Raw genomic sequence first — 57,671 nt, forward strand, 5'->3', positions numbered from 1 at the left:
TTGCTGACTTAAACCACCCAATGGCTGGTAAAACGTTGAATTTCGATATCGAAATCTTAACTGTACGCCCCGCTACTGAAGAAGAATTGTCCCACGGACATTCTCATGGTGTAGATGGAACGCAAGGTCACTAATCAGGGATCAAAATATAAACAGGAAAAGGGCGTCAATTGACGCTCTTTTTTTTATTTTACTTAACTCAAAATATGTAACTTGTTTCCAAAACATCCATTATGCCCACATTTGCCGAGAAAGTAATTACATTTAACAAACAACTTCACTATCACGGAAATCTTCCTTCCGATTTTAATGTCATCAATCCCTACCTCGATAACCCGGAGACACTAGTTGTGATGGGACAATTCTATCATAAATACTATCACGACAATCTAAAACGTAAATTTATCATCGGGATCAATCCAAGTAGGCATGGTGCGGGTGTCACCGGTGTTCCTTTTACCGATACCAAACGATTATACAGTGCCTGTGGGATAAAAATGCAATCCGCTCATACCCATGAAATCTCTTCGGTCTTTATGTATGATATGATTGAAGCCTACGGCGGGCCTGATATCTTCTATCAACAGTTTTACATCAATTCCCCTTTTCCGCTGGCCATAGTCCAACATAAAAAGCCCAACAACTGGATTAATGCAAACTATTATGACGATAAGCAGCTTTTTGAAATGGTAAAGCCATTTATGGTGGAATCGCTAAAACAACATATTTCACTGGGACTGAAAACTGACGAAGTCTTCGTTCTGGGAAAGAAAAATGCTACTTTCCTTGCAAAAATCAACAAAGAAGAAAAACTATTTGGAGAGATGATTATTCTGGATCACCCACGCTATATCCAACAATATAAATCCAAGGACAAACAACTATATATCGACAATTATATTCGTTTATTGAGTGGCTTATAAATGTTAGTAACGATGTTAATAAACTGTAATTCAGAACTAAAATTGTTAATAAGCAATACCCTCGAACGATAGACCGGATTCATATTACTTCGATCTGGAGTCCGTGTTATATACGGTATTCGAGGCCCCTTCGACTCCCATTCGACACTCATTCACCCCTTCTTCGACACTGCGCCCTAGTAATAGCGGCTTGAGAAAGAAGTCTTACCCTCATGGCTCCGACTTTAACTCGGACTCACCACGGACACATGTCGCTCTCACCACAGACTCATCTCGACTATGGTACGAAGCTGTATCGAAGCAGATACGATGCTGCATCGAACCTCCATCGAAGCAGCGGTTTTACAGCCATACCAAATTCGAAAAAGATCGTTGCCTACGTCACTGATAAAAATATCCATGCAATTTTCATAATAGGCTTTTACTAGCTATTATGAATTTAATAATTGCTGGTAAAAGCCAATTTCAAATCTCCTAAAAATAAACAATTATTTGTTTTTCAGCATTTTAATTCCCTAAATTCAACCTATGGCTATACTAGAAAACGGTAATCTGAAAGGCTTGGTTGGGAACCTTGTCTTTCGAAAATCAAATGAAAAAACTATTGTGCAGACTGGCCCAGGGCGTAAGACAAAACAAACGAAGGCCACAAAAGCAGCTGCAATAGATTTTGGTCACGCGAGTACTGCAGGATCCCGCATACGACATATAATGGGAGAAGTTCATCTCAAATTGCACGATAGCAATATGCACAATCGCCTGATCAACCAGTTAAAAAGAGTAACCCGGCCAAACAGAGCGCCCGTGGGTGAAAAGACAATTCGAGGCGGAAAGATCGATCGGCTGGTAAACTTTCAATTCAACGACAAATGCCATATGCACGACTACATGCATTTCGACCCAGAAATAAAATTGTTGGATACAAAACAAATTGCCATAAAATTCCCAAAATTTGACATGCAAAACGATATTCATCGTCCAAAATACTGTAATCTCATGAAAATAAATCTGATGATTGTGGTATTCAATTTCGAAAAACAGATCTATGTCCGTAGGCACAAACACCAGATTTCTTTATGCTTACAGGCAGATTCTAGAACTGTTGAATTGGAAGAATTACGGTTTGATGTGAACGATCAAGATGCTGAGACCGTACTTATTGGAATGAATATCGAATACTATGAAAGATTTCGCGAAGATTATTCCCTACTAAATAATAAAGATCTGCATCCCGCGGCAATTGTCGGTGCATTTATTATTGAATCTTAAAAGCAAAATATAGGCATGGGCACGTTGGAGAAAGAAATACCTTAATTGTTTATTATTGATATCACCGAAGGGCGATTCGATTAAACACACTATTTCAATTTCTCAATCTCCTCAATTGACAATCCTATAATATCAGCTATGACCTTGGAATCAAAACCGCTCTTTAACATCTTTAAGGCTGAGATTCGTTTCTCGGCTTCAGCTTTCGCTCGCTCCTCTTGCCGACCTTTTTCTATTCCCTTTTCCATGCCTATACGTTCCGCTGTAAGGCGAATACTTTCCGCATCCCTCTTATCCTTAAGGCTCAATTCGTATGCTTTCATATCTTCTGAATTTAGATTTGACACCTCTCCTATGTCAAAGATAAGACCAAAGACACGTTTATCCAAAAATTTCGGTATTTCATTGAGTTTAGACATATATTTGAAAAGATATAGCCACATGTCCATAAAACTTTTTATCTCAACCTCCTCTTTGCGAAAATTAGGCAAACAAAGAAGTTTAAAGCCTAACTTATCGTAAAACTGCTCACCTTTCTCACGATCACAAAGTACCACATCATAATAGTATCGGTCATTATCAATGATATCCAATGCAAAATTAAGAATACCAATGAAATAAACTTCTGGTAACTCATAGGTATTTCCGCTAAATCCCCGTGGAACTAATGTATGTATAAGCCGCGAGCTGTAATAAACCATACGATCACGAAAAAAGTCTTGGGGAAGTTGTTGCATTTCGATAATGAAATGACTATTGTCATCACTGGTACAATAGAGGTCAAAAATAACTTTACGATTGTGCTCCTGTTCACCAATACGCTCTGTGGGGCGATATTCCAGATCGCGAATAACTTTTTCCCCAGCAAATAGGCCGTTAAGGAAATGGATCAGATTTTCTTTACCACTTCTCGGGCCAAAATACAATTTCATGCCAAAATCGGTGCACATATCCACATATTTGCCCAAGAGATTATTCTGCTTTTTCATAAACTATATAATTGGTTATTTGATAACAAAAATACAAATAAAACACATTAAAAACTAAAAATATTAGTTTTTTTTATTCTAATTAAATCGCTTCAACCTCCCGTATTTTCCTACTCATTCATACCTTCCACTGACAAGCTTACTTTTGACCTAAAAGATTCTTAATGTGATACGGTAAAATTCTTTAGTTGATTGCCATGTGCAAGGACTATTTTACAGCGAGTTCGGACAATTAAATTGTTAAAATCATTCATGCTTTCTCAGTTAATGTTCGTTAAGTATTGATATATCCCCTTTAGCTCGGTCTATTTTTTCAAACCAGCGTTTAAACCAATGCTGCTTATACATATGATTGTTTGTCCAAAAGAGCTTCAAGTCTTCATGATCCATACCCTCGGTCGTTTCATAAATTTCTCGGTCAGCCTTTAGTTCACCAAACATTTGATTGATCTGCTTTTTGGAATACAAAGGCAGTCCATATTCGCAAGCGAGAAAAAATTTATTAGCTGCCTTCCGTTGTTTAGCAGTAGCTGAGTTATGATGGGAATAGCTTAACATCCACATAAAGTCGTTTAACAGTTTTTCTACTTTAACATCGAGTATCGCACATAACATTCTGAGATTACTTGGAATATCCAATTTGAGGTCTCTAACCTTTGAACCATACATTTCGTCGATTTCGGCATACTTATGATACATGTCTACCGTTACAACCTTGTTTTTACCTTTCTTCTTCATATCAAGTCTATTTTGATTTACACAAATAAACACAGTATCATCTACGTACCGAACCAAAACGACTTGTATAAAACCAAGCGCAATTTGTATCCTACAAGGTTATACTTGTTTTGTACCATCTAAAGATATTTCGTATCTTAAACACTGAATATTTGTTAACTTTGGACTTATGAGTACAACCAACACAACAAACCATATAGGAAGAAAAATCTGTCGTATCCGCGAACTTAGGGGAATGAAACAAGAGGCTTTAGCATTCGAACTGGGTGTGAGTCAACAAGCAGTATCCAATATGGAGCGCAGTGCTGAGATAGAAGCAAGCCTATTGACTCAGGTAGCGGAAGCATTAGATGTTACTCCAGAAGCTATCGAGAATTTTAGCGAAGAGGCTGTATTCAACTATTTTAATAATTTTCACGATAATAGTGGCGCTGGCGCATATAGTAACAATCCAACATTTACTTTTAATCCAGCTGATAAACTCATCGAAGCATATGAAGAAAATAAAAGGCTCTACGAACGCCTTTTAGAAGCCGAAAAAGCTAAGGTGGAGTATTTAGAAAGGCTGCTAAAGAATAAATAATCCATTATCTAAAGCGATCTGATATGGAATGTTATTAGACGGAAGTAATGATATAAATCAATGAAGTTTATGAAAAAGCGGAGAATAAGCAGTTTATTCTCCGCTTTTTTTGCGGTAAATATTCCTTATTGATCATATCTACTGATACCGCATTGCGTGATATTACAGATTTGGTCAATAAAAGCGCCTATTTAAGACGGACTCAGTCGGTAGAAGTACAAATCACCTCATATCCTCCTATCTACTATACACCATTGCCTTAAAAGTTCGTTGATGGCTCGACCACGAGTCTGGTTTGAAAAACAGCTTGATAACATCGCTGTCATAATTTTCCATTATCTTGAGAATCAGTTGTTCGAGTTCGGATGGATCGGTACGATAATCAATCTGTACATGAACTGCAAGAGCACGCAAGAATCTTAGCTTATCTTTCATTGCTTAGTCGCACGCAACATTTCTCTTTTTCCCGGTGCCCCGGGAGCTTTCTCGATGGAAAAGCCCAAAGATTTCATACTACGTTTGAGATTGCCTGTAATGGCATAAGTAACAAAAACGCCGCCCGGTTTAACGAACTGGGCCACATGCGCCAATGCCGCATCATTCCACATTTCGGGCTGATGTATGGCAGCAAAAGCATCAAAATACACCACGTCAAACCGTTTTTCGGATTGGAAATCCATCAATAAAGTATGAGCAATGTAGAACTGTAAACGCTCGTGAATTCGGACCGACCGCTGCAATGCGCCTTCATAGTGACTGAGATAAGCTGACCAGACTGTCTCATCGACGGTCTCATTGTATCCTGTTGCGGCAACAGTCGCTAGCGGTAACGGAAAACCTTCGATTCCGACATAGTCTACCTGAATTGACTTATCCCGGATGTAGTCTGCTGTTTGCAGAAAGTTAAGTCCGGTACCGAATCCTACTTCCAGAATGGAGACATCCGAAGCTCCTGTCTTTTGCACATAGTGATCCAAACCGGTTTTGATAAAAACATGCCTACTTTCCTGGACAGCACCGTGTTTTGAATGGTAGCATTCACCGATCTCCGCATTGTACAATGTCTTCGAGCCATCTCCCGTTGTTACAAAATCCATGTTCGTCATACTCATTATTAATAAAATCAAATATCCCTTACGCCCCCTCAGCCCAACAAGCCATGAATAAGGCCTCATACTTCGGCGGTCTTCCATCAGAAGATTCGTTCAAAGATAAAAAGCTGGTTTGAATAAATCCCGATTAATCTTTATCGAAGTGTTAAATGAAAATAATAGATAAAAAGATTATTTTAGCGTCGTAAACACGAAACAATTACTGAACCTAATGGCATACTCGGCAAAAACTTTTATACAGAACTATGGCAGCATCCTATTGTTGCTCCTTGGCATCAGTATCGGAAGTTTAATCGGCATATTTTTTCCACATTTTGTGAATAACCTGAAGCCAATTGGGGATATCTTCCTAAACTTGCTCTTTGTCAGCGTCATACCCCTGGTATTTTTTGCAATAGCCTCATCGGTCGCCAATATCGAAGGTGACAGTGTACTGGGTCGTATCATTGGCATGATGTCGCTGGTATTTGTGGTCGGGATTGTCGTTGCCGGTGTCAGCAGTGTTATTTTCCTCTATCTGTTTCCCGTCAGTTCAGACCTTCCGATTGAGCAGGCCAAAGATGTCATCGATACAGCTACACAGGATTCCTGGGGCGAGAAAATGGTCCGGTTCCTGACTGTTAGTGAATTTTCCAGTCTATTATCCCGCCAGAATATGCTTGCTTTTGTGATATTCTCATTTTTAGTGGGGATCGCCACACGCAGATCGGGTGCTTCCGCTGATATGTTCCGAAAATTTATCAATTCCGGAAATGCCGTCATGGGCAATTTATTGGTCATGGTCATGAATCTGGCCCCGATCGGACTCGGCGCTTACTTTGCCTATCAAGTCGGTACGCTTGGCCCACAGCTCTTTGGCTTCTATGCCAAACCCATCGGTCTCTATTATATTTTTGGTTTACTCTACTTCTTCACGATATTTAGTCTTTTTGCCTTTCTTGCATTTGGTCTCAAAGGTGTCAAACGATACTGGCAAAACAATATTTTACCTTCTCTGACTGCGCTCAGCAGTTGCAGCAGCCTCGCCACCATGCCGGCCAACTTATTGGCAGCAAAACAGATTGGCATACCCGATACCGTCGCCAGTGTTGTCATCCCGCTAGGTACAACCCTGCATAAACATGGTTCAGCCATCGCCTGTATCTTTAAAATTTACATTGCACTGCTGTTGAGTGGACAAGATTTTTTTGAGCCAACCAATTTGGTTATGGCTGTCGGGATTACCTTGCTGGTCAGTATCGTTGCCGGTGGTATTCCAAACGGTGGATATATCGGCGAGATGCTCATCATATCAGTTTATCAAATGCCGACAGAAGTCATTCCCTCGATTATGATTATTGCGACTTTAGTAGATCCGTTGGCGACGATGCTCAACGCGACCGGCGACAGCGTGGCTGCGATGTTGACCACCAGACTCATCGGACAGAAACTCTCTGATCCAATCACGGAAACAACAGTAAATAACGGCTAAAAGCGATAAGTAAAGAATATCTGTCCGTATTGATGCCGATGAAAGACAGACTTAAGTTCCTTGGAATTGAAAATATAATTAATGCCATAATTGACCTTGTGGTTGGACCAGCTGAAACCTATCCGGTGACTTAGCATCCAAGGTTCAATCTGATATAATGCGCCGATAGGATCATCCTTCCCCAATCCGCCCTGTATGGTGGAATTATAAAAAACGCGAGCAAAACTAGGTTGATAAACAAAATACCATTCCTTCTCGTTGTCACTGCGGGCTTGCGTCAAATGTCCATGGGTAAAGGTCGAAGCGTGGTACGATTTAAGTTTACCTGCACGTATCGGAATTCCAGCTTCGATATTGGTATTGTTCATGCCCAGAACTCCTCCTCCCATCACACCAAGATCAAAGGACTGCGTTTCATTCCGGTAAATTCCTTTCAGATATTTTGCCTGCAGATCCACCCCAAAGGCATTGCGCAGTTCCGTTTCCCAACCTGTGGCCTCATACATTCCAAAAAGATGGTGGATAAACTTCTGTGCTTCCTCACCGTATGACCGGGATCCGATTTGCCCAAACTCCACTTTCAGTTCAACAACTTGCTCCGCCTTCAAAAAATGGGTCGCCGCGGCGCTCAAATACAGGTACCCCGCAAAAGGCCGGTCATATTTCTTATTTTGCCGACGGTAATCCATCATGCTAATACCATTGTAGATCCGTTGTCCAAGTTCAAAGTCCAGTACTGTATTTGAAATTTCTGAAGTGCCACTTGGCGGTAGCGCAATACGATAGTTGACATTGATGCCATTGGTATAATACCTGTCCTGGCCGATCAATAGATAGACATCATTGTCATTCTGAATAGAAAGTTCCTGATTGCGCAACCTCACCTGCCCAAAGACCAAAAAAAAAGGAAATATAATTCCATATAAGAGCAGTAACGACCGCAAAGCAACACTCATATTAACAGGTAATTGTAAAATTCATGCGATATAAACTGCGACAAAATATTAAATCTCGACTTAAATTATTCAAAAGCATCCAAATATACCTCATTTTTTCAGACACAACAACCTATTTAGAACAAATATAAATAATGTCGAAAAGTTGCATTATTCCTTTCTTCGCAAATCTATTTGTAATTTTGCATTCGATTAAGTGTCAGTTATTGTCAAAATGACCGCATGTAAAGCGCTCTTTGATGTTGACACCTAATTTATTTTAAGGGAAACATAAAATCTCTGAAGGTGGTCGCAAATACATAAACAAATACTACGAACGAAACTGTCATAAGTGCTCACTTGTTCAGATCATTTCCCGAACAGTTGCTCATGATAGCTTCATCGCAAACGAGACCGCCGAAGGCAGCATGAATGCCTTAAAAGAGAAAATTGACTAAATGAATAAACAAATTAACGGATGAAAAAAAGTTCCATCATTCTAATCGCTATTATTGCAGTGGCAATTGCCATGATACTTGTTATCTATACGGATTCAAGTACCTACTCGACATTTTCCGAGGCAAAAGAAAAGAAAACAGAACTATATGTGGTCGGCCAGCTCAACAAAGATAAGGCGCTCCACTATGACCCAAAGACAGATGCCAACAAATTCAGCTTTTTCATGTACGACAATGATGGTACAGAGTGCGAGGTTGTCTTCAGAGGTGCAAAACCGCAGGACATCGAGCGTTCAGAACAGATTGTATTGACTGGTAAAATGGACGGGAATGTGTTTAGAGCGAGTAAAATATTGATGAAATGTCCTTCGAAATATAACGATAAATCGGTCGTGACGGAAATCAATGCCACAGCTTTCAATAATTAATTTGTAAAATCAATTTTTCAATGGACGTTAATTACGTTGGTGAGCACCTGCTCCCTGGGCAGATCGGACAGTTCTTTATTGTTCTTTCTTTTGGTGCTGCACTTTTATCTTGTATCGCTTACTTTTTTGCGACTAAAAACCCTGAAGAGACTTCATGGAAAAAGATCGCCCGCATCGCATTCTGGATTAATGCAGTTTCTGTGGTAGCAGTCGGCGCAACTTTATTTTACATTATTTACAACCACTTTTTTGAATATAATTACGCGTTTGCACACTCTTCGAGAGACTTACCTACCTATTATATTATTTCGAGCTTTTGGGAAGGACAGGAAGGAAGTTTCTGGCTGTGGACCTTTTGGCAAACGGTATTAGGAGCGATATTGCTATTCAAAGCCAAAAGCTGGGAAACTTCCGTGATGACTTTCGTGATGCTTTGTCAAGCTTTTTTAGCCTCGATGATCATAGGCGTTGAATTATTGGGATTACGTATTGGAAGTTCCCCATTCATCCTATTACGTGACGCAATGAATTTCCCTATCCTGAAGGAAGCAAACTATCTATCACTACTTAAAGACGGTAACGGCTTAAATCCGCTCCTACAAAATTATTGGATGGTGATTCACCCGCCGACCTTATTCCTTGGTTTTGCATCGATGATTGTTCCTTTTGCTTATGCGACAGGTGCTTTATGGACCAAGCGTTACAAAGAATGGATCAATGCGGCTTTACCTTGGGCGCTATTTGCGGTCATGATTCTTGGAGCCGGTATTATTATGGGCTCATTCTGGGCATACGAAGCGCTTAACTTTGGCGGATTCTGGGCTTGGGATCCTGTAGAAAATGCATCCATTATTCCTTGGTTTACCTTGATCGCGGCGGTACACGTCATGATTGCCTATAAAAACTCGGGGCATTCTTATTTTACAGCAACATTTCTGGCGATGATCAGCTTTGTGCTGGTGATCTATGCATCTTACCTGACGCGTAGTGGTGTTCTTGGCGAAACCTCCGTACACTCTTTCACCGACTTAGGTATGAGCGGACAGCTGATCTTATTCAACGTTGCATTTTTAGCGATTATGGTTGTCTTTCTTGTTGTTAAAAAGAAAGAAATGCCGATCACTGAAAAAGATGAAGATATTTATTCGAGAGAATTCTGGTTATTTATCGGTGCTTTGGTACTGACTGTTGCCTGTGCACAGATCATTGCCTCTACCTCCATTCCGGTATTTAACAAGATTTTTGGCACCAAGGTAGCGCCGCCCCTGGAACCAATCCAACACTATAATAAATGGCAATCCGGTTTCGCGGTTATCGTTATGATTATGACCGGATTTACGCAGTTTTTAAAATACAAACGCACCGATAGCCGCAAATTTTTAGCATCTACGGTAGCATCGCTCGCTGTGGCAATTATCCTGACGGCAATTATTTCCTATTTTACCAAGACATATACCAACCTGATCTATATCCTGATCACTTTTGCCAGCATCTTTTGTATCCTGGCGAATATCCGGGTGCTGGGTGATGCAGTCAAAGGTAAGTGGAAATTGGCCGGTTCTTCGGTTGCCCATATTGGTTTTGGACTGCTGTTGATCGGCGCAATGGTCGCTGCTGCAACAAATGAAGTCATATCGGTCAACAATACAGGATACATCGCCGTATCGGGATTTGACAAAGTTGAAAAGCCGGGTGAAAACCTATTCCTAACCGAAGGACAGCCCGTGCAGATGGGTGAATATAAAATCACCTATATCGGTGACAGTATTGTAGCACCAAATACCTATTACAAAATCAAATACGAACGTGTTGATGAGGAAACAGGTAAAGTGAAAGAAGAATTTATCCTACAGCCCTTTGCGCAAAACAATGCCAAGATGGGCGGTCTGATCGGTACTCCGGCAACAAAACACTATATTACACATGACGTATATACGCTGATCACTGCTGCTGCAGCTGAAAGTCAGGCGCAGCACGCCAAAGTAGCGGACGAGGAAAAAACAGGTTTTGAAGATTATGAAGAACCTGCGACATATCAAGTCAGCATCGGTGATACCTTACGTTATCGCAACGGGTATTATGTCATTGAGGGGCTGAATAAAGAAGCGCAATTAGAAAAAATCCCGAAAGGCCCCAACGATGTGATGGTAGGTTTGAAAATAAAGGTCTTTGCGGCTGACAATAAACAATATGAGGTACAACCGGTTTATTTGATCAAGGACGGAGGAGTTTATGACTTCAATAAAGATGTCACTGATCAAGGTCTTAAATTTAGGTTTACGGGAATCAAACCGGACAAGGATAAACTGGAAATCATGGTCTACCAAAAACCATTGCCTGAGAAAAAATGGGTGGTCTTTAAAGCGATCAAATTCCCCTACATCAATTTCTTTTGGTGTGGAACGATTGTCATGACCATTGGTTTTATCATGTCTATTGTCAGAAGAAATAAAGAGGAAAAACGAAAACTAGCAAAATAATGAATATTGTCATCTTAGGAAGCGGAAATGCCGCAACGCATTTTGGACAAGCATTTCAACAACTAGGACATCAGATCGTTCAAATCTATAGTAAAACAAAGGCCAATGCGGATGCATTGGCCTTTGCGCTTCAATGCACGGGTACGGACGATCTATCCCAACTGCTGCGCAATGCCGATCTTTATCTTATCGCCGTTTCCGACGAGGCTATTCCCACACTTGTAGAAACAATGCCACAGGACATCAAAGGGATTGTTGTGCACTGCTCTGGAGCTACCGATATGGCTATTTTGAACCGCTTCAGGAATTATGGTGTCATCTACCCGCCGCAATCGCTCTCCAAAAACAAAACCGTTGACTTTTCGCTCATTCCATTTTGTGTCGAAGGCAGCGATACAAGCATTGCGAACAGCTTACTTCAGCTGGCACGCACGTTTTCTTCCCGAAGCATCTTGTGTAATTCACAGCAACGATTGGCGATCCACCTGTCTTCAGTCATGGTCAACAACTTTTCAAATATTTTATATCAGTTCGCTTATGAGCTATTAGAAGAGCATAATCTTTCCTTTGATCTGGTCAGACCGATCATCTTGGAAACGGCAGAAAAAGTTCAAAATCACGTTCCGATAACAGTTCAGACAGGTCCGGCAATCCGGGGAGATGAAGCAACACAGCAAAAACATTTGAAATTTATTAGCAATAAACCAGATTTACAGCAAATCTATCAACTTTTGTCGCATCAGATTACTAAAAGAAAATAGTTTGTTAGAAACAGTTATAAACTTATCAAAACTTATTCTAGCATAGTAAATATAACTATTTACTTAGGGAACTTTAGTACATTTGCTCTGTCCAAAAGCGCATTTTGGAATGCTAATTGAGCAATAGTATATTCAATTGGACTAAACATTAAAATAGCGAATTAAAACTAAACAATCGTATTTTCTATGGAAGTTAGAAAACTCATTATTTCAATAATGATTGTGATTAATTTAATCATTGTATCATTTGGCTTTATATTTACATCGAGCTGGTTTTGGTTATTGATCATTCCATTCCCGCTATTGTTGATCGCCTTATACCATAGTTTCCAGACCAAACATGCAATTTTACGCAATTATCCCTTGGTTGGTTACTTTCGTTATATCTTTGAATCCATTCGTCCCGAATTAAGACAATACTTTTGGGAATCCGATATGGATGGTCGTCCGTTCAATAGGAGACAGCGTTCCATTGTCTATCAACGGGCAAAAAATCAGCGCGAGACAGTTGCATTTGGTATGCAAACAGATCCACAGGCCGTTGGTAATGAATGGGCTGCGCATTCCGTTTTTCCCTGTCATATTGAAAACCATGATTTACGTACTAAAGTTGGGAATGAAGCCTGTAAAAAGCCCTATAGCTTAAGTGTATTCAATATCTCAGCAATGAGTTACGGTGCGTTAAGCAAAACTGCTATTACCGCCTTAAACAAAGGTGCTGCGCTACAGAATTTTGCGCATAATACTGGCGAAGGTGGTATCAGTGATTACCACAACAACGGCGGTGATTTGATCTGGCAGGTAGGTACCGGTTATTTCGGCTGTCGTAATTCGGAAGGTAAATTTGACCCTGAACTTTTTAGGGAGAAATCAAACCGTGAAAATGTGAAAATGATTGAACTTAAGCTTTCACAGGGTGCAAAACCCGGTCATGGCGGTATCTTACCAGCCGCAAAGAATACACCCGAAGTGGCTGCAATACGCCATGTCATTCCCGGCACGGATGTGATGTCCCCGCCCGCACACAGTGCTTTTTCTTCACCAACGGAAATGATGCATTTCATCCAACAGATGCGCGATCTTTCGGGAGGAAAACCTATCGGATTTAAAATATGTATCGGTGATAAGCACGAATTTATGGACATCTGCAATGCCATGCAAAATACGCAGATCTTCCCGGACTTTATTTCTATCGATGGATCTGAGGGTGGTACTGGGGCCGCACCACTGGAGTTTACGGACAACCTCGGCATGCCGCTATATGATGCATTGGCGTTTGTAACCAAAACCCTGATTGCATTCGGTCTGAAAAAACACATCAAGGTCATTGTATCAAGCCGTATCGTTACTGGTTTTGATATTTTAAAAGTAATTGCTCTGGGTGCCGACGCATGTTATAGTGCACGTGGAATGATGTTCGCATTAGGTTGTATTCAGGCCCTGAAATGTAACGAAGACGTTTGTCCGGTCGGTGTTGCCACGCAACAACCGCATCTGTACAAAGGACTGGATGTGAACGACAAGTACGTACGTGTTGCTCAATTCCACCGCAATACACTACGCGCCACTGTTGAGATCATGGAAGCCTGTGGGTTCAAAACCTTGGCCGACGTATCCGCTGACAAATTCTATCGCAAAGTGGATGCAATACGGACCTTAAGTTTTCAGGAGATCTATTTTGGCACCGAAGGAAAATTGGTCAATAGCCACACGGACTTTGAAAGCAAGCTTTTCGAAGATTAAACTTTGGTCTAGCAACTATATACAAGAAGCCCTCAGTCGTTATTAACGCTGAGGGCTTCTTATTTTTCTTTTCCCCTATTGGCCTTTTATCTCAGCTAATTTCATAATCCATGTGATTCCTAAGTATATTCCCGATAACTATTTCAAATTGAATAATACGCGATGCAAAGCGGTATGCGAAAGTGCTATTTGATCATCGGTCAACCCTCCCAATGCCTGTTCGATCGTATTATTGGCCTGTTTCATACCTTCATCCTTCATTTTGCGGCCAGTTTTGGTCAAATAGATCAAATTCGAACGTCTATCGTTTTTATCATTAACACGGATAACCAGATTAAGCCGCTCCAGATTGTTGATCAGGCGCGTTACACTTGGCTTGTCCCTGAATGTGCGGATCGCCAGCTCCTGTTGGGTCAGTCCCTCTTCTACCCACAGATTGTACATAATACTCCATTGCTCTGAAGTAATACTTAAGCCTGCCTCCTTGAGATTACGCTGCAATCTCCGCATAACGGCAATTGAATATTTCCCCGTCAGGAAATTATAAAAATACTCTTGCGATACTAAATCTTGGTCTAACATATAAATTATGGTTATGGTTGTTTACGCAACTTATGTTGCTAATCATATTATGCTCAAATCAAGATAAAAAAAACTAAACTTATTTTGGCTAATACTTAGCCTAAATTACGCTTTTCTACAGTTGTGTCAAACAAATTTTATCAACATGCAATAAATAGATGTTAATAAATCATCATAAACGATTTATAGTAGACTGAATTTAGGAATAAAAAGGGATACAAACAAAATAAAATTGCTTGTCTTTATACCTAATTTTAGGAGGACTTCTCCCGCAGCAAGAAAGTGTTATCCGATTGTAAACGAATCAGAGTCCTTTAGAAACGGGAATTTTTCACGAGCCTCTAGCAGGTCATTCGGGTTTAAAGTAAAGGTGTATAAGTCTTCATCTTCGGGCTTATAGTAGACAACATCACCTAACGGTGATATGCACATTGATCCACCCGAGTAATAAATATCATTACCATCGTGCCCCACCCGGTTCACACCGACAACATAAGCTTGGTTTTCAATAGCACGTGCAGGGATAAGTGCTCTCCAATGTGCCGAACGCTTATCAGGCCAGTTAGCTGTATAAACAAGAATATCGTATGCTGCATTTTGATTCTTGGACCAAACCGGGAACCGGAGATCATAACAGATCATAGGACATATTTTCCAACCTTTGATATCGACTAAAATCCGTTCGTTGCCGGGTTCAAAATACTCGCTTTCTTTTGACATGCCAAAAAGATGACGTTTATCGTATTTCACATATTTGCCATCAGGGAACATCCATAGAAAGCGGTTGTAGTATTTTCCACCCTCTTCAATGATCAATGAGCCGGCGACAACACAATTTAATGAACTTGCCATTTCAAACAGCCATCTCGTGGTAGGACCATTGGCTGGTTCGGCACATTTTTCGACGTTGTTCGTGAACCCCGTATTAAACATCTCCGGTAAAATAATCAAATCTGTTTTTTCACGTAACGCAGATAGCCTCAATGCCAGATTATTCAGATTTTTTTCAATATTTTCCCAGAATAAATATGCTTGAAATACGGTAATTTTTAAAGGATCCATGAACGTTATCTAAAATTTATTTAATTATTTAGTACAAAATAGCCATTTATTGACAAAATACGAATTTTAATGGAATTTTCTATCTATTGCTGTCTAACCAAAAGGTTATTTGCTAACAGTAATAACGCTTCCTTACGTTCCTTTGGTACATCCAATGCGCTCATTTTTTCAAATGCACGCTGGGTATAGACATCCTTTAGTTCATCTGCCGATTTTCGGACCTGATACTTTTCGTATAATTTGAGCATATCTTCGACTTTGTTCGGCACCGCCTCGACAGTTGCATGTAATAAATGTTGCATCATGGGCACATCCTCCGGAGCAATAACCTCCATCAATTTAACCAGTAAAAAGGTTTTTTTATTGATTATAATATCACCGCCAACGATTTTACCGAAAGTATCGGGATCGCCGTAGGCATCCAATATATCGTCCTGCAGCTGGAAAGCCAAACCAACATTTTCCCCAAAATCATAGATCAGTTGCTGCTGCTGTTCGTTCGCTCCTGAAAGAATAGCGCCCAATTGCAATGCCCCTCCTAAGAGGACAGATGTTTTCAAACGGATCATCTCCAAATAGTCGTCCATAAGCAATGATCCGCGGCTTTCATAATCCATATCGAGCTGTTGGCCTTCACAGACCTCCATGGCCACCTTACTCAAAATTCGCAAAGTTGCCGGCAAATAGACCGGATTGCATTTGGAAATTTCCTCGTAAGCCTTGACCAATAGTCCATCTCCGGACAGAATGGCAATATTTGCATCCCATTTTTCATGAACGGTGGTTTTTCCCCTTCGCAAGGGTGCCTGATCCATCAGATCGTCATGTATCAGGGAAAAGTTATGAAAAAATTCCACGGCCTTTGCCGCCGGAATAATTTGTTCCATTTCTTGCATGCCAAATAACTCGGCCGCCATCAATGTAAGCACTGGTCTAACCCTCTTGCCGCCCAAAGTCAATATATACCGTATCGGATCATATAAATTTGTTGGAGTTTCAGGAAATTGACTTGTCTCTATCGCCTCTATCACGAGCTTTTGTAAGTGTTGCATATATCTTTACGATCGAATCATGCGAATATAGCAATAACATATAGAAATGGCAATTTTGTACCACCAAAGCAAGTCAGCTCAAAATTGTACATTTGTATAAGTCTTTTGTTATGCGCATACTGATTATCCATACATTTTATCAAGCACCTGGCGGTGAAGATACTGTTTTTCAACAGGAATCATCGCTCCTATCCCGGGAGCACGAGGTACATACCCTGACCTTTCAAAATAAAAAAGGTTGGCGCGGGGCCCTTCAGACGATAGGATCTTTTTGGAATATCTTTGCAGCACAGCGTGTGAAGAAATCAATTCACGCGTTTAAACCAGACATTGTCCATCTCCATAACACGCATTATGCCTCTGGCCCGCTCCTGATACGTACGATCGCCAAACTGGGGATACCACAGGTAATGACACTGCACAATTTTAGGCTGCTCTGCCCCTCGGCAACGCTATACCATCATAATCATTTATTTCTGGATTCTTTGCATGAAGAATTTCCCTGGACAGCAGTTCGACAAAAGGCATTTAATAATTCTACAGTCAAAACATTCCTGCTTGCACTGAATTACTGGCTTCACCGTCGAATGGGTACTTGGAAAAAGGTGAATCGTTATATTAATTTAAGCAGCTTTGCCAAGTCTATATTTGCGGAGTCGACATTAAGCATATCTACCGAAAAGTTTGCGGTAAAACCCAATTTTGTTTTTCCTGCCACCATAGGCTCAGAAATCTCGCAGTCTTATTTTATTTATGTGGGGCGGCTTTCCGACGAAAAAGGAATATTGCAACTGATTGAGTCCGTCAAAGGAACTAGGTTGGAACTCCGTATCATCGGTGGCGGACCACTGGAAGAGGAGGTCGTGAAAAGCATAAGCGGGCATTCCAATATCAGCTATCTCGGTTTTAAATCCCGGGCGGAAATTTTACCCCTCGTTGCCGCAGCACAGGCGCTGATCGTTCCTTCCATCTGTTTCGAAGGAATGCCAATCACGATCCTTGAAGCTTACTCCGTCGGAACGGCCGTACTCTGTTCAAAATTAGGATCTTTACCGGAATTGATCATCCCGCAGAGAACCGGACAGACATTTGATCCGCACAATAATAAAGAAATTACGGCATGTCTGACGCAGTGGAATGCCAAGCCGGCGGATGAAAAAGATGAGATAAGAAAGACCTGTCTTGCCTATTATTTTAGTAAATTTACTCCTGAAATAAACGAAAGCGAATTATTAGCGATCTATAAAGACGCTATTAAAGATAAAAAATTGAACAAATGAGCATTATTGTAATGGATAAGCTGGGTTTGGCATCTCAGATCCAAGCTACACTGGAAACAATCTATGATCCCGAATTAAAACCGGCAAATATCGTCGATCTGGGTCTCGTCTACGAAATTATTACTAAAGAGGATGGCATTGCAAAAATTGTCATGACACTCACTGCTCCCGGCTGTCCGGTGGCAGGTGAAATCATGAATGAAGTGCAGGAGAAAGTTGCTGGAATAGCGGGGATCAAAGAAGCCTTGGTGGAATTGACTTTTGATCCGCCCTGGACCAAAGATATGATGTCTGAAGAAGCAAAGCTTGAACTTGGGTTCCTGTAGAAATCGTTTGAGAAATATTTAATGCCTCCTAATAGTCTTTCGGAGGCATTTTTATTGTGATGTTATTTTAAATATGTCGTAACTGCTAATGATCAGTGCAAAAAAGTAACATTAGCATTAACCGGTACTATTATTTTCCAGGTCGCTCAGTTTCTTCAGCGGTTTGGCTGTATTGGCATCACTTCCAAAGAGCAATTTCCATAGCTTGCGGGATTCCTTGGTCAAAAGCGGCGATACAATGGAGAGGATCAATACATACACCACGACGAATGACTGAATTACAGGAAGCAAAGCACCTGCTTTACCGATATTGGCCATGATAATCGAAAACTCTCCCCGTGCCGACAGCGTAAAACCAATATCAAAAGAAGTTTTCGGTTTCATTCCCGAGAATTTGGCTGCAAAATAACCTGAAGCAAGATTACCCATGACGGTCACCACAGCGGCTATAGAAGCCCACAACACGGCTCCCCCCAGCGACATCATATCTATGGATAGTCCGAAGCTAAAGAAAAACATTGCCCCAAAAAAGTCCTTATAAGGCAGTACCATCGCTTCAATTTTCTTAATATACTGCGAATCTGCCAGCACCAATCCTGCCATCAAAGCACCGATCGCCTCAGCAACATGAATGGTCTCCGAAAATCCTGCAACGATAAATAGCAGTGCAAAGATGACCAATATAAATAGTTCGGAAGTTTTGTCTTTTAATAAACGGTCTATGGCCGGCACCAATTTACGGCCCAAAACCAAAAAGGCTAAGATAAAGCCCAATGCCAGCAAGGAGGTCCCTGCTACGGTCCAAAACGAACTGCTACCTGTTAATATCAGTCCCGAAAGAAAGGAAATGTGCATGGCAATAAACAGGTCGTCAAACATGATCATTCCCATAATAACCTCTGTCTCTGGATTTGCCGTTCGTTTAAGGTCAGTGAGCACCTTAGCAACGATCGCAGTCGAAGAGCTGGTCATGATACCACACAGCACCATCATCTCCTTAAAAGGCATATCCATCAGCCATCCGATCAATAGTCCCGAGGTAAAATTGAGCAGTACATAGATTGTTCCTCCTGTTACGATAGCCTTACCGGATTTAATCAGTCGATTAACTGAAAACTCTAGTCCCAGATAGAATAAGAGGAACAACACCCCTAGCCGGCCCATAAAATCTATAAAGGGTTTGCTTTCGGTAAATGTGAGGTCTACCATCCCTATCTGCGGTGCATGTTGTCCCAAAACCATCCCTATAATAATGAAAAAAGGAATAACGGAAAACTTAAGCTTGTTGGCAATCAATCCAACAATGGCTACAAGTCCGACAGCGATTCCAATTTCCAATATTAGGGTATGTGATAGCATAGATTACAGTAAAATTTCCTTTAAAAGTTTGATGTTGTTTTTCTTTCCGGCGATGACCAAAGTCGTTCCCGGAGTGATCAGATAAGATGGTCCCGGGTTGATGACCGTTTCATCATCTCTGATCCCGGCAATAATGGACGCTCCTGTACGTTGCCGTACCTCCAATTCTCCGATCGTTTTCCCTGCTCCTTCCCATTTGCCTTCAAGCTTATACCATTCGATACGCAAGTCATCCAAAGCCACTTCAATTGTTTCCAATGCCTTGGGCTTATAGGATAGACCGCCTATAATACCTGCTATCTGACGAGACTCATCATCATTAAGTGTCATCACACACCGTGATTCATGCTCTTCATCATCATAACGATACAGTTCCCGCCGACCATCATCGTGAATCACAACAACCATATTGTCTCCCGCATCAGTTTCAATTTGAAATTTCTTTCCAATTCCAATCAGATCGGATTCTCTTACAATAGACATAATCTTCTATTTAAATAAATACCCATAATAACAGCAAAGCGCCGTTTTATCAAAAACAAATTTAACCAAAAATTCAATCTTAAACGAATCCTCTCCGCGCGACAGCAGGGGACATGAACAAGCAGATTACCCCAAAATACTAAAAAAAGATCAGAAAAACGAGTTTTAGGCCGCTTAATTCATTTAAAACATCAGTCAGCGACCCCATTTGTTGGTGAAAACGTTATTACAAAATTGAATTTCTATAACGTTTTCGTAGTTGGTGCAATCGTTTGTTCAGCTCAGCAAAGAAATGACTCCATCGAATTTCTTTATACTTGCCGCCATTAAAACTAGCGAATCTAAATTACACACTATGGTCAAAAAGAGTCATTTCATTCTACTGACGCCCTTAACAATTCTTTCAGTAGCAGCACCTTGTTATGTTGCAGCGCTCCCTAATAATGCGAAGACAGCCATTGTCCAAGTCGTCCAACAACAATCCGTTTCTGGAAAGGTGGTGGATGAAACCGGAAAGCCTGTCAGCGGGGTTACCGTACAACAAAAGGGAACAACAGTAGCAACCACCACTGGTCAAGATGGGGTATTTACGCTGACAGTCACATCAAAAAATGCCACATTAGTCTTTAATTCAATCGGATTTATTGCACGGGAGTTACCTGTATCCCAAACAACTCAAGTTACACTGACAAAATCCGAGGACATGTTGGACGAGGTTGTCGTTGTTGGTTACGGTAAACAGAAAAAAAGTGACCTGACAGGAAGTGTCGCTACAGTGGAGGCCAAATCCCTCGAGCGGATCAATTCGCCAAACATCGTGGACAAACTGCAGGGCAAGATTTCCGGTCTAGCAATCAATTCTGGAAATGCTAAACCCGGGGAAACCGCTGCGATCAATATACGTGGCGAAAACTCCATATCTGCTTCCAATAATCCCTTGATCATCTTAGATGGAATCCCTTTCAGCGGCTCATTGGGTGATATTTCCTCCAATACCATTGCGAGTATTTCTGTATTAAAAGACGCCTCTTCCACGGCCATTTATGGATCACGTGCAGCAAACGGGGTCATTTTGATCACCTCCAAAAAAGGTGCCGCTGGAAAAGCGCGCATCAATTACAATGGTTATTTTGGGCTACAGAGTGTAGAACGTCGTCTGAAATTGATGAATGGCCCACAATACATTCAATTTATGCGCGACTATCAAGTATCAAAAGACGCTAAGGGAGACCAACTCAATCCTGAAAATTACCTTTTTGCGAATGTCCTGGAACAGTACAAGAAAGGCGAAGAAGTCAATTGGCAAAATGAAGCCTTTAACAATGCGGCTCCCATTCACGAACATCAGCTCAGTTTTTCGGGCGGAACTGACAAATCTGATTACTATGCATCAGTAAGTTACCTCAATCAGGATGGTGTAGTTAAAAATACACCTTACGAACGCTACAATGTCAACTTAAATCTCAATCAAAGCCTAAATTCGTGGCTAAAACTAGGGATGACCATGCAAGCATCACAAGGCAATCGTGATGGTGTACAACCCAACTTAGAAAGCGTAGTAAAACTAGCTCCCTATAGCAAAAACCGGGATGATAATGGTAATGTCGTTACCTATCCAATGTATGGTCAAACATTATGGGGTCACCCTTTCGCCGATGAAAATGGTCAATGGGACAATACACGACGGACTGTATATGCAAACTCCTGGTTAGATGTCAAACTTCCAATTGAAGGGTTAAGCTTCAAGTCAACATTCGGCACGAACTACAGAAATATCAATGAAAACTCCTATTATGGATCAAATACGTTGACAGGACGCGGTGTAAATGGTCGGGGAGAGATTTATAATGAACATTTTTGGGATTGGACCTGGGAGAATTTACTGACTTATGACCGGACTTTTGGCGATCATAAAATTAATGTAGTTGGGCTTTATTCCTCACAAAAAACCAACTTCAAAACGTCTAAAATGACCGGCGATGATTTCGTTTCCGATGCCGGGTACAACAATATGGCTTCAGCTTCCAAAAATCTGAAATTGGAATCCAAGCTTGAGAATACAGCGATGATCTCTTATATGGGACGGATCAACTACTCCTTCAAAGATCGTTATCTATTGACATTAACCGGTCGTTCGGACGGTTATAGCGCTTTTTCTGTTGATAACAGGTATGCCTTCTTTCCTTCGATTGCCGGAGCATGGGTAATCTCCAAAGAAGGGAACGTCCAAGATTACTTTGATCAGTTAAAACTACGGGTTTCTTATGGTAAAAACGGGAACCAAGCCGTATCTCCTTATCAAACCTATGACCGGTTGACCAATGTGGATTATATCTATGGGCTAGACCCCGTAAAAGGACTGGTGATGAATTTCAATGGTCATGGAAGCAATTTAACCTGGGAAACCACCTCATCCTTAAATGCAGGTTTGGATTTCGGCATTCTTAAAAATCGTCTCTCGGGAACAATTGACTACTATACTTCCAAAACAACAGATCTTTTGCTAAGTGAACAAGTCCCGGTGATGAATGGATATAATACAGTATTGAATAATATTGGCGAAACCTCCAACAAAGGGATCGAAGTCACCCTGAATGCTGTCCCGTTAAGAAATGACAATTTCCAATGGAATACAACAATAAATTTTGCATACAATAATAATAAAATAACCAAATTGCGGGCAGATGGGAAAAATGATTTGACCAATGCCTGGCTTATTGGCAAACCCATTCGGGTTTTCTACGACTATAAAGTGATCGGCGTATGGCAGGAAGGTGAAGAAATCCCCAAAGATTACACTGTTAAGCCGAAAGCGGGTGATGCTAAATTAGCGGATTTAAATAATGATGGTAAAATTGACGCTAACGACCGTACAGTCATAGGCAACAAAATTTCACCTTACACCCTCGGTATTGGGAATGATTTTACCTACAAAAACTTTTCCCTCTCTATTTTTATGAACGGGGCTTTTGGCGGCACAAAAGTGGATGACTTTAAAAATATCGAGCGTTTTTTACCAAATAACGGAGCCAATTATCTCGCAGATATGCCTTATTGGACTCCAGAAAACCCAAACACGGACATCCCATCTCCAGGATACACACCAGTTGGCGGCCATACTTACTATATTAATTCTTCCTATTGGCGGATCCGTGATCTGAGTCTGGGCTATACCTTTGAAGGCGATTTTCTAGAACGATTGAATCTTTCGTCCGTCAGGGCATTTATCAATGCACGCAATATCTATACGTTCTCCAAAATAAAGGGGTACAATGTAGAAGCATTAAGTGTCAGTTCGACGACAGGAAACCCCACATCAACAAATATTGCCTACCCTTATCCGGTAGCAAGAACATTCTCATTAGGGCTAAATGTTCAATTCTAAACAGTTAAATATCATGAAAAAAAGAAACACAACTTTATATACACTTTTAGCTGGCCTTAGCCTATTCTTTACTGGCTGTAGCAAAAATTTCCTAAATGAAGATACCAGCGGCTTTCAATCGCCTGACAATACCTACATTAATACCAAAGGTTTTGAAACGGGCCTGAACGGTCTATACTCGTATGCTCGGATGGAATTTCTGACCTGGAACGGCAGTATATTTTCACAGGGAGCAACACCGCAGGAAGCTTTACAAGTTGGCACAGACATTGTCGCGATCAAAACCACAGGACAAGATGGGTCTTTAGCGCCATTTAGTAACTATAAACTGGATGCAGCTTCATCCTATGTGCGCAATTACTGGAAGTATGCCTATGGTTTTATCGGAAATACCAATATTATCCTGGAAGCATTAACAAAAAACACAATCCAATGGACAGATAAAGAGAATGATCCAAAACGTGTGGAAGCTACAGCCCGTTTCTTCCGTGCATATAGCTATCGTTATTTGATCAACCTCTACGGAGATGTGCCCTGGGTAGACAAGGTTTCGGTAACACCGCGCCGCGATTTTACCCGTACACCTAAAGCTGAAATCTTGGCGCATATGATTGATGACCTTAAATATGCTGGAGACAACCTTCCGGACAACCCAGGTACTGTACAAGAAGGGAAATTGACAAAATGGGCCGCATTGCATTATCTTGCTGAGGCTTATATTGAAGCTGGTCAACCAGATTTGGCTGCGGAAGCAGCTAACAAAGTGATTCAGAGTGGTTATTTTAAATTAAACGATCAACGCTTTGGAGCCGAGAAAGACAAACCCGGCGACTATTTCCACGACATGTTTATCGAAAACAATCAGAATCGTTCGTCAGGCAATCAAGAGACTATCTGGGCCATTCAATTGGAATACAATACGCAGGGAGGTGGTGACAATTATACAGATTGGAGCAAACGCGCATGGGTTCCTTTTTATTCCCAACAAAAAGGTTTTGTCCTTGCCGACTCACTCGGAGGAAGGGGCCTCGGTCACGTGCGTCCGTACCAGTGGTGGCTGGATAGCTATGAAAAACAAGACATCAGAAATTCCCCTTACAATATCAAACGGGATTGGTATTATAATGATCCTTCTGTTCCGGAACTCTATGGTAAGAAAGTTGTATTGACCGATGCAATCATTGCTTCTGGCAATGTATTTCCTACAATCACGAAGTTTTTTTATGGAAAAACAGCGGCAAACCCTGCATTTGAAGGCAATATGAAAGATCGTGTCAAAATACGGTTGGCCGAGACCTATCTTTTATTGGCGGAAGCATATATGCGCGCCAATAAACCTGAACTGGCGAAGGATGCCATCAATGCGGTGCGCGCCCGGGCCAAAGCCTCTCCAGTCAATGCTTCGGCAATCAACGTAGATTTTATATTGGATGAACGTGCGAGAGAGCTTATGGGCGAAGAAATGCGCAGGATGACATTAGCACGCTTTGGTGCCGACGTTTTCCTACGCCGTGTACAGGCGCTTAATCCCCAGTCAAAAGGCCTCATTATGGACAAACATGTGCTATGGCCTATTCCACAGGAAGTCATCGACAGCAATACTGAGGTTGCTTTTCCGCAGAATGCTGGATATTAAACCTGACGTCAAAAAAGCCTCGTGGAATTCAAATTCCACGAGGCTTTTGATTGACATATCATTTTTTTTCTACCCCGCTTCAATAAGCTTATAACTTCCATCCGGACGCAGCTGGCTACGGCCCATGGTTATATTTTTTGAGTGATAGAACAGAAAAATCCAGCCTTCTGGAGCCCCCTCTGTCCAATACCGCTGTCGGAGCTCTTTCGAGCGTCGTCCGTCAAAATCATATTTAGCCACGTAATTATGAAAAATTTCCTCGGGTTCAGGCAACACATCGCCTCCGAAAAAATAGTGCTCTCCCCCTGTACGGATGTGAAATGCCTGGTGATTTGGTGTATGTCCGCCATTATGCACATAGCTGATTTCAGTATTTATCGCTCCTTCCCCCTCCACCAACACAAGGTTTCCGCTCCGTTGGACGACATCAAAAATCTCTGTACGGTAGGAACTGGAGATACCAGAATAGGCGTCCTCCCATTCGCCCCTTTGCACAATATATTCAGCCTCCGGAAATGCAATACGGGGCGAGCCTTCTTCCATTTTTACCATACCACCGGCATGATCCTTATGCAGATGTGACATCAATACATATTTTACATCATCGGGCTCATAACCTAATTTGCGAATATTATTGTACAGCTTCAGCACACCCTGGTCATCCGTATGCCCCAGACCGGTATCACAGATCACAATACCTGATTCTGTTTTGATCAAAAAAGGATGAACATGGATAAACATGGATCCGGGACGATCTTTCGGATCATCTACAGCCGGATCAAAGGGAACGAATTTTCTACTTTTATCAACGGAAAAAGAACCTTCATATAGAGAATAAGCCTGCACCATATTTAAAACATTGGGAATATGCACGTTAAGCAACAGATGGTCAATACCAGGTTTAGGAATTAGGTAAGTCCAGCCTTAAAACGTATATTTACACTTAAAATATTGTGCAAAGATATGCAAAAAAGGTGGGTACTAAAATCTAAAACTGATGTCAAAATAACCAACAAACTGCGCGAGGAATTAAATATCAACGCTGTATTAACAGAGTTGCTCGTCAGCAGGGGAATTGGAAGTTTTGATGAAGCAAAACAGTTTTTTAGACCACAATTGTCCGATTTGCACGATCCATTTTTGATGAAAGATATGGAAAAAGCCATATCCCGAATCATCCAGGCCATTGGCAACAAAGAAAAAATTCTAATCTATGGTGACTACGATGTCGATGGCACAACAGCCGTTGCCGTAGTCTACAGCTTTTTCAGAGAATTTCATAGTCAGCTTGAGTTTTATATTCCCGACCGTTATGCGGAGGGATACGGTATATCTACACAAGGTATTGACTATGCTGCTGCAAATGGATTTACTTTAATTATCGCATTGGATTGCGGCATAAAGGCCATCGATAAGATTGAGTATGCCAACAGCAAAGGGATAGACTTTATCATCGGCGACCACCATCTGCCGGGAGAAGAACTTCCAAAGGCTTTTGCCGTGTTAGATCCAAAACGTGCCGATTGTGATTATCCGTATAAAGAACTTTCGGGTTGTGGCATCGGATTCAAGATCATTCAGGCTTTCATCCTGACCAATGGCATGGATATCAATGCCTGTTATCAGTTTTTGGATCTGGTCGCGGTCAGTATCGCTTCTGACATTGTTCCGATCACCGGAGAGAACAGAATCTTAAGCCATTTTGGATTAATCAAGCTCAATACCAACCCTTGCGTTGGACTAAAAGCCCTGATTGACCTTTCCAATAATAGAACAAAGACCTTCACGGTCAATGATATTGTCTTCCAGATCGGCCCACGCATCAATGCCGCCGGAAGGATAGACCATGCCAAGGATGCTGTTAAATTATTAATTTCAAAATCCTTACAGGAGGCTAAAGATTTCAGTTCGAGTATCGATGACCAAAATAATGTCCGCAAGGATTTTGACCTGAAGATAACCGAGGAGGCGCTGGCGCTGATTGAGGAGAACGTCGTGCTCAAAAGCCGAAAATCTACTGTACTGTACAAAGCAGACTGGCATAAAGGTGTAATTGGGATCGTTGCCTCACGATTGACGGAGAAATATTACCGCCCGACCATTATATTGACGGAAACAAATGGTCATATCGCGGGATCCTGCAGGTCTGTGATCGGATTTGATTTATATGAGGCCCTAAACGAATGTGCCGACCTGCTCGAACAGTTCGGGGGACATAAATACGCCGCTGGACTAACCATGTCTCTTGATAATGTAAGTCTGTTTCAAGATCGCTTTGAAGAGGTTGTCGCCCGAAGAATCAGTCCAGAGATGCTGACACAGGAAATTCTGATCGACGCCAAACTTCACCTAAAGGATATCGACGCAAAGTTTTTCCGCATACTCCAGCAGTTTGAGCCATTTGGCCCACAGAATGAAGCACCGATTTTCCTGAGCAAAAAGGTAAGTGCGGTAGGTTCGGCTTTCCCCGTTGGTACAAATCATTTAAAAATGACCGTGGTTCAGGAAGACTCTGCCTCTTTTGACTGCATCGGTTTCGGATTGGCCGAACATATCAGTCTTATCAATTCAGGCCAGAGTTTCGATATCTGTTATAGTATCGAGGAAAACGTGTGGCGCAACAAGAGAAACTTACAGCTTAACATCAAGGGAATTCGATACTAGTTTTTTTATTTGAATAAGGTGTACTTAGCTTCTTAAGCATAAAGCACCAAAGTGGTCTAAATACTAAGATCTAAATACTTAATACTAAGAAGATATTAAATATATTTACCATAGATTTGCATCAAAATGCTCCAACAGCGATTTCCGCATCAAATTCAGTCTGATCTGTTTTTTGAGGAAACACATAGAGCAGCAATTTATAGTGACAAGATAAAGCAAGAAGATGATTTTAAAGGCAGAACATCTCATAAAAAAATATAAACAACGCACGGTTGTCAACAACGTGTCCTTTCATGTAGAGCAAGGAGAAATCGTAGGATTATTGGGACCAAATGGTGCCGGTAAAACGACCTCTTTCTATATGATTGTGGGTCTGATCAAACCCAATGAAGGAAAAGTATTCTTGGATGATCAAGAAATCACACAAGACGCCATGTACCAACGTGCACAACGCGGAATAGGTTATTTGGCTCAGGAAGCTTCTGTTTTCCGCAAGTTATCCGTGGAGAATAATATTCTTGCAGTACTGGAGATCCATTATCCCAACAAAGAAGAACGTATGGCCAAGCTGGAGGAATTGTTATCCGAATTTAGTCTCCACCGCGTTCGTAAAAACAGAGGTGATCTTTTGTCGGGGGGCGAACGCCGCCGTACGGAAATCGCTAGGGCATTAGCGGCAAATCCAGCATTTATCCTTTTGGATGAACCATTTGCAGGGGTTGACCCTATTGCCGTAGAGGAAATACAAACGATCGTTGCCAAACTCAAAACGCGCAATATTGGTATCCTAATTACCGATCACAACGTACAGGAAACTTTATCCATCACGGATAGAGCTTATCTTTTGACCGAAGGAAAAATCATGCTGACCGGCACACCTGAAGAGATTGCCGATAATGAGCTCGCGCGAAAATTCTACCTTGGTCGTCATTTTGAATTGAGAAGGAAAAAATTTTAAAGCAAAAAGAATACCCCTATGGCCTTATTAAACTCCATTTTTACTTGGTTCATGAAAAAAAGGATTCACCAGATCGAACTTTTTATGAAATATCCACACGATGTCCAAGAAGAATGGTTCCAGAGTTTAATTTCTACCGCAGAGGCAACAGAATGGGGAAAGAAATACGATTACACAAGTATACTCACACCTGAAATATTTAAAGAACGTGTCCCTATACAGGACTACGATGATATCAAAGGTTATGTAGACCGCATGATCAAAGGTGAGCAGAATATTCTGTGGCCTTCGGACATCAAATGGTTTGCAAAATCTTCGGGAACAACCTCTGACCGTAGCAAATTTATCCCCGTCAGTGAAGAGGCTCTCGAAGAATGTCATTTTCAGGGCGGTAAGGACATGTTGACCATCTACTGCCACAATAGACCCGAAAACCGTGTTTTCACGGGAAAATCGGTTGTCATCGGTGGCTCTTCCCAGATCAATAACTTCAGTCCCGACTCTTATTATGGGGATTTATCCTCGATCCTGATCCGTAATCTCCCTTTTTGGGCAGAATTCAAGCGGACCCCGAATATGGAGGTGACCTTAAATCCCAATTTTGAAGAGAAAATTGAACAGATAGCCCAAATAACCATTAAGGAAAATGTAACCAGTCTAGCAGGTGTACCAACCTGGAATATTGTGATGGCCAAGCGTATTTTGGAAATCACGGGCAAGGATAATTTATTGGAGGTATGGCCAAATCTGGAATTTTATGGTCACGGTGGCGTGAGTTTCAAGCCTTACCGCGAGCAATTTCACAAGCTGATACCTTCAGACAAAATGTATTATCTGGAAAACTACAATGCCTCAGAGGGATATTTTGGTTTACAGGACAGATCGGATTCCGAAGATCTGCTGCTGATGCTGGACTATGGGATCTATTATGAATTCCTTCCGGTGGAAAGAATGCATGATGAAAATCCAACAACGCTACGCTTGGATCAAGTGGAAATCGGCAAGAACTATGCGCTGATCATATCCACCAACGCTGGACTATGGCGTTATAAGATAGGTGATACGATCAAGTTTACATCGCTCTCACCTTACCGTTTTCAGATATCAGGCCGCACAAAACAATACATTAATACATTTGGTGAAGAAGTAATCGTGGACAATGCCGAACAAGCATTGGCAGAAGCGAGCAAATTGACAGATGCCCGAATTAAAGATTATACCGCGGGCCCGGTATATTTTCGGGAAGCAGAAGCTGGAGCACACGAATGGGTTATCGAATTCGAACAGCAGCCTAATGATTTTAACCGTTTTTGTGAAATATTGGATGCAAAGTTGCGGGAAATCAATTCGGATTACGATGCAAAACGCTTTAAGAATATGGCACTCCAATCGCCCATTGTCCATAACGCACCGTCAGACACTTTTTATAAATGGATGAAGTCTAGGGGTAAATTAGGTGGACAGAATAAAGTTCCAAGGCTGAGCAATAATAGAGAGTATCTCGATCCGCTTCTAAAGATTTTACAAGATTGACCGGAGGTCTGTCCTAGTGGAGATTAGCCAAAATTTTCCAATACATTTTTGGCTAATCTCTTTGTTTTAGGGTTTAATTGCGGTTTTATACAAAAACACAAAAAAACCAAGGATAAAATTCACAGAAATACCTTTCTTTTGAATTTCAACATCACGCTGTAACAATTCGCGAGTTTCACCCGATGTTACTTCATTGCTTTTGTTAAGACTGTGAGTCAATTCCATACTAAGTTTATTTTATGATAAGTGATTTTATAGCGTAAAGCGAACCAAATGCCCATCCATGGCCGCATTCTTTATTGCCAAACTTTATGCCATAAATGCAAGCTGATTGTTAATTAATATAAAATTAATACATTTAATTAATAATGGACTGATTCTAAAAATTTCTAAGTCAAATCTTTCATTTTTATATAAAAAGTGTAGTCATTTGGAGAATGACTGTCCGAAATAAAAGGCATTTTGCCAAACGGGAAATTATCCGGACAAAGTGCGGTTTATATTTCAATTTTTCCTAACTTAGCCTAAGTAATATAAAAAATAAGATGAACGCGACAGAGAACTATTCAATTCGCGTAGAGCCAACTCAAAATTCAAGACTCTCGCAAGTAGATTTCGACAATCTAAAATTCGGAAAGATATTATCCGACCACATGCTGGTCGCAGACTATGATGATGGTGAATGGAAAGATGTCAGCATCGTCCCTTATGGAGATATCAGTATCAGTCCTTCGATGTCTGCTTTACATTATGGTCAAGCGATATTTGAAGGTATTAAAGCTTATAAATTTGCAGATGGTACGGTGAGTATCTTTCGTCCGGATAGAAACTGGGAAAGATTCAACAAATCAGCAGCCCGTCTTCAGATGCCTGAAGTCCCTGAGGAAATCTTCATGGATGGACTAAGCAAGCTATTGGATATTGACCGGAATTGGGTTCCTGCTAAAGAAGGTTCTTCTTTATATATCCGCCCATTTATGTTCGGTACGGAAGCCGCTTTGGGTGTACATCCATCCAAATCGTACAAATTTATCATTATTACGGGACCGGTAGGTGCTTACTATAGTAAACCCATTAGCTTAAAAGTTGAAACTTACTATACGCGTGCAGCCGAAGGCGGTGTTGGATTCTCGAAAAATGCCGGTAATTATGCATTGTCGCTTTACCCAACCCAATTGGCTAATGATGAAGGCTACGATCAAATTATGTGGACTGACGCAGCTGAACACAAATATATTGAAGAAGCCGGTACTGCAAACCTTATTTTCCGTATTGGCGATACCATTATCACACCACATGGTGATACCATCTTACATGGTGTAACCCGTCGTACGATTATGGAGTTAGCGGATAAATGGGGATATAAAACCGAACAGCGAAAAGTATCCGTTCAGGAGCTTATCGATGGCATCAAATCGGGAACAGTAACCGAGGCATTTGCCGCTGGAACAGCAGCAACGATAACACATATCAGCCGTATCGGTTTTGAAGGACAAGACTACAACTTGCCTCCGGTGGAAGGCCGCGAGTTCTCCAATAAAGTCTTAAATTACCTGAATGAATTGCGCTACGGTAAATTAGCTGATTCATTTGGCTGGAACTATTTGGTGAAATAAAGGAATAATCCATACTAAAAAAGGGCAGTTGGTGATCACCAACTGCCCTTTTTTATGCAAATAGGTTTGATTAATTCTCCTTGTTGCCGCTATGAAGTTTAACCTGTATAAAATCAATGATGTCCCCCGTCTCAGTAGGCTGGAACCAAACAGTATCGCCATATTTTTTAAACCAGGTAATCTGACGCTTTGCATAACGTCTTGAATTCTGTTTGATTTTGTCCACAGCATCTCCCAAGGAGATATTTCCGTCGAGATAGTCAAACAATTCGGCGTACCCTACTGTCAGCAAAGCTGGTTTGATTTTAAAAGGAATCAACGATTTTACCTCCTCCAGCAAACCAGTTTCCATCATACGATCTACCCGAAGATTGATCCGTGCATACAATTGGGAACGCTCCATATTTAACCCTATCGTCAAAATATCAAATGGTCTTTTATCGACATCTTTCTTATGGTAAAAGGACATCGGTTTGCCTGTTGCCTCAAATACTTCCAGGGCGCGAACGACACGCTGTGGATTGTCCACATCGGCGACTTGATAATAAGCAGGATCAATTGCATTTAACCGTTCCTTCATCTTTTCAATACCCAATTGCGCCATTTCGTTGTTGAGTCTTTCACGCACCTCCTCCCCGGCTTTGGGAAGGTCATCCAATCCTTCACAGAGTGCACGAACAAATAGTCCGGATCCGCCCACCATAATAACGACATCATGCTGCCTGAAAAGTTCATTCAGCCTGAGCAATGCTTCCCGCTCAAAATCGCCCGCAGAATAATCTTGACTAATGGAATGCGAATTTATAAAGTGGTGTGGAGCAGCGGCCAATTCTTTTGCATCCGGCTTTGCCGTACCGATGCTCATCTCCCGATAGAATTGGCGGGAATCGGCAGAAATGATTTCAGTCTTAAAGTATTGGGCCAATGAAATAGCCATTGCAGTTTTTCCAACAGCAGTCGGACCTACAATGGCTATCAGTGTTTTTTTATTTGCCATAATATGTGCTTCAAATGCTCAAATAAGCATCCAAAGGCATTTTCTATTAATATTCGTCTTCGTAGCCAGTAGATTCTTCACGTTCCTCCTCACCTTCTCCCTCTTCATCTTCATCCTCGCTGTCAAAGCCATCCAATTCATCTTCGTCATCCACACCGTATTGTGTTTCATCTTCCTCCACATACTCATCTTCCTCAACAGCATCGGCTACAGGGAAATTAGCGGCAGTCATGGTTTTAGGTACCTGACCGACTGACTTGAACAAAGCCGGATACTCTTTACCTGCTTCCTCCTTCAAAATTTTGATCAGTTCCACCTGAAAATCATAAGGACGGTCAAAGTTATAGATGTAATAAAATTTTTGGTGTGGATCATCAATAAACTTGCTCAGGCGAATATTCTCCATCAACAAAACTTCCGTATCTTTCTTACGCTGCGTGGGTTTAAAAGCAATTTCTGTTCCTTTTTTCCACTGATCATTGCTCACGTAGAAAGAGGAAGAAGCATCTGGCGCGTAGCCTGTCGTTTTATGGATTTCCTCATGCATGTCTAAAAATGTACTTTTGGAAGGCATATCAATTTCGCGATATACATCTTCATAATCTTCAAAAGTAACTCTAAATCTATAAATTGCCATCTTTTATGTATTCTTCTTTTTAGCAGTTTAAAATTAATACTATATTTTAAGAATTGGAAATTTCCAATGGGATTTCTTGCTTGACCTCCAAGCCCATGTCTCCAGCTTTACGAACTAAATAGTGATAGGCTTCGATCCGGGAATTGGGGATATCACCTTCCAAAATAGCTTCACGGATCAGATTTTTCAACTGTCCGACAACTCGTCCGGGTGTCAATCCAAAAAGTGTCATAATATCTTCGCCACTGATGGGTGGCTGCCAATTTCTAATCTTGTCACGTTCTTCAACGTCCTTCAGCTTTTGCTTGACAAGTTCAAAATTCTGACGGTACTTTTTCTTTTTAAACTCGTTCTTCGTTGTCACGTCCGCATGACACAACATCATCAGGGCATCGATGTCATCATCGGCCTCAAATAGTAAACGTCGAACGGCAGAGTCGGTGACAATATCCTGTGCCAGCACTATCGGACGAAGATGCAATTGTACAAGTTTCTGTACAAATTTCATCTTTTCATTCAATGGTAACTTCAGTTCGGCAAAAAGCTTCGGCACCATCCGTGCGCCACGGTCTTCATGTCCATGAAAAGTCCAGCCCAATTTCTTATCGAAACGTTTTGTCGCCGGCTTGGCAATATCATGCATAATGGCAGCCCAACGTAACCAGAGGTCATCTGACAGTTCACATACATTATCCAAAACCTCCAATGTATGGTAAAAATTATCCTTATGTCCTTTTCCGTCAATAATGTCAACACCATGCAGGTTGTACATGGCGGGGAAAATTAATTCCAACAGGCCGGTATCAAAAAGATATTTAAATCCCACCGAAGGCTTAGCTGAAAGAATAATCTTATTGATTTCGTCGATAATCCGTTCTTTCGAAATGATCCTGATACGTTCCTTCGTCTCCGTTATCGCTTTAATAGCCTCAATATCGATCTTAAAATTTAGTTGCGTTGCGAAACGGATCGCACGCATCATACGTAATGGATCATCCGAGAATGTTTCAATTGGATCGAGGGGTGTCCGGATAACACGGTGTTCGAGATCCTGTACACCGTTAAATGGATCCACCAGGGTTCCATAATCGGCCTTATTCAGTGAAAATGCCATAGCATTGATGGTAAAATCACGACGATTCTGATCATCGCTCAAGGTCCCATCCTCTACGATCGGTTTTCTGGAGTTTGCACGGTAGGATTCCTTCCTTGCCCCCACAAATTCCACGTTAAGTCCCTCAAAAACCAACATCGCGGTTCCAAAATTCTTATAGACCGCAACTTTAGCATGAAGTTTCTCACCGAGTAAAGTTGCAAATTCAATACCACTTCCCACCACAACAATATCCACATCATTTTTGAATGGGCGCTGCATAATATAGTCGCGCACATAACCTCCGATGACATAACATGTTGTGTTTGTCTGCTCGGCGAGCTCCCTGATGATAGAAAATATTGGATGTTGTAAATTATCGCACATAGTTAGAACAGTGGGTTTAAAAAACCAAACAGTTTGCAAAAGTAATACTTTTTTTTAGTATTAGGTATTGAGCTATTAGAATTGAGATTTTGATCATTATAGCCCCCTTAATGACAATATGATTCTCGTCATCTACTTAACTTGACACATATACCGCTATAGATCAAAAAAAATCAGCAACTATTACAGGCCTAATCCCGGTCTTTGGACAATTTGCGGAAGGCCAATGGATTCTTCAATAATTCAGCTTGTTCCCGGCGACGTTTCACAATATGGACCGCAGTAAAAATTGCCTCGACAAATGAGCTCGGTGAAGCCAGGTTTTTCCCTGCGATATCGTAGCCTGTACCATGATCCGGCGAAGTACGCACAATGGGTAATCCAGCAGTATAATTTACACCGCCCCCCTTGGCGATATGTTTGAAAGGAATCAGCCCCTGATCGTGGTACATGGCCAGTACAGCATCAAATTTCTCATAAGCGCCCTTTGCAAAGAAACCATCTGCAGGATAAGGACCAAAACAGAAAATCCCCTGTTCATTTGCTTTTTCAACCGTTGGTCGAATAATCTGGTCGTCTTCCGTCCCGATAATCCCGTGATCGCCAGCATGGGGGTTGAGTCCCAAAACGGCTATTTTGGGTTTCTCAACCCAGAAATCCTTTTTTAAAGATTCGTTCATCAGAACGAGCTTTTTCAAAATTGCCTCTTCCGTAATATTCGCAGCCACATCGTGTAATGGGATATGACCTGTCACCACACCAATGCGCAGCTCATCACAGACCATAAACATCAGTACATCGTCAGCTTCAACTTTCGCCTGCAAATATTCGGTATGTCCCGGAAATTGAAATCCTTCCTGTTGAATATTATGTTTGTTGATCGGTGCGGTCACCAATGCATCAATTTTACCAGCTTTCAAATCATCTATCGCTCGCTCGAGTGACAAAAAAGCATATTTGCCGCCGATTTCATTTTCCTCACCCAAGGAGATCTTAACATCTTCCTGCCAGCAATTGATCATATTCGCCCGTTTGGAATGGGCCTGTTCAGCATCATTGATTACGTTAAAACTAAAATCGTTTACTCCTATCGCTTTTCGGTGAAAAGAGGCCACTTTTGTATTTCCATAAACAATCGGCGTAAAAAAATCGCACATACGTTGATCTACCAATGACTTAATAATTACTTCAAGTCCAATGCCGTTAATATCCCCTACGGTAATTCCGATTTTTAGTTTATCACTCATCCTTTTTTAAATGCTTTGACTCAAAAATAGGGATTTTTTTTTAGTATTGAGTAGTTAGATATGCGTATTAAGATTTTGAGCGAACAAGCCTCTGGCCTAAAAACTTTCTGTCCTTTTGAATTTTTACTTTTGACTTTTTACTTTATAAAGCTTTTAAATTTCTAATTTTGCATCATGAGTACAGTTAGAGCAAAAAAACATTTAGGACAGCATTTCTTAAACGATAAGAATGCCGCACAACGTATTGTAGAAGCATTGGATCCTAAATTGGGTTTTAGCCAAGTACTCGAAGTCGGTCCGGGAATGGGTGTCCTTTCGGATTTTCTATTACAGAAAGAAGAATATGAGACCTATCTGATCGATGTTGATGATGAATCGATCGCCTATCTGGATGACAAATATCCGCAATTGGGCAAAAGATTGATCCATGGCGATTTTCTAAACCTTGACTTTTCACAATATTTCGGTGAAAAAATGGCTGTCATCGGCAATTTTCCCTATAATATTTCCTCACAGATCCTCTTCAAAATTTTGGACGAGCGTCAACGTGTTGTTCAGATGACAGGCATGTTTCAAAAAGAGGTCGCTGAGCGCTGTACAGCGAAAGCGGGCAGTAAAGAATATGGTATCCTGAGCGTGTTCTTACAGGCATACTACAAAGTAGAATATCTCTTCACCGTAAAGGCAGGCGCATTTAATCCACCACCAAAAGTATTGTCAGGTGTCATTCGCATGACGCGAAATGACCGTGAACAATTAGCCTGCGACGAGAAGCTGTTTTGGCGGGTCGTTAAAGCGGGATTCAATCAACGTCGCAAAACCCTGCGCAATTCCCTTTCAGGCGTTGTCCCAAAAGATAAAATGTCGGACAATCCGCTGTATGAGCTGCGGGCGGAACGATTGACCGTAGATGACTTCGTCAGCTTGACAAACGAGATTGCAAACTGCCTTTAATATGAAGCCGGCAGATAACACTTTTATCATTATCGGTGGCGGAATCGCTGGATTATGCACAGCAATAGGCCTCCAGCAACTGGGTATTGAAGCCCATGTTTATGAAAGTGTATCCGAACTTAAAGGTATAGGAGCAGGATTTGGCCTTGCTGCCAATGCCATGCAGGCATTAGATCACCTGGGCCTAAAAGAAGAAATCAGCCAAATCGGACATTATCTTGAATCCTACAATGTCCTGGATCAAAAAGGGAATATTTTGGTCGAACCGGATACCAGATCAATCAGCAAAAAATACAAACAGGACAATTTCGCCATACATCGGGCGGACCTACATCGATTTCTTCTGTCAAAGATTCCTGACAGTCAAGTTCATCTTGGCAAGCGTGCGCTGTCTTTTGATCGACTAGGTGAACAGGTCCATGTTCATTTTACCGATGGTACCCAAGTAGTAGGTAACGCAATATTAGTTGCCGATGGCGTACATTCACTTTTACGTCAGCAACTGATCCCCACATCCACCCCCCGTTATTCAGGCTACACCTGCTGGCGCGCAACAATAGATAACAGTAGCATCCAGCTCAAAAAAAGCACCGAAACATGGGGTGCAAAGGGTAGATTTGGCATGACACCGCTTGTAGGCGACCGCATTTATTGGTACGCTTGTATCAACAGCCAACAACAAAATCCTGCTTTAAAGAATTGGACCCCGTCGGATCTGCTAAATAATTTCAAGGATTACCATGACCCGATCCCAACTATTCTATCAGAGACGCAGGCAACCGAACTGATCTGGAATGATATTATAGATATTGCTCCCTTACAACAGCTTGCTTTTGACAATATTCTTTTACTGGGAGATGCCGGTCATGCCACAACGCCGAATTTAGGACAAGGTGCCTGTCAAGCCATAGAAGATGTTGCCGTGCTATTGGATGAACTGAAAACAGCTGCCACCATCCAGCAGGCCTTCGCCCGATTTGAAGCGAGACGGTTGGACCGTGTTAATTATATCAGCAATACCTCTTGGCAGATCGGGAAGATCGCTCAATGGGAAAACCCATTTTTGATCGGTATGCGCAATTTCATCATGAAGATCATGCCGAATAGACTCAAGCAACAACAGTTAAACAAGTTACTGTCAGTAGACTTTATGCAAATCAACCGTAATCATGAAAGTTAATATTTTGATTGTCGACGACATCCACGAAATTATGTTGGAGAAATTTGAACAGGCAGGGATTCCCTATGACTACCAACCTGACATTGACCGCCAAGAAGCTGAAAAAATCATTGCGAACTATTCAGGTATGGTCATCCGCTCTAAATTTCAGGTCGACAAAGCTTTCTTTGACCTGGCTCCTAACTTGCGTTTCATTGCCCGGGCAGGAGCCGGAATGGATAATATCGATGATGAAATTGCCACACAGCGACAGATTACATTAATTCCCGCCAACGAAGGTAACCGGGATGCGGTGGGCGAACACATGATCGGCATGTTGTTAAGCCTGATGAACAACCTCAACCGCAGCGATCAACAAGTCCGGGCCGGCCAATGGTTGCGTGAGGCCAACCGTGGATACGAACTTAAAGGGCGTACCGTTGGTTTGGTCGGTTATGGACACAATGGTATGGCGATGGCTAAGAAGCTCTCTGGCTTTGAGGTGAACGTACTTGCTTACGATAAATATCGGACCGACTATACGGACCAGTACGCAGAAGAAGCTACTATGGAAGATATCTATTCGCAAGCGGATGTTATTAGCTTCCATATCCCCCTGACGGCCGAAACAAAAGGAATGATTGACAGTGTTTATCTCTCCAAATTTAAGAAATCAATCTTCTTCCTGCTTGGTGCCCGAGGTGGCATTGTACAAGTACCCGCTGTATTAGCCGGTCTTGATAGCGGCAATATTCTCGGTGCAGCCTTTGATGTACTTCCCATCGAAAAATTCCCCAAACTTGCTGAACAGACCTGGTACCAGGAACTCATTCGCCGAGAAAATGTCATACTATCCCCACACGTAGCGGGCTGGACATTTGAAAGCTATTATAAGTTATCAGCAGTAGCCGCAGATAAGATTATTGCATTTTTAAAGCTTCAGGAAACGCATTAAAAAAGTTTAATCCATTATCGGGTTATGAAAGTTGTTCGACTACCTACCAAATGCTAAACAACGCCACGATCAAAAATTGGAGTACAAGGCTCCCATCCAATAAATAGGCATAATGGTAGTGATCTTTCGTTTTGAAGACGGCTAGCTTTAGGAGTGCATATATCAGTATATTAGTTAAGATCAGCCCCAACTTGATCCATAACAGATAGGGTGCAACAAGGATTAAAAAGCTATGTAATATCAATAAAGTATAGGTAAGTCTTTTCGCTTTCTGCTCCCCCAACATATTGGGCAGCGTACGCAGATGATAGTAAGAATCCTGCTGAATGTCACGGATATCAAAAGGTAGTGTACAAATAATCAAGAATATAAATTTCAACACGCAGAGCGCAACGAGCACCCAATGGTCTATCCTGTCACCGATATTGAGCAGTTCAACATAGGGAAGTACCACACTACTACAGACCCAAACCAGGGCAATATGGAAGATCTTAGCCCCGGGTATCTGTCTCAGCCCTACTTTTCGGTCATGGAACGTAAACAACGGCATTCCGTACAATAAGCTCAAGATTCCGATAAAGCCCAAAAACAGAAATGAATAGCGGTGAATATGGAACAAACAGTAACCAAGAACAGCCAATGCGATGACATTATTTAGCCACATCACCCATTCATGGTTAAATATCCAACGTGTACGTGGGAATTTGGACTCTTTTGGATTCTTAGGCTTAGACCACCATAGGCTAAAATTATAGAGTAATAATGTTGCTGTCCCCTCGACCAAAACAATAGACCAATTGATTGGTCGTTCAAATATGATATAGGTCAGTGCGCATTGCGCCATGGCGGCCAATGCAATTAAAATATTCGTATAAATGCTGATATAGAATATCTTTCTTAGAAACAACATGCTTGTTTAATCTTGCTGCAATATAACAATCTTGATAGAGAAAAGTAGTTTAACATTATATTAAACATCAAATTGTTGATAAAATGGGCAAAAACCGCTAAATTGTACACCGAAATTGAACGATCAAAAACGATTTCGCAACGATAACAATATAAATTAAAATAATTCATAATAATCCTAATAACGATGAGCCTACAAATAAAATCATTTGAAGAATATCAAAGTGAATATAAGCGAAGTGTAGAACAACCAGAGGAGTTTTGGGCGAGCATAGCGGATCATTTTTTCTGGAAGAGAAAATGGAACAAGGTGCTGAACTGGAACTTTGAGGAACCTAATATCAAATGGTTTGAAGGTGCAAAATTAAATATTACAGAAAACTGCCTGGACCGTCATATTTATGCGAATGGCGATAAACCAGCGATTATTTGGGAACCAAATGACCCGAATGAAGCACACCGCATCCTTTCCTATAAACAATTGTTACAGAAGGTCGAGCAATTTGCCAATGTATTAAAGAACAACAACATCAAAAAGGGCGACCGGGTCTGTATTTACTTGCCGATGGTTCCGGAATTGGTGATTGCTGTATTGGCCTGTGCACGTATCGGTGCTATCCATTCAGTTGTCTTTGGCGGTTTCTCCGCGCGTTCGATTGCGGATCGTATCGTGGATGCGGAATGCAAATTGATCGTGACTTCGGATGGCAGTTACCGTGGTAATAAAACCATTGGTCTTAAAAATATTGTTGATGATGCGTTAATGCAATGTGATACTGTAGAGAAAGTCATTGTATTAACACGTACACGTACGCCAGTATCTATGATCAAAGGACGTGATGTATGGTGGGAAGACGAGATCAAGAAAGTAGAGACCCAAGGAAATCCGGCCTGCCCTGCAGAAGAAATGGATGCCGAGGACACTTTATTTATCCTTTATACTTCAGGATCCACAGGTAAACCAAAAGGTGTCGTACATACCTGCGGTGGCTATATGGTCTACACGGGATACACCTTTATGAATACTTTCCAATATCAGCCCAACGATGTATTTTTCTGTACAGCTGACATCGGATGGATCACCGGCCATAGTTATATTGTCTATGGACCGTTGTCGCAAGGTGCTACTTCATTAATGTTTGAAGGTATCCCAACATTTCCGGACGCCAGTCGTTACTGGGATATCGTTGATAAATTTAAAGTCAATATCATTTATACCTCTCCTACAGCATTGCGTTCGTTAATGGCTTTTGGCGATGAATTTGTCGATAAAAATGATCTTTCATCCCTACGCGTGCTTGGATCAGTGGGTGAACCTATCAACGAAGAAGCCTGGAACTGGTTTAACGAGAAGGTGGGTAAGAAGAACTGCCCTGTCGTGGATACCTATTGGCAAACGGAGAATGGAGGTCACCTGATAACCTCATTGGCTGGTGTGACACCAGAAAAAGCAAGTTACGCGATGTTCCCAATGCCGGGTATACAACCCGCGTTGATGGACGAGAATGGAAAAGAAATCGAAGGCAATGATGTCACGGGAAATCTATGTATCAAATTCCCTTGGCCGGGTATGTTACGGACGACTTGGGGAGATCATGATCGTTGTAGACAAACATACTTCTCCACTTATAAAGACATGTACTTTACAGGCGATGGTTGTTACCGTAGCCCAGAAGGATATTACAAAATCACGGGCCGTGTAGACGATGTATTGAATGTATCCGGTCACCGCATCGGTACCGCGGAGGTAGAGAATGCAATCAATATGCATGCGGATGTAGTGGAGTCAGCTATTGTCGGTTATCCACATCCAGTCAAAGGTCAGGGCATCTACGCTTATGTTATCGCCAATCACCATACAGATGCAGAAGCGACCAGAAAAGACATTATGGAGACTGTTTCACGCATTATTGGCCCTATTGCCAAGCCAGATATTATCCAGTTTGTCAATGACCTTCCAAAGACACGTTCAGGAAAAATTATGCGCCGTATTCTACGCAAGATTGCCGAAGGCGATATCAGCAATCTAGGTGACACATCGACATTACAGGATCCAACTGTGGTCGAAGGAATCATACAAGGTGCCGAAGGCCTAAAAAAATAATTGGCAACAATCTTTAACAAAGAAAGCCTCCCATGTGGAGGCTTTCTTATCTTATTTACCATTATTCTATCTCGAAAGGTTTAGGCGTATTGGAATTGTATATTTCACGTTGACCTTCTCACCGCGTTAAGAATCTTTTATCCAAAGATCTAATCACCAGTAAATCTCTGAAAGCCATGCAAATTAGTTGCGTATCCTCCAATCATAATGTATGCTACATTTGAAATTTCTAGATTTTTCCAAAACTCTAAGATCTCGTTATCAAAAATATCCATATTTTATCTATGGTTATAAGGTTTATGAGTAATTTTTGCTTTCTTGAGTGTTTGTTGAATCTTGTAAAGACGTGTAGTCATTTCAAATCGTTCTTTATATGTGCGACTAAGTCCTGCTCTCAATAAAGCAATTTCAGATTCACTAAAAGATCGTGAGGTATGTTCCTTGTGACTGTACATATAATTTACACTTTAGTTAAACAGATCTCTCTACAAAGATACAACAAAAAGCCACATCATCTCGACGTGGCTTAAAATAAACAGTATCGGGAGTACCGAGTACACTTTCTATCAATATCCTGGATTTTGTGTAAGGCCGGTTCCTAAACTGATCTGAGCAGAAGGAATAGGATACAGCAGGAATTTCTCGTCTTTCAGACTTTCATATTTTTTAAGGGCTAATTTCGTACGGCTAAAGTCAAACCAGGTCTCGCCTTCAAACATAAGCTCTTTTTCCTTTTCTTCTTGCACGGCAGTAACGAAGGCCTCCAGATTAGCATACGTATCGATCGGAACGGCGACACCAGCGCGCGTCTGTACCGCTTTTAGCGAGTTGTAAGCTGCTGTGCTCACACTATTATCAACACGCGCTTTAGCCTCAGCATGGATCAAGTAAATCTCTGCAAGTCGGATAACAGTTACATTTTGACTGGCTGGCGAGAAATTCGGAAACTTACCCATGAAATAATTATTATTGCTACCTTTTTTGACAGTAAAATCCTTTCGTTTGTCTTGCTCGGTATACAAGTCGAGGATTGCGGAGTCTTTAGCAAAAAATAATACGCTAGGATTGTCATTGGCTACAGCTGCGAGTGGATTGGTTGCTTGATCATCAAATTGAATTTCGAAAATAGCTTCGTTCGTATTTTGTGTCGTCCAAATTGTACTGAAATCCGTCACCAAGCCAAAGCCACCTGCTGTCAGAACTTCATTCGCCATATCCGCTGCTTTTTTATAATCATTCGTAATTGAAGCTTGATACAGATAGACCTTTGCCAACAGCGCTTTCGCCGCCCAATGCGAAGCCCTTCCCTTGATAGCATCACCGGTATTTGGATTTTCTTCGGGAAGCGCAGCAATAGCATCCGTCAGATCCTTAACAATCTGTGTGTAAAGTGCTGCTTTGTCGGATTCGACAATATCAATATTATCCCCTTCCTTGGTATACGTCAGCTTTAGTGGGGCCTTATTAAAGGCACGTAGCAGAAAAAAATAGTGCAACGCCCGAATAAATTTAGCTTCACCAACAAACATCTTTTTCTTGTCTTCAGTTATCATGGTCTCGGTCATTTTTGGGACTTCCTCAATCACTTGGTTGGCCGCGTTGATCGTGGAATATACAGCTTGCCACATATTGGCAATCCAAGGATTGATCGCTTGTATTTTATGTTCCGAGAAATTTTGGTATTCCGGGAAACTGGCAGAATGCCGAACATGGACTGCAGAAAATTCCGGAACAACGATGATGGACTGACCAAAAGAAAATGAATTCATCATCGTCCGATACATTCCCAAAACAGCGGCATTGGCGTTGGTTTCGGAATTGAAAAATTTATCTTGGGTAATCTTCCCAAGCGGGTCGCGATCCAAGAATTTAGAACATGATATTGCAAAAGACGCGATCATGGTTGCCAAAAAAATTAATAGTATTTTATTTCTTTTCATCCGTACAAATTATTTACGAGTGTATGTTTTAAATTGTTTAAATGAGTTCGCCCTATTCATCCTATTTATTCCTCTTGTCTCTAAAAGGCAAACTTCATCTTCCTTACTCACGCAGTTTAGAAAGTTACGTTAACACCAGTAGTGAATATCCTCGGTTGCGGATAACTACCGTAGTCATATCCATAAATCAGTCCTGTATTGGCACCACCGTGGCTTGAGCTTACCTCTGGATCATAACCTCGATAATTTGTGAATACAAAAGCATTCTGTACCGTAGCGTACCATCGGAGCTTTTTCATTTTAATTTTCTCTGCGATGCTGGACGGCAATGTATAACCAAACGTGATATTTCTAATTCTAAAGAATGAGCCATCTTCGACAAATCTTGATGATATGGCCCCGTTGTTCAGGTCGCCGGGTGCCGGCCTCGGAACGTCGGTAATATCGCCGGGTGCTCTCCATCTATCGACAAAGTCAACAAACTGATTGGAACTCGGGTTGAATCCTTCCAGTCCTGATGCCAGATTGTAATTGAAGATGTCATTCCCATAGGTGAATTGCCCCTGAATACTTAGATCAAAATTCTTATAAGCAAAATTATTGGTAATTCCACCAAAGAAAGATGGGTTAGGATCGCCGATCATCCTTTGATCTTTGTAGTCTGTCGGTGTTACGGCAGAGCCATCCGCACCGAGGTAATCGATCATCCCAGTCTGTGGATTGACACCCGTCGCTTGCCAGCCATAGAATACGCCAAGGGGTTGTCCCACTATGGCACGGTTCAGATCACCTACCCCGCCACGCATTTCTGTCAATCCCTCAGGTAAAGCAACTACTTTATTTCTATTAAAAGTCATGTTCAGCGAAGTTGTCCACTTGAATTCACCTACCAAATTCTTGGACGTTAGTTCAAATTCAAAGCCTTTATTTTCTATATCACCAGAGTTTGTAAATCGGTTGAGATAACCTGAGCTGGTCAGGATAGGCAGTCCGATTAACAAGTCTGTTGTTTTCTTATAATAGTAATCTGCCAATATTGAAATTCTATTTCCCAGGAACCCGGCATCAACACCAACATTCCATTGATTGGTGGTTTCCCATTTTAAATTACGATCGCCCAACACATTCGGCACAAAGCCTGCGAGTCCCATGTAGTTGTAGCCACTAGAATATAGTGAACGACTGGCATAGTTGCCGATGTTCTGATTCCCAGTAATCCCCCAGCTCGCACGAAGTTTTAAATCATTGATCACCTTAGAATCCTTTAGGAAATCTTCCTCTGTAAGTCGCCATGCTCCTGCGAATGATGGAAATACTGCCCACCGATTGTCAGCTCCAAAGCGTGAAGAGCCATCCGACCGCACGTTTGCATTAAGGATGTATTTATCTTTATAAATATATGTTGCGCGGGCAAATCCAGAGGCGATCGCCCATTCTTCGGGATAAGAATTTGCACCGGTAATAACACCTCCGGCAGTGATATAAGGAATATCATTATTCGGGAAATTTGAACGTTGTCCATGTACAAAGTCAAGTCTGGATTCCTGAACTGAAAATCCCGCCAAAGCATTGATGCTATGGTCACCGAATTTTTTATCATAGGTCAAGGTTGTCTCATTTATCCAAAGCTGGTCGCGGGTATTCCGGCGAGCGCCGATACCGCCTTGGCTAGCATAGGAACGAAGTCCAACAGGAGGCATAAAGAAGGTCTCATCAATAAAGCTGATATCAGTACCAAAGCTTGTCTTCAGTAAGAGCTCGGGAACAATATTGTATTCCGCGCTGGCATTTGCCAGTACCCGAAAAGTCTGCGCTTCATTGGTTGGGAGCGTTAGCATAGCGACGGGATTTTCACGTGTCGCTCTAACCTGGTCATAGACAAAGTTTCCAGCTGGGTCATACACCGCTAAGTTTGGCGGAGAAAATATACCACTTTTGGTAGCACCTTCTTTTGAATTTTCTTCCTGCACACGGTGGTTGACAGCCCTAGTTAGATTGATAGCCGTAGAAAATCTCAATTTCTCATTGTGCTGGTGGTCCAGATTTATACGACCGCCTATGCGATTGAAGTCGGATCCCAACAGTACACCGCCCTGTTTCATGTAGCCGACAGAAGTATAATATTGAGTCTTCTCACTCCCACCTCTTGATGAAAGTTCATAGCTCCTGGTTGATGCATTTCTGAATATGGCATCCTGCCAGTTCGTATTGACATTAGGATTGGCAAATATCTGCTCGGGAATGACTGCTTTAGGATCCTGTTGCTGTAAGATTTTGTAATAATCTTTCATATAATCCTGATACTGCTCGGTATTCATGAAATCGTAATACCGTTCCTTAGGTACCTGTGAGAATCCCTCGTACATATTAAAGTTGAACTCACTTTGTCCAGCCACCCCTTTTTTCGTACTAATTAGCACTACACCGTTTGCGGCTCTCGAACCATAGATTGATGAGGATGCCGCATCTTTTAATATTTCGATCGATTGAACGTCCGAAGGGTTGATCGAGGATAGCACATTGATCCCTTGGGTACCACCTCCAAAATCAAAGGTAGACCCTCCAGTAAAATTGGTGGTGCTGTTGACCGGAATGCCATCGACAACGTATAGTGGGTCCGAACTGGCATTTATCGATGTTGTACCTCTTACCCGAATACTGATCCCGCCGCCCGGCGAACCGGACTTCTGTGTCACCTGAACTCCCCCTGCCTTACCTTGTATTGCCTGGGTAATACTTGGCAATACCTCGTCTTCGATTTCATTGGCACCAATACTCGATACCGCACTCGGTAGCGTAGCGCGGTCCATCGTACCATACCCAACCGCTACAACCTGCACAGAATCAAGCACCTTAGTTTCGCCACTAAGTACCACCTGTATATCCTTTCGATCTCCAACGAGTTGAGTGATCGCTTCAAAACCAAGTGAAGAGAATCTGAGTTGATTCTTTGGACCAGCAGCAATCTGAAATTTACCAGCTTCATCCGTACTTGCAGACACATTTGTCCCGACTACCGCTACGGTAACTCCCGGCAGGGGGCCCTTAGGTCCCGTGACAGTCCCGGTCACTGATGTTTTTCCTGCGGACACCCCGCCAGCGCTATTCGGGCTACCTGTAACTCTTGTCGCACTATCCTGATTGGCAACTATTTTTGTCGTGCTATCCTGGCCAGCGGAGACATTTGTAATACTATCCCGACCAGCAGCAACAGTAGCAGTAGAATCTTTATTTCGCGCTGTCGAATCGGTTACAGCCTTCGTCGTACCGGCTGACAAGGCAACTTCTATCAGTTTTTGATTGTTTACAAAGACTTCTTTAATAGCATATCCAGTTTTTATAAAAACTAATACACCATTGGGATCCGCTGAAAGTCTGAACGCTCCTTTTTCATCTGACAGACCGCTATTACCCGTTTTCTTTTCGGTGACGACCACTCCCGAGAGTGCTGTTCCCAATGAATCCGTGACTTTACCACTAATCCCGATAGTATCAAGCGCAAGAAAAGAAGGCGGTTTAGCAAAAGAAGCTATATTAGCAGGATACTTAATTTCGATCGTGTGCGCCTGCCCTGGGTGGCAGAAAAGAATAAAACCGCAGGCTAACAGAAGAGTGTGGTTTAGGGGATGCATCATACGTTAAATATTTATAATAAGAATCTAATTGAAATAATTACGTTCCAAGCGAAAATGAAATACATACAACAAAAGGCTGAACATCACACCTTTCCCACAAGTCTATTTATATCAACTTTGTTACATATACTTATAGATAATAAAACGTCCTTAAATCTAATTTGTTATCAGTTATTGATATTTATTTTGAAAAAAATACCAACAGCGCAGTTATCACTCACAATAGACACATTATTAACAAGCTAAATATCAAAACGTTGACACTAAAATTAATTATAAAATATTTTTTCTTATAATGCTGTAAATCCGCAGAACACTTTTGGATTAGAACCGCAATTACTTGAAGATCTTCCTAATAGAAATGGTGTACCCAGTCACTAAAGCCGAAAATATTATTCAGATAAAATTTGTAAAATCAAACAAAAAAGGTACTGTTTTAAATTCCAAATATTTAGACAAAAAAGTATTTTTGTATTCTAAAGAAGTTCAGCTTCTGAACTATCTAGTGTAGTCTCGGTTTTCGGATCGGGACTACTTACTTTATAATTTTCTATAAACACGGTATCATTTTTCCAAAGTGTATACATTAAGATTAATAATTTTCTCTGTACGGCAACCTGTCCGACCATTTTTGACGGCTTTTTCTGGATGATTCTCGTGTAAGCTTCCTTTAGCACAGAATTATGCCTACAAGCTACCATAGCCGGAAAATACAGCGCATTCCTGATATACCTGTTCCCCTTTTTCGAGATCCTGGTTTTTCCTTTTACAGATGTCCCAGATTCCCGCTGAACAACATCGTATCCAGCATAGCTGACAAGTTGTTTGGCGCTACCGAACTGTTCAAACCCCATTGTTTCGGCAAGAATGGTAACCATGGTGATCATTCCAATCCCTTTTATTGTTGCAAGCTTCTCTATTTTTTTATGGAGCCCCAGATCTGACTTTACCAGCCTGTTGATTTCCCCGATGCATCTGCCAATCTCCTTATCTATCTCAGAAATAAGTTTTTTATTGCTTTTTAGTATAAAGATCTGGATAGCATGCGAACAGTCCTTACTATGTTTGATGTTACCTAATGCCGTTTTCTGCTCCTGTAGCTGGACATGGTATCTGGTCAGATTTCTCAGCTGCAATAAGACTGGTGGAGGAGGACTCCATGCCTTATGGATCCTTTCTACACCGAATTGACTCAGGATCCGTGCATCAACAGCATCCGTTTTGGTCTTGATATTGAGGCTCGAAAAATAGTGCTTTGACGTATTGGGAAGAACAACATGAACCCTTTTCTTAATCTTATGCAGATGGTGGGCAAGGTTCTCATAATACACACCGGTAGCCTCCATCAAAAAAACAAGTGCTGCATCTTTCGCAATGACTCCTTTGGCCCAACGCAGAAACTGGTTGAACCCTTTGCTATCATTACTGAAATCCACTGTCTTGGAGAACACTAATTCTCCATCATCTGAACACTGACACAGACATGCTGTGAATGTCGCTTTTGAGATATCTATCCCAATGCATTGTTTACTAATAGCCATAGTCAAGAATTTAAATCGTATCGACTTAATCCTCCTTCGTCTATCATTTTGTTTTATCCAGGCTCGAAATAGCGGCCTTAAGTACTGTTCAGACTCCTGAGAATAAAATCGTGTGGACAATTCCTTTTTTACGGTATAACGATCTGTTTACCTAGCCACATCTCGTCTCACACGAACAGCCAATACATTTTGTATAACAACAATATAATGACCTTTTCTAATTTCTCAGTAAAAATAAAAGCCACATCATCACGACGTGGCTTAAAATAAACATATGAATTTAATTAAACAGTTTCTATTTATATGAGTTAACCGAGCTCGCGATCTTCCAGCTTCCGGATTCATTCATCAAGGTCACGAGGTCGGTTTTTGTAAATGTTTCGAATTTCATTGTAATGCGTGCCACCATATAATTTTCGGATTCTTCAAGAATCTCCGTTTTGGTACTACAGTTTAACTTTTCACCCTTTTGTTTTTTCAAAAAGGAAATCACTTCTGAGCGTTTATTTGTACGTGCATTTTCACCTTGAATCTTTTGGCTGAAATCGGCAGCAAATAATTGTTCTACACCACCAGACATCCCTTCTGTCATCACAGATACATAGCTATCAATGGCCAGGTCCGCTGTAGATAGGTTCAATACCTTTCCAGGATTACCTGCTGCCATTGTACATGTTGATACGGCGATCAAAGCTGCTGCTGCGAATGTTTTTATTAAAGTTTTCATAATTTTTTCTACTTTATAGTGTTAGTTTTTATTGTCTCTTTTCTAGTAGTCGCAGGAATGTTGATTATGTTGCAACATTTCCTTTAAGTTTCATTCTTTAATTTTTTTCTTATCGGCAATGAAGCTATCATGAGCAAGAGATCCAATATTTTATTTGTAATCTGATATAACTCATGATGGTTTCTGATTCAAAAGTAAGACAACGCAGCCTGCGATTTTATTACATTTAGACTAACATAGGGTAAAAGTCGGTGAAAGGGGCAATTGGAGCGGTAAATGTGAAAATTATAGGCCACACTATTTAAATATGGTGCGATTTCGAGTCGCTGTTGCCAACACAAACTTGGATAATAAGGTGAATGATTTGGAAGTATACGATCGTAAATCCAACTAGGATCGGTGTACAGACAAATTCGTTACATAGTATGCTGATCGTTTTGTCCGGAATTGGCCTCTGATACTTTGTACGTTTAATATGGTCTCGGTCACACCTTATTTTTCAATAAGATGCCTTATACGTTTTCCACAAGGTTATTAACATCCTGTGGAAAACTTTAAATTACTTCTCGTGATCTCCCAATAACCATTTCGCAAAATCATCGATTTTATCTTTATTGATCACAAGCTGCTGTTCAAGCGGATAACTTAATGCTAATCTAAAGTTTTTATCGCCATTCACATAATATCCTTTTACAATGCTACGGTGTACTAAGTTTTTAAGCTTCGGCTTTGGCACGTATGCCTTCTTCGATCCCAATATTGACGAGATATAGTGGACACATCCATCTAATTTCTTAAAAAGAACTAACAATGCAGATCTTACATTTTCAAACATAATTTTTCGTTGTCTCTGTTACCGCCCTAACAAGAATATCGGAAACCAATCTGCATAATTATCAAATTGAAGACTACAACCTCATCGTCCGGCTGCGACCAATATTAGCTAAAGAAGTTGGACAAACTGTGCGTTATGAGATCTTGGACAACTTTCTTCACTTTCGGTTCAACTATTTCGATCGTCATCGTTCAATGATTGAAATCATTTATTTTTCATAATGCTAATATTTAAAAAATTCCTATAATTTAATCAATTCCTGAGGAGGTAAATACCGTTACAAAAAACACCAAGACTACAATTAATATAGCCCTGGTGCTCTTCCACTAAAATTTATCCAGTATTATCAGAAACAAAGTTTCTTATTGAATCTGCAATTTACCATAGAGCATATTGGTCGGATTGGCAATAGACCGGATTGCTGCTACTGGAAGTTTAACATTCGGATCCGAGCTAAAGACCCAATCAAATTTAAATTCCAGTTCTTTTGAACCATCTCCGAATAGATCATCAACGGGTTTTACCTGTGTTGCTCTTGTATTCCAATTATTTCCACCATCAATACCGGTACGTTTCAGATAAATTCGATCTGCTTCCCGTCGGTAGGTGTAAGTTGCCGAAGCAATAAATGTTGAGGTTCCAGATGTATAATTAATATAGAAAATGGCTGAACTGCTATTTGTCATTGTAAAGTACATATTGTTAATCGTCCTTCCACTTGCCTTGAACAATTCGGTTACACGATCAAAAATAGCAACGTTTGCATCTACTCCATTGACTTTACCTCTACTAACCATCTTTTTAAACGGTTTACTATTTCCAAAGGCATCTGAAACACTGTAAAGTGCTGGAGACGTCTGGCTTTTCAAAATTGTCGTCGTATTGTCGGTAGTTTCACCCTCTATAACATTTCCCTTTATCACAAAGCTTCTGATTTGTTTGTCCACAATCTTAACAGCTTTAACCAAATTGTAAGATGAGGAGGTTGTGTAATAAGAAGTCTGATAGACGCTGTCAATCCCGCCAGAAGAATTAACGTAGACAAAATTAGCCATCTTACCAACGTAATCGATTTCAAGGCTAATCTTTCCACCACCAGCATTATCAAAGTAAGTAAAGCCGTAATTAGTGTTCAGGAGATTTGTAAAATCAGTATTGAATTTATTCAATCCCCCATTTAAATAGCTTTCCTGTTCTTCTTTTGAAAGCCTGATCAGTGTAAAAGGCTGACGGTATTTTTTACCCGTAAAGAATAATGTATCCGCATTGTGCCGTTCATACAGAAACTCAATATCACTTTTAAATCCCGATCCTGCAGCACCACCCGCATCCGGTGCTGGATCCTGCATAATCGTAATGTAATTGTAGGTGTCAAAAATCAATGTTGGTGTAAACAATGGCGAGACACGGTAGGTGGATGATTTCAATTCATTCCCGGAAGATGTTGAGTAATCACTCAACATATCCACGGTCTGATCATTTTTAAAGTTAAAATAGAATCCAAAACCACCTTTTGCTCCCGTAGAAAATCCCCCCTTCCAGCCGTTGGGTGCATTGACCAATTCATTTCTGATATATGTGAGCGTATCCGAAATACGCTCTTCTGGTTTTTGTCCAAATACATTCTCGACATCGTCCTTCTTACACGCTACAGCAAAAAGAAGACAGCCTGCCAAAAAATTAAAAAATATTCTGTTCATATTATTTAAGTTCTATTGGTCCATAAAAATAATTTGCCGTTACTCCCTTTTCATAAAATCCACCATAAGTGCGATACAATGGATCTGTCGAACCGATTCCCGATGGAAGCCAATCAGCGATAAAAACTCTATTCGTGAAATATGGCAGTAGATAGCGTTCGAAATAATCTTTGAAATATATCGTAGCACCATTGCCATGTGCCGTTGTTGTTCCTTCTGGCATACGTTTACTAAAAGTCACTTCTCCTGTACTTGGAGTCGCTTTAAGATCAAAGTCATAATCCGCGAACAATGTGGACGTTTGCGCATTATTTAAATAAGTAACGCGAAGTGTCATGATATTATCCGATGAAAAACGTAGCTGCAAAGTCTGTGGATAACGTCTATTTCCTGATGGTTCCTGTGTGGAGACTGCATTTTTAAAGTTGTTCCAGATCGTTTTAAATGTTGACGAGATCCCATACTGATTATAAATTGGGAAACTGGGGTCAAAAGTAATCGTAGCAACTTTATTGGTATTGATCCAATTCGCCAAGGTCTGGGTCAAGTCCGTTGGATCTTTTGCACTGTACAATGTTTTGAAAGCATTCTGAACTTCAGTTTGTAATACACGAAAGTCAACATCAAAAGCATCTTTGAAATAACGAACCACAATTTCTTCTTTTTTGCGCAATTTCTGCTGGGCAGAAATTGGAGCTGACACAACATAATTGTCAAACCAGACCTGTCCTTCAACCAGAAGGTGAGCGGTCATCTCCGCAAAATCCTCCGTATACTGTCCACGGGCATAACGGCTTACAAAACCCAAAGATTTCGCCACCGCATCGGTATTGGACGAATTGGTCCAATCTGCATAGTAATCGCCTTTAGTCACCGCCTCAAAATCAGATGGAATAGGCACATTCTGATTTAGTATATGGGTGAATTCATGATGTATTGTTCTTAATTTGCGACGTACACCATTATCTCCTTCTACCGTTGCAGCATTGAAACTATTAACGCCATATAACGTCACCTTCCGTCCTCCGTCAGCTGTACCCAAGGTAACTGATCCATTCGTATTATAGGAAACCGAGCCATATAATAGGTACTGTTTCGGGGCAAGCGTCTTGATAAATTTATTCCCCGCAACCTTTTGATAAGGTTTCAAATAAAGGTTTAATACAGCCTCCATCATTGGTTTAACCTTATCTATGGCAACTGGCGCAATATCTTTGGAGACATCGGTCAAGTTGCGATCAAAACGGTAAATAACCTCTATATTAAAGGGATCCGTCAATTCGCTCATCAACCATTGATCCACTTCACTGTTTCCCTCGGAATCAGTGTTAAAACTATTCATATCAACATCCAGCTTATCACTATCTTTTGAACAGGATGTAATCGTCATCATTACAAGCACACAGCCTGTAATAATATATTGGAAATATCTTTTCATAACAGCAATATCTATCTAGGGTTAGCAGGAATTCCGGTATTAATAGCATCTTGAGGAATCTGAAATACCCGTCTCGGATCATTTTTATCCAAAGTTTGGAATGTTTCATTTCCACTTGCTTCTATAAAATTGTGTTTTACAGTCAAACCATGTCTTAGAATATCCATCCAGCGAATTCCTTCCTGCATAAATGCAATACGTTTGATTTCAAGAATAGCCATGATCACTGCATCTTTGTCTGATAAATTAGTTAAGCCAGCATTTGTCTGGAAATAGTCCTTAATTTTTGGAATAGTCAAGGCGTGAGCTGTAGGGTTATACGCATCTATATTGGCTGTACCAAAGTCATTGAGATCCTTTAAAGCCAGATCATAGCTTCCTTTTTGCACATATGCCTCAGCACGGTTCAATAGTACCTCATCGGCAGTTAAAAGCGGCGTCATAATGTAAGGATATCCTGTCCCAGCTTGAAAATTTGTATAATAGAATAATTCATTAAACTTGTTCGTCGTATAGTTTGGCGCTGTATATACGCCAAATTTATTAATCAATTTGGCCCCATACACTGTGTTACCGGTATAGATATTTTTTACTGTTTCACCGAAACTATAGCGCGCATTTCCAGCCCCGCTACTGCGCTGAAAAACTGAATATGTATTCGCTAACAGCAGATTCCATGACTTGCTTGCCTTTGTATACTCTTGCCGATATTCCGCATAGGACCTCGGATTTAAATCCGTTACATACTGACGGATATTTCCTTTAAAATTACCATCAGGATAAACGGCAGAGGCATATTGTATCGCCTTATCCCAATCGCCTTTGAAGAGGTAGAAGCGGACGGCAAAAGCGAACGCTGCCTGTTGCGTAAAATGGTAATGTGGCACTTCGTACTTCGCCCCTTTTAACAACGCTAGACCTTCCTCCAAGTCCTTTTCTATCTGTGCATAGGTAGAAGCAACCGTCCCTCGCTCATAAACTGGCCTTGTAGTTGTCTCTGGTTGAAGTGGATATGGAATACCAAGTCCTGAATTATCACCGCCGATTTGATAAGGATTGCTAAAAAAAATTGATAACATAAAGATAGAGTATGCTCGGGCGACTAACGCCTCCCCTTTATATTGATCCGCAGCAGCACCAAATTTTTCTTTTTCTATAGCAACCAAGGCTTCGTTGGTAACAGCTATTGCACGATAGCAGGCATTCCAATATTCTGCAGGCGAACCATTGCCTGTCTCTTGTACAACATTCCAATTATAAAGACTGATAAAAGGTTCGTTATTATGGCCTGCCAAAGCTGCACTTTTATCTTCGGCGTTATCTGAGGCCGTTTCCGCAAAGGTATAATAATTCCGATCCGGATAGGCTGTCACCAAAAGTTGCGATAACTTCTCCACGGTGTTAATCTGTGTACGCATATCAGGTTCTTCTTCGAGGTATTTGTTACAGCTCGTATTCAATACCGAGAGACCTAATGTTAAGAGTATAATTTGTTTATAATTTCTTTTCATCTTGTTCATTTTTTAGAATCCCAATTTCACGGCTAATGTGTACTGTCTAGGGATAGGCATTGCTACACCGCCGTTATTAAAAAACTCTGGGTCAGCACCGTTCAGCTTTTTATCCGAGTATAACAAGGCTATATTATTTCCCACGAGTGAAATTTGCGCTGTGCTGAATCGCAGCTTCGACACCAAAGTTTTAGGCAATTCATAGGATATGGCTACATTTTTTAAACGAATAAAATCTCCCTTGGCAACCCGTTGATCCGAGTAGTTGTATACATTATATGGATAGATTGCATCTGTTGTGGATCCATTGGGTCTATAAATCCTGTTATCTGCCGTGAACTTATCCAATATCGCCGGGATATTGGTCATTCTTTCATCTCCGGGCATTTGCCAGCGGTTGACCATATCCTTTGACATGGAGTTCATATCAGAATAGGTTGCTGAGAAAGTTGGCTGTAAACGCACATAGTTGCCTGTCGCAAATGTAAAGAGTGTGGATAAAGTGAAAGCCTTATACGAGAAATTATTATAAAATCCACCAGTAAATGTTGGATCTACCGGGCCATGGTATTTCAGGTATTTAACATCGGTCGTGTTCTGCAAATAAATATAAGGCTCATTCCGCTCACCATTTACACCAACGTATGTTGGATAACCATATTGGGGATTTAATCCATCGAATTGGAGCGAAAACAATCCGCGTTGCGCATACCCTTTCATTGGCGCCCCCTCAGCACGAACCAAGTTCCAGATGTTCGGGTTTACCTCAAGCTCCGTGATCTTGTTCGTATTATAAGCAAAATTAAACTGGGTCCGCCATTTAAATGACTCTCCTCTGACGGGAGTTCCCGCAATGGTAAATTCAAAACCCGAAGACTTCATTTTTCCATAATTGGCATATTTGGTGTTTTGACCTCCGATTCCCGAAGTTTTCAAGTACCCCAAAAGATCGAAGATATTTCTTTTGTAGTAATCCATAGTGATATTTACCTTGTCATTGAACAAGCCGATATCAGTACCGACATTGAACTCATACAATTTTTCCCATGTAAGCTGGCTATTGGCTAAACTGGAAATATTGATTGATGTCTCCTTTTCATTCTCATAGGGGCGATAGGTAATCCTGTTATAATATAATGTCGTAGAATTGGACGCGTCGCCCATATTAGCAACCAAACCGTAGGTACCTCTCAGACGCAATGAACTAAACACATCACCTTTATTGAAGAAATCTTCCTGATCTACGTTCCATGCTCCTGAGATATTCCAGGTAGGCAACCATCGCACATTACTTGTTGATCCCATTTTATTGGATCCATCGTACCGCACAGTGGCATTAATAGAATATTTTTCTGCAAAGCTATAGGCTCCCCGAAACATAAAAGCGACATTCCGGTCTTTACCATGGTTCATTCCAAAATAAGCATCACCGGTTTCGATCATTTTTTTGAAATACTTATAATTCGGATTTACCAATCCGCCGTTTGCAAATTGATATCCGACCCCATCATAATCCGAATTCTGACGATCAGCCATTCTGATCTCCATTGAACCAAATAAATTAAGACGATGGTCTTGATTAAATTGCTTATCGAATTCTAAATTATGTCGGAAGTAATAATTTTTGATATCATTGTTGGTCGTATTGAAGAAACCTCCATTAGGGAGAATAACAACAGCTGGATCGTTTGGAAAATCAGGATCTTTATACAAGAAATTATTACCATCATTGACGATTGTATTTGCATTTGCACGAAATGTCGAAGCCATATTGGAATTCTCCAGGACAGAATGATTTCTTTCAGAAAGCGCATAACGATAAGCCGCATCAATCGAGTAAACCAAAGATGGCATGATCCGATATTTGATACCACCTTGTATCTTCAAATCAATCATCCGTAGTTGCATATAATTTGTATTCAGCTCGTTGATAATATTGAAAGGAGCATAGTTTCGGGTAAAATATTCCAAACTACCATCCTCATTGTATGGTGTTATCAACCTACTGGTATTTAATGCGTACGAATAAGGATTGATATCAAAATCCCTAGAATAAGAACCGTATACAGGATCCGA

Annotated in this window: 45 protein-coding genes and 1 pseudogene (1 of these 46 only partly in view); 21 read left to right on the forward strand and 25 right to left on the reverse strand. The window is 41.1% G+C overall.

Features of this window, described 5'->3' with window-relative positions; translation table 11 throughout:
* The 3 genes and pseudogenes from B4G94_RS27010 to B4G94_RS27020 all read left to right on the forward strand — a co-directional run.
* Positions 1–134: pseudogene (locus B4G94_RS27010) on the forward strand (peptidylprolyl isomerase); the annotation flags it as partial.
* Positions 135–233: 99 nt separating this feature from the next.
* The gene (locus B4G94_RS27015) at positions 234–923 is read left to right on the forward strand and encodes an SMUG2 DNA glycosylase family protein (protein WP_286863179.1); all 690 of its coding nucleotides are present in this window, start codon (positions 234–236) and stop codon (positions 921–923) included.
* A 528-nt stretch (positions 924–1,451) separates the two neighbouring features.
* Positions 1,452–2,192, forward strand: a complete 741-nt coding sequence (locus B4G94_RS27020; protein ID WP_286863180.1) for a hypothetical protein — start codon at positions 1,452–1,454, stop codon at positions 2,190–2,192.
* An 89-nt stretch (positions 2,193–2,281) separates the two neighbouring features.
* On the opposite strand, the gene B4G94_RS27025 is transcribed toward B4G94_RS27020, so the two are convergent.
* The gene (locus tag B4G94_RS27025) at positions 2,282–3,181 is read right to left on the reverse strand and encodes an Rpn family recombination-promoting nuclease/putative transposase (RefSeq protein ID WP_286863181.1); all 900 of its coding nucleotides are present in this window, start codon (positions 3,179–3,181) and stop codon (positions 2,282–2,284) included.
* Positions 3,182–3,445: 264 nt separating this feature from the next.
* A complete protein-coding gene (locus B4G94_RS27030; RefSeq protein WP_286863182.1) occupies positions 3,446–3,919 on the reverse strand; it encodes a hypothetical protein in 474 nt (157 codons plus the stop codon).
* A 169-nt stretch (positions 3,920–4,088) separates the two neighbouring features.
* On the opposite strand from B4G94_RS27030, the gene B4G94_RS27035 reads away from it, so the two are divergent.
* Complete coding sequence (locus B4G94_RS27035; protein WP_286863183.1) at positions 4,089–4,502, forward strand: helix-turn-helix domain-containing protein; 414 nt, start codon at positions 4,089–4,091, stop codon at positions 4,500–4,502.
* A gap of 431 nt (positions 4,503–4,933) precedes the next feature.
* On the opposite strand, the gene mnmD is transcribed toward B4G94_RS27035, so the two are convergent.
* Positions 4,934–5,599, reverse strand: coding sequence for a tRNA (5-methylaminomethyl-2-thiouridine)(34)-methyltransferase MnmD (gene mnmD / locus B4G94_RS27040; RefSeq protein WP_286863265.1), 666 nt, complete (start codon positions 5,597–5,599; stop codon positions 4,934–4,936).
* Positions 5,600–5,825: 226 nt separating this feature from the next.
* Here mnmD and B4G94_RS27045 point away from each other — a divergent pair, with 226 nt between their 5' ends.
* The gene (locus B4G94_RS27045) at positions 5,826–7,085 is read left to right on the forward strand and encodes a dicarboxylate/amino acid:cation symporter (protein WP_286863185.1); all 1,260 of its coding nucleotides are present in this window, start codon (positions 5,826–5,828) and stop codon (positions 7,083–7,085) included.
* On the opposite strand, the gene B4G94_RS27050 is transcribed toward B4G94_RS27045, so the two are convergent.
* Positions 7,082–8,041 (reverse strand): lipid A deacylase LpxR family protein, encoded by a 960-nt coding sequence (locus B4G94_RS27050; RefSeq protein ID WP_286863187.1) that lies wholly within the window; start codon positions 8,039–8,041, stop codon positions 7,082–7,084. The genes B4G94_RS27045 and B4G94_RS27050 overlap by 4 nt on opposite strands.
* 457 nt (positions 8,042–8,498) lie before the next feature.
* Between B4G94_RS27050 and B4G94_RS27055 the strand changes: the two genes are divergently transcribed.
* The 4 genes from B4G94_RS27055 (at position 8,499) to B4G94_RS27070 (ending at position 13,890) form a co-directional block, all read left to right on the forward strand.
* Positions 8,499–8,906 (forward strand): cytochrome c maturation protein CcmE, encoded by a 408-nt coding sequence (locus B4G94_RS27055; RefSeq protein WP_104383916.1) that lies wholly within the window; start codon positions 8,499–8,501, stop codon positions 8,904–8,906.
* Between the two features lie 20 nt (positions 8,907–8,926).
* Positions 8,927–11,386: a heme lyase CcmF/NrfE family subunit gene (locus tag B4G94_RS27060; RefSeq protein WP_165309140.1), complete on the forward strand. Its 2,460-nt coding sequence runs from the start codon at positions 8,927–8,929 to the stop codon at positions 11,384–11,386.
* Positions 11,386–12,147, forward strand: a complete 762-nt coding sequence (locus B4G94_RS27065; protein WP_286863188.1) for a Rossmann-like and DUF2520 domain-containing protein — start codon at positions 11,386–11,388, stop codon at positions 12,145–12,147. The genes B4G94_RS27060 and B4G94_RS27065 overlap by 1 nt, the downstream gene beginning before the upstream one ends.
* Positions 12,148–12,333: 186 nt before the next feature.
* Complete coding sequence (locus tag B4G94_RS27070) at positions 12,334–13,890, forward strand: FMN-binding glutamate synthase family protein (protein ID WP_165309142.1); 1,557 nt, start codon at positions 12,334–12,336, stop codon at positions 13,888–13,890.
* 138 nt (positions 13,891–14,028) lie between these two features.
* On the opposite strand, the gene B4G94_RS27075 is transcribed toward B4G94_RS27070, so the two are convergent.
* From B4G94_RS27075 to B4G94_RS27085, 3 genes are all read right to left on the reverse strand, one after another.
* Entirely contained in the window at positions 14,029–14,472 is a 444-nt protein-coding gene (locus B4G94_RS27075) for a MarR family winged helix-turn-helix transcriptional regulator (RefSeq protein WP_108635019.1), read from the reverse strand.
* Between the two features lie 285 nt (positions 14,473–14,757).
* Positions 14,758–15,534: an amidohydrolase gene (locus B4G94_RS27080; protein ID WP_108635018.1), complete on the reverse strand. Its 777-nt coding sequence runs from the start codon at positions 15,532–15,534 to the stop codon at positions 14,758–14,760.
* Positions 15,535–15,617: 83 nt separating this feature from the next.
* Positions 15,618–16,586 (reverse strand): polyprenyl synthetase family protein, encoded by a 969-nt coding sequence (locus tag B4G94_RS27085; protein WP_286863189.1) that lies wholly within the window; start codon positions 16,584–16,586, stop codon positions 15,618–15,620.
* 110 nt (positions 16,587–16,696) lie between these two features.
* Here B4G94_RS27085 and B4G94_RS27090 point away from each other — a divergent pair, with 110 nt between their 5' ends.
* Positions 16,697–17,866, forward strand: coding sequence for a glycosyltransferase family 4 protein (locus B4G94_RS27090; protein ID WP_286863191.1), 1,170 nt, complete (start codon positions 16,697–16,699; stop codon positions 17,864–17,866).
* A gap of 11 nt (positions 17,867–17,877) precedes the next feature.
* Positions 17,878–18,192 carry an iron-sulfur cluster assembly protein gene (locus B4G94_RS27095; protein WP_376786651.1) on the forward strand — a complete coding sequence of 105 codons (315 nt, stop codon included), beginning with the start codon at positions 17,878–17,880 and terminating at the stop codon, positions 18,190–18,192.
* A 117-nt stretch (positions 18,193–18,309) separates the two neighbouring features.
* On the opposite strand, the gene B4G94_RS27100 is transcribed toward B4G94_RS27095, so the two are convergent.
* Positions 18,310–19,551, reverse strand: coding sequence for a cation:proton antiporter (locus B4G94_RS27100; protein ID WP_286863193.1), 1,242 nt, complete (start codon positions 19,549–19,551; stop codon positions 18,310–18,312).
* Positions 19,552–19,554: 3 nt separating this feature from the next.
* Positions 19,555–20,034 (reverse strand): cation:proton antiporter regulatory subunit, encoded by a 480-nt coding sequence (locus B4G94_RS27105; protein ID WP_077438826.1) that lies wholly within the window; start codon positions 20,032–20,034, stop codon positions 19,555–19,557.
* Between the two features lie 355 nt (positions 20,035–20,389).
* On the opposite strand from B4G94_RS27105, the gene B4G94_RS27110 reads away from it, so the two are divergent.
* A complete protein-coding gene (locus B4G94_RS27110; RefSeq protein ID WP_286863195.1) occupies positions 20,390–23,419 on the forward strand; it encodes a SusC/RagA family TonB-linked outer membrane protein in 3,030 nt (1,009 codons plus the stop codon).
* 13 nt (positions 23,420–23,432) lie between these two features.
* Positions 23,433–25,055, forward strand: a complete 1,623-nt coding sequence (locus tag B4G94_RS27115) for a RagB/SusD family nutrient uptake outer membrane protein (protein WP_286863197.1) — start codon at positions 23,433–23,435, stop codon at positions 25,053–25,055.
* Positions 25,056–25,124: 69 nt separating this feature from the next.
* Here B4G94_RS27115 and B4G94_RS27120 read toward each other — a convergent pair whose 3' ends face one another.
* Positions 25,125–25,904 carry an MBL fold metallo-hydrolase gene (locus B4G94_RS27120; protein ID WP_286863199.1) on the reverse strand — a complete coding sequence of 260 codons (780 nt, stop codon included), beginning with the start codon at positions 25,902–25,904 and terminating at the stop codon, positions 25,125–25,127.
* Between the two features lie 114 nt (positions 25,905–26,018).
* Between B4G94_RS27120 and recJ the strand changes: the two genes are divergently transcribed.
* The 3 genes from recJ (at position 26,019) to B4G94_RS27135 (ending at position 30,210) form a co-directional block, all read left to right on the forward strand.
* A complete protein-coding gene (gene recJ / locus B4G94_RS27125; protein ID WP_286863202.1) occupies positions 26,019–27,719 on the forward strand; it encodes a single-stranded-DNA-specific exonuclease RecJ in 1,701 nt (566 codons plus the stop codon).
* A gap of 223 nt (positions 27,720–27,942) precedes the next feature.
* A complete protein-coding gene (gene lptB / locus B4G94_RS27130) occupies positions 27,943–28,677 on the forward strand; it encodes an LPS export ABC transporter ATP-binding protein (protein WP_108635009.1) in 735 nt (244 codons plus the stop codon).
* An 18-nt stretch (positions 28,678–28,695) separates the two neighbouring features.
* Positions 28,696–30,210 (forward strand): GH3 auxin-responsive promoter family protein, encoded by a 1,515-nt coding sequence (locus B4G94_RS27135; protein WP_108635008.1) that lies wholly within the window; start codon positions 28,696–28,698, stop codon positions 30,208–30,210.
* A 66-nt stretch (positions 30,211–30,276) separates the two neighbouring features.
* On the opposite strand, the gene B4G94_RS27140 is transcribed toward B4G94_RS27135, so the two are convergent.
* Positions 30,277–30,435: a hypothetical protein gene (locus B4G94_RS27140; RefSeq protein WP_165309150.1), complete on the reverse strand. Its 159-nt coding sequence runs from the start codon at positions 30,433–30,435 to the stop codon at positions 30,277–30,279.
* Positions 30,436–30,755: 320 nt separating this feature from the next.
* Between B4G94_RS27140 and B4G94_RS27145 the strand changes: the two genes are divergently transcribed.
* A complete protein-coding gene (locus B4G94_RS27145; protein WP_108635007.1) occupies positions 30,756–31,826 on the forward strand; it encodes a branched-chain amino acid aminotransferase in 1,071 nt (356 codons plus the stop codon).
* A gap of 70 nt (positions 31,827–31,896) precedes the next feature.
* Here the strand turns inward: B4G94_RS27145 and miaA are convergent, their stop codons facing one another.
* From miaA to pdxA, 4 genes are all read right to left on the reverse strand, one after another.
* The gene (gene miaA, locus B4G94_RS27150; protein WP_286863204.1) at positions 31,897–32,823 is read right to left on the reverse strand and encodes a tRNA (adenosine(37)-N6)-dimethylallyltransferase MiaA; all 927 of its coding nucleotides are present in this window, start codon (positions 32,821–32,823) and stop codon (positions 31,897–31,899) included.
* 46 nt (positions 32,824–32,869) lie between these two features.
* Entirely contained in the window at positions 32,870–33,460 is a 591-nt protein-coding gene (locus B4G94_RS27155) for an IS1096 element passenger TnpR family protein (RefSeq protein WP_108635005.1), read from the reverse strand.
* 46 nt (positions 33,461–33,506) lie between these two features.
* Positions 33,507–34,940 (reverse strand): CCA tRNA nucleotidyltransferase, encoded by a 1,434-nt coding sequence (locus B4G94_RS27160; RefSeq protein WP_286863206.1) that lies wholly within the window; start codon positions 34,938–34,940, stop codon positions 33,507–33,509.
* A 191-nt stretch (positions 34,941–35,131) separates the two neighbouring features.
* Complete coding sequence (gene pdxA, locus B4G94_RS27165; protein ID WP_286863208.1) at positions 35,132–36,187, reverse strand: 4-hydroxythreonine-4-phosphate dehydrogenase PdxA; 1,056 nt, start codon at positions 36,185–36,187, stop codon at positions 35,132–35,134.
* Positions 36,188–36,361: 174 nt separating this feature from the next.
* Here pdxA and rsmA point away from each other — a divergent pair, with 174 nt between their 5' ends.
* From rsmA to B4G94_RS27180, 3 genes are read left to right on the forward strand one after another with little or no spacing between them, the layout of a single operon-like run.
* Entirely contained in the window at positions 36,362–37,141 is a 780-nt protein-coding gene (gene rsmA, locus B4G94_RS27170) for a 16S rRNA (adenine(1518)-N(6)/adenine(1519)-N(6))-dimethyltransferase RsmA (RefSeq protein ID WP_104383896.1), read from the forward strand.
* A gap of 1 nt (position 37,142) precedes the next feature.
* Complete coding sequence (locus B4G94_RS27175; RefSeq protein WP_286863211.1) at positions 37,143–38,321, forward strand: FAD-dependent monooxygenase; 1,179 nt, start codon at positions 37,143–37,145, stop codon at positions 38,319–38,321.
* On the forward strand, positions 38,311–39,255 hold the full coding sequence (locus B4G94_RS27180) for an NAD(P)-dependent oxidoreductase (RefSeq protein WP_286863227.1): 945 nt from the start codon (positions 38,311–38,313) through the stop codon (positions 39,253–39,255). The genes B4G94_RS27175 and B4G94_RS27180 overlap by 11 nt, the downstream gene beginning before the upstream one ends.
* A gap of 43 nt (positions 39,256–39,298) precedes the next feature.
* Here B4G94_RS27180 and B4G94_RS27185 read toward each other — a convergent pair whose 3' ends face one another.
* A complete protein-coding gene (locus B4G94_RS27185; RefSeq protein ID WP_165309155.1) occupies positions 39,299–40,165 on the reverse strand; it encodes a hypothetical protein in 867 nt (288 codons plus the stop codon).
* A gap of 186 nt (positions 40,166–40,351) precedes the next feature.
* On the opposite strand from B4G94_RS27185, the gene acs reads away from it, so the two are divergent.
* Positions 40,352–42,268 (forward strand): acetate--CoA ligase, encoded by a 1,917-nt coding sequence (gene acs / locus B4G94_RS27190; protein WP_108634999.1) that lies wholly within the window; start codon positions 40,352–40,354, stop codon positions 42,266–42,268.
* A gap of 566 nt (positions 42,269–42,834) precedes the next feature.
* Here the strand turns inward: acs and B4G94_RS27195 are convergent.
* The 9 genes from B4G94_RS27195 to B4G94_RS27235 form a co-directional block, all read right to left on the reverse strand.
* On the reverse strand, positions 42,835–44,208 hold the full coding sequence (locus tag B4G94_RS27195) for a RagB/SusD family nutrient uptake outer membrane protein (protein ID WP_286863230.1): 1,374 nt from the start codon (positions 44,206–44,208) through the stop codon (positions 42,835–42,837).
* Between the two features lie 116 nt (positions 44,209–44,324).
* The gene (locus B4G94_RS27200) at positions 44,325–47,843 is read right to left on the reverse strand and encodes a SusC/RagA family TonB-linked outer membrane protein (RefSeq protein ID WP_286863232.1); all 3,519 of its coding nucleotides are present in this window, start codon (positions 47,841–47,843) and stop codon (positions 44,325–44,327) included.
* A 476-nt stretch (positions 47,844–48,319) separates the two neighbouring features.
* Complete coding sequence (locus B4G94_RS27205) at positions 48,320–49,384, reverse strand: IS110 family transposase (RefSeq protein WP_108634995.1); 1,065 nt, start codon at positions 49,382–49,384, stop codon at positions 48,320–48,322.
* A 295-nt stretch (positions 49,385–49,679) separates the two neighbouring features.
* A complete protein-coding gene (locus B4G94_RS27210) occupies positions 49,680–50,111 on the reverse strand; it encodes a nuclear transport factor 2 family protein (RefSeq protein ID WP_108634994.1) in 432 nt (143 codons plus the stop codon).
* Positions 50,112–50,670: 559 nt separating this feature from the next.
* Entirely contained in the window at positions 50,671–50,946 is a 276-nt protein-coding gene (locus tag B4G94_RS27215) for a hypothetical protein (protein WP_286863235.1), read from the reverse strand.
* A 362-nt stretch (positions 50,947–51,308) separates the two neighbouring features.
* Positions 51,309–52,646: a DUF4302 domain-containing protein gene (locus tag B4G94_RS27220; protein WP_286863237.1), complete on the reverse strand. Its 1,338-nt coding sequence runs from the start codon at positions 52,644–52,646 to the stop codon at positions 51,309–51,311.
* A 1-nt stretch (position 52,647) separates the two neighbouring features.
* Positions 52,648–54,084 carry a substrate import-associated zinc metallohydrolase lipoprotein gene (locus tag B4G94_RS27225; protein WP_286863239.1) on the reverse strand — a complete coding sequence of 479 codons (1,437 nt, stop codon included), beginning with the start codon at positions 54,082–54,084 and terminating at the stop codon, positions 52,648–52,650.
* Between the two features lie 11 nt (positions 54,085–54,095).
* On the reverse strand, positions 54,096–55,595 hold the full coding sequence (locus tag B4G94_RS27230; protein WP_286863241.1) for a RagB/SusD family nutrient uptake outer membrane protein: 1,500 nt from the start codon (positions 55,593–55,595) through the stop codon (positions 54,096–54,098).
* A 12-nt stretch (positions 55,596–55,607) separates the two neighbouring features.
* Positions 55,608–57,671, reverse strand: partial view of a SusC/RagA family TonB-linked outer membrane protein gene (locus tag B4G94_RS27235; RefSeq protein WP_286863243.1) — the 3' portion only. Its footprint extends 1,569 nt past the window's final position; 2,064 of the gene's 3,633 nt are visible here — the last part of the coding sequence; its start codon lies beyond the right edge, outside the window; the stop codon is at positions 55,608–55,610.

It is taken from the genome of Sphingobacterium sp. UBA7625 (genome assembly GCF_002484085.1).
Lineage (GTDB): Bacteria > Bacteroidota > Bacteroidia > Sphingobacteriales > Sphingobacteriaceae > Sphingobacterium > Sphingobacterium athyrii.

Coding starts and splice junctions, on each gene's coding strand:
- B4G94_RS27095 (WP_376786651.1), top strand. CDS start 17,878: ATGGATAAGCTGGGTTTGGCATCTCAGATCCAAGCTACACTGGAAACA.
- mnmD (WP_286863265.1), bottom strand. CDS start 5,599: ATGGATTTTGTAACAACGGGAGATGGCTCGAAGACATTGTACAATGCG.
- B4G94_RS27110 (WP_286863195.1), top strand. CDS start 20,390: ATGGTCAAAAAGAGTCATTTCATTCTACTGACGCCCTTAACAATTCTT.
- B4G94_RS27065 (WP_286863188.1), top strand. CDS start 11,386: ATGAATATTGTCATCTTAGGAAGCGGAAATGCCGCAACGCATTTTGGA.
- B4G94_RS27060 (WP_165309140.1), top strand. CDS start 8,927: ATGGACGTTAATTACGTTGGTGAGCACCTGCTCCCTGGGCAGATCGGA.
- B4G94_RS27200 (WP_286863232.1), bottom strand. CDS start 47,843: ATGATGCATCCCCTAAACCACACTCTTCTGTTAGCCTGCGGTTTTATT.
- B4G94_RS27050 (WP_286863187.1), bottom strand. CDS start 8,041: ATGAGTGTTGCTTTGCGGTCGTTACTGCTCTTATATGGAATTATATTT.
- B4G94_RS27085 (WP_286863189.1), bottom strand. CDS start 16,586: ATGCAACACTTACAAAAGCTCGTGATAGAGGCGATAGAGACAAGTCAA.
- B4G94_RS27180 (WP_286863227.1), top strand. CDS start 38,311: ATGAAAGTTAATATTTTGATTGTCGACGACATCCACGAAATTATGTTG.
- B4G94_RS27115 (WP_286863197.1), top strand. CDS start 23,433: ATGAAAAAAAGAAACACAACTTTATATACACTTTTAGCTGGCCTTAGC.
- acs (WP_108634999.1), top strand. CDS start 40,352: ATGAGCCTACAAATAAAATCATTTGAAGAATATCAAAGTGAATATAAG.
- B4G94_RS27205 (WP_108634995.1), bottom strand. CDS start 49,384: ATGGCTATTAGTAAACAATGCATTGGGATAGATATCTCAAAAGCGACA.
- B4G94_RS27155 (WP_108635005.1), bottom strand. CDS start 33,460: ATGGCAATTTATAGATTTAGAGTTACTTTTGAAGATTATGAAGATGTA.
- B4G94_RS27105 (WP_077438826.1), bottom strand. CDS start 20,034: ATGTCTATTGTAAGAGAATCCGATCTGATTGGAATTGGAAAGAAATTT.
- B4G94_RS27055 (WP_104383916.1), top strand. CDS start 8,499: ATGAAAAAAAGTTCCATCATTCTAATCGCTATTATTGCAGTGGCAATT.
- B4G94_RS27230 (WP_286863241.1), bottom strand. CDS start 55,595: ATGAAAAGAAATTATAAACAAATTATACTCTTAACATTAGGTCTCTCG.
- B4G94_RS27015 (WP_286863179.1), top strand. CDS start 234: ATGCCCACATTTGCCGAGAAAGTAATTACATTTAACAAACAACTTCAC.
- B4G94_RS27140 (WP_165309150.1), bottom strand. CDS start 30,435: ATGGAATTGACTCACAGTCTTAACAAAAGCAATGAAGTAACATCGGGT.
- recJ (WP_286863202.1), top strand. CDS start 26,019: ATGCAAAAAAGGTGGGTACTAAAATCTAAAACTGATGTCAAAATAACC.
- B4G94_RS27145 (WP_108635007.1), top strand. CDS start 30,756: ATGAACGCGACAGAGAACTATTCAATTCGCGTAGAGCCAACTCAAAAT.
- B4G94_RS27070 (WP_165309142.1), top strand. CDS start 12,334: ATGGAAGTTAGAAAACTCATTATTTCAATAATGATTGTGATTAATTTA.
- rsmA (WP_104383896.1), top strand. CDS start 36,362: ATGAGTACAGTTAGAGCAAAAAAACATTTAGGACAGCATTTCTTAAAC.
- B4G94_RS27075 (WP_108635019.1), bottom strand. CDS start 14,472: ATGTTAGACCAAGATTTAGTATCGCAAGAGTATTTTTATAATTTCCTG.
- B4G94_RS27160 (WP_286863206.1), bottom strand. CDS start 34,940: ATGTGCGATAATTTACAACATCCAATATTTTCTATCATCAGGGAGCTC.
- B4G94_RS27195 (WP_286863230.1), bottom strand. CDS start 44,208: ATGAAAAGAAATAAAATACTATTAATTTTTTTGGCAACCATGATCGCG.
- B4G94_RS27185 (WP_165309155.1), bottom strand. CDS start 40,165: ATGTTGTTTCTAAGAAAGATATTCTATATCAGCATTTATACGAATATT.
- pdxA (WP_286863208.1), bottom strand. CDS start 36,187: ATGAGTGATAAACTAAAAATCGGAATTACCGTAGGGGATATTAACGGC.
- lptB (WP_108635009.1), top strand. CDS start 27,943: ATGATTTTAAAGGCAGAACATCTCATAAAAAAATATAAACAACGCACG.
- B4G94_RS27035 (WP_286863183.1), top strand. CDS start 4,089: ATGAGTACAACCAACACAACAAACCATATAGGAAGAAAAATCTGTCGT.
- B4G94_RS27225 (WP_286863239.1), bottom strand. CDS start 54,084: ATGAAAAGATATTTCCAATATATTATTACAGGCTGTGTGCTTGTAATG.
- B4G94_RS27210 (WP_108634994.1), bottom strand. CDS start 50,111: ATGAAAACTTTAATAAAAACATTCGCAGCAGCAGCTTTGATCGCCGTA.
- B4G94_RS27080 (WP_108635018.1), bottom strand. CDS start 15,534: ATGGATCCTTTAAAAATTACCGTATTTCAAGCATATTTATTCTGGGAA.
- B4G94_RS27030 (WP_286863182.1), bottom strand. CDS start 3,919: ATGAAGAAGAAAGGTAAAAACAAGGTTGTAACGGTAGACATGTATCAT.
- B4G94_RS27100 (WP_286863193.1), bottom strand. CDS start 19,551: ATGCTATCACATACCCTAATATTGGAAATTGGAATCGCTGTCGGACTT.
- B4G94_RS27215 (WP_286863235.1), bottom strand. CDS start 50,946: ATGTTTGAAAATGTAAGATCTGCATTGTTAGTTCTTTTTAAGAAATTA.
- miaA (WP_286863204.1), bottom strand. CDS start 32,823: ATGGCAAATAAAAAAACACTGATAGCCATTGTAGGTCCGACTGCTGTT.
- B4G94_RS27135 (WP_108635008.1), top strand. CDS start 28,696: ATGGCCTTATTAAACTCCATTTTTACTTGGTTCATGAAAAAAAGGATT.
- B4G94_RS27220 (WP_286863237.1), bottom strand. CDS start 52,646: ATGAACAGAATATTTTTTAATTTTTTGGCAGGCTGTCTTCTTTTTGCT.
- B4G94_RS27120 (WP_286863199.1), bottom strand. CDS start 25,904: ATGGTGCAGGCTTATTCTCTATATGAAGGTTCTTTTTCCGTTGATAAA.
- B4G94_RS27025 (WP_286863181.1), bottom strand. CDS start 3,181: ATGAAAAAGCAGAATAATCTCTTGGGCAAATATGTGGATATGTGCACC.
- B4G94_RS27090 (WP_286863191.1), top strand. CDS start 16,697: ATGCGCATACTGATTATCCATACATTTTATCAAGCACCTGGCGGTGAA.
- B4G94_RS27045 (WP_286863185.1), top strand. CDS start 5,826: ATGGCATACTCGGCAAAAACTTTTATACAGAACTATGGCAGCATCCTA.
- B4G94_RS27175 (WP_286863211.1), top strand. CDS start 37,143: ATGAAGCCGGCAGATAACACTTTTATCATTATCGGTGGCGGAATCGCT.
- B4G94_RS27020 (WP_286863180.1), top strand. CDS start 1,452: ATGGCTATACTAGAAAACGGTAATCTGAAAGGCTTGGTTGGGAACCTT.